Origin of the sequence: Sphingobium baderi, from assembly GCF_001456115.1 — a bacterium.
In the GTDB taxonomy this organism is placed as follows: domain Bacteria; phylum Pseudomonadota; class Alphaproteobacteria; order Sphingomonadales; family Sphingomonadaceae; genus Sphingobium; species Sphingobium baderi_A.
In genome coordinates, this window is record NZ_CP013264.1 from 3319711 (window position 1) to 3375107 (window position 55397).

The 55397-nt window shown below is 63.3% G+C and carries 60 protein-coding genes (2 of these 60 only partly in view); 35 read left to right on the top strand and 25 right to left on the bottom strand.

Features of this window, described 5'->3' with window-relative positions:
- From ATN00_RS16205 to eno, 4 genes are all read right to left on the bottom strand, one after another.
- Window positions 1-133 carry the beginning of a pyruvate dehydrogenase complex E1 component subunit beta gene (locus ATN00_RS16205; protein ID WP_062066362.1) on the bottom strand. It extends 1256 nt beyond the left edge of the window, so only the first 133 of its 1389 coding nucleotides appear in the window; its start codon is at window positions 131-133; its stop codon lies off the left edge, out of view.
- Window positions 133-1209, bottom strand: a complete 1077-nt coding sequence (pdhA, locus tag ATN00_RS16210; RefSeq protein ID WP_062066365.1) for a pyruvate dehydrogenase (acetyl-transferring) E1 component subunit alpha — start codon at window positions 1207-1209, stop codon at window positions 133-135. The genes ATN00_RS16205 and pdhA overlap by 1 nt, the downstream gene beginning before the upstream one ends.
- A 97-nt stretch (window positions 1210-1306) precedes the next feature.
- Window positions 1307-1618, bottom strand: coding sequence for an FtsB family cell division protein (locus tag ATN00_RS16215; protein ID WP_062066368.1), 312 nt, complete (start codon window positions 1616-1618; stop codon window positions 1307-1309).
- A 77-nt stretch (window positions 1619-1695) separates the two neighbouring features.
- Complete coding sequence (gene eno, locus ATN00_RS16220) at window positions 1696-2970, bottom strand: phosphopyruvate hydratase (protein WP_062066370.1); 1275 nt, start codon at window positions 2968-2970, stop codon at window positions 1696-1698.
- Window positions 2971-3193: 223 nt separating this feature from the next.
- Here eno and ATN00_RS16225 point away from each other — a divergent pair, with 223 nt between their 5' ends.
- The 5 genes from ATN00_RS16225 (at window position 3194) to ATN00_RS16245 (ending at window position 5515) form a co-directional block, all read left to right on the top strand.
- A complete protein-coding gene (locus ATN00_RS16225; RefSeq protein WP_062066373.1) occupies window positions 3194-3808 on the top strand; it encodes a hypothetical protein in 615 nt (204 codons plus the stop codon).
- A gap of 62 nt (window positions 3809-3870) precedes the next feature.
- Window positions 3871-4245, top strand: a complete 375-nt coding sequence (locus ATN00_RS16230) for a hypothetical protein (RefSeq protein ID WP_062066376.1) — start codon at window positions 3871-3873, stop codon at window positions 4243-4245.
- A complete protein-coding gene (locus ATN00_RS16235) occupies window positions 4242-4544 on the top strand; it encodes a hypothetical protein (protein ID WP_062066379.1) in 303 nt (100 codons plus the stop codon). Before ATN00_RS16230 ends, ATN00_RS16235 begins: the two co-directional genes overlap by 4 nt.
- Window positions 4537-5178 carry a DUF883 family protein gene (locus ATN00_RS16240; RefSeq protein ID WP_062066382.1) on the top strand — a complete coding sequence of 214 codons (642 nt, stop codon included), beginning with the start codon at window positions 4537-4539 and terminating at the stop codon, window positions 5176-5178. The genes ATN00_RS16235 and ATN00_RS16240 overlap by 8 nt, the downstream gene beginning before the upstream one ends.
- A gap of 112 nt (window positions 5179-5290) precedes the next feature.
- Window positions 5291-5515: a DUF4170 domain-containing protein gene (locus ATN00_RS16245; protein ID WP_062066386.1), complete on the top strand. Its 225-nt coding sequence runs from the start codon at window positions 5291-5293 to the stop codon at window positions 5513-5515.
- A gap of 510 nt (window positions 5516-6025) precedes the next feature.
- Here ATN00_RS16245 and ATN00_RS16250 read toward each other — a convergent pair.
- From ATN00_RS16250 to carA, 5 genes are all read right to left on the bottom strand, one after another.
- The gene (locus ATN00_RS16250) at window positions 6026-6664 is read right to left on the bottom strand and encodes a rhomboid family intramembrane serine protease (protein ID WP_062066389.1); all 639 of its coding nucleotides are present in this window, start codon (window positions 6662-6664) and stop codon (window positions 6026-6028) included.
- Between the two features lie 25 nt (window positions 6665-6689).
- On the bottom strand, window positions 6690-7166 hold the full coding sequence (greA, locus tag ATN00_RS16255; RefSeq protein WP_062066392.1) for a transcription elongation factor GreA: 477 nt from the start codon (window positions 7164-7166) through the stop codon (window positions 6690-6692).
- 81 nt (window positions 7167-7247) lie between these two features.
- A complete protein-coding gene (gene carB, locus ATN00_RS16260) occupies window positions 7248-10583 on the bottom strand; it encodes a carbamoyl-phosphate synthase large subunit (protein WP_062066396.1) in 3336 nt (1111 codons plus the stop codon).
- A 58-nt stretch (window positions 10584-10641) separates the two neighbouring features.
- Window positions 10642-11010 (bottom strand): ribonuclease E inhibitor RraB, encoded by a 369-nt coding sequence (locus ATN00_RS16265; protein WP_062066399.1) that lies wholly within the window; start codon window positions 11008-11010, stop codon window positions 10642-10644.
- The gene (gene carA / locus ATN00_RS16270) at window positions 11007-12167 is read right to left on the bottom strand and encodes a glutamine-hydrolyzing carbamoyl-phosphate synthase small subunit (RefSeq protein ID WP_062066402.1); all 1161 of its coding nucleotides are present in this window, start codon (window positions 12165-12167) and stop codon (window positions 11007-11009) included. The genes ATN00_RS16265 and carA overlap by 4 nt, the downstream gene beginning before the upstream one ends.
- Window positions 12168-12323: 156 nt before the next feature.
- Here carA and ATN00_RS16275 point away from each other — a divergent pair, with 156 nt between their 5' ends.
- The 9 genes from ATN00_RS16275 (at window position 12324) to ATN00_RS16315 (ending at window position 21552) form a co-directional block, all read left to right on the top strand.
- Window positions 12324-12776, top strand: a complete 453-nt coding sequence (locus ATN00_RS16275; protein ID WP_062066405.1) for a GatB/YqeY domain-containing protein — start codon at window positions 12324-12326, stop codon at window positions 12774-12776.
- 97 nt (window positions 12777-12873) lie between these two features.
- On the top strand, window positions 12874-13230 hold the full coding sequence (locus ATN00_RS16280) for a GIY-YIG nuclease family protein (protein WP_062066407.1): 357 nt from the start codon (window positions 12874-12876) through the stop codon (window positions 13228-13230).
- On the top strand, window positions 13227-15134 hold the full coding sequence (gene dnaG / locus ATN00_RS16285; RefSeq protein WP_062066411.1) for a DNA primase: 1908 nt from the start codon (window positions 13227-13229) through the stop codon (window positions 15132-15134). The genes ATN00_RS16280 and dnaG overlap by 4 nt, the downstream gene beginning before the upstream one ends.
- Window positions 15135-15179: 45 nt before the next feature.
- Window positions 15180-17225, top strand: coding sequence for an RNA polymerase sigma factor RpoD (rpoD, locus tag ATN00_RS16290; protein ID WP_062066414.1), 2046 nt, complete (start codon window positions 15180-15182; stop codon window positions 17223-17225).
- 136 nt (window positions 17226-17361) lie between these two features.
- Window positions 17362-18042, top strand: coding sequence for a DUF6975 family protein (locus ATN00_RS16295; RefSeq protein ID WP_062066417.1), 681 nt, complete (start codon window positions 17362-17364; stop codon window positions 18040-18042).
- Between the two features lie 97 nt (window positions 18043-18139).
- Window positions 18140-18985, top strand: coding sequence for an AAA family ATPase (locus ATN00_RS16300; RefSeq protein WP_062066420.1), 846 nt, complete (start codon window positions 18140-18142; stop codon window positions 18983-18985).
- A 136-nt stretch (window positions 18986-19121) separates the two neighbouring features.
- Window positions 19122-19568, top strand: a complete 447-nt coding sequence (locus tag ATN00_RS16305) for a GFA family protein (protein ID WP_062066423.1) — start codon at window positions 19122-19124, stop codon at window positions 19566-19568.
- A gap of 54 nt (window positions 19569-19622) precedes the next feature.
- Window positions 19623-20657, top strand: a complete 1035-nt coding sequence (locus ATN00_RS16310; protein ID WP_062066426.1) for a hypothetical protein — start codon at window positions 19623-19625, stop codon at window positions 20655-20657.
- Between the two features lie 40 nt (window positions 20658-20697).
- The gene (locus tag ATN00_RS16315) at window positions 20698-21552 is read left to right on the top strand and encodes a DUF817 domain-containing protein (protein WP_062066429.1); all 855 of its coding nucleotides are present in this window, start codon (window positions 20698-20700) and stop codon (window positions 21550-21552) included.
- Here the strand turns inward: ATN00_RS16315 and ATN00_RS16320 are convergent.
- Window positions 21540-22919 carry a methyl-accepting chemotaxis protein gene (locus tag ATN00_RS16320; protein ID WP_231746304.1) on the bottom strand — a complete coding sequence of 460 codons (1380 nt, stop codon included), beginning with the start codon at window positions 22917-22919 and terminating at the stop codon, window positions 21540-21542. The two genes, ATN00_RS16315 and ATN00_RS16320, sit on opposite strands and share 13 nt — an antisense overlap.
- 126 nt (window positions 22920-23045) lie before the next feature.
- Between ATN00_RS16320 and ATN00_RS16325 the strand changes: the two genes are divergently transcribed.
- The gene (locus tag ATN00_RS16325) at window positions 23046-24221 is read left to right on the top strand and encodes a vWA domain-containing protein (protein ID WP_062066432.1); all 1176 of its coding nucleotides are present in this window, start codon (window positions 23046-23048) and stop codon (window positions 24219-24221) included.
- 215 nt (window positions 24222-24436) lie between these two features.
- Here ATN00_RS16325 and ATN00_RS16330 read toward each other — a convergent pair whose 3' ends face one another.
- A complete protein-coding gene (locus ATN00_RS16330; protein ID WP_062066434.1) occupies window positions 24437-25525 on the bottom strand; it encodes an anhydro-N-acetylmuramic acid kinase in 1089 nt (362 codons plus the stop codon).
- Between the two features lie 75 nt (window positions 25526-25600).
- Here ATN00_RS16330 and tyrS point away from each other — a divergent pair, with 75 nt between their 5' ends.
- A complete protein-coding gene (gene tyrS, locus ATN00_RS16335; RefSeq protein WP_062068892.1) occupies window positions 25601-26818 on the top strand; it encodes a tyrosine--tRNA ligase in 1218 nt (405 codons plus the stop codon).
- A gap of 113 nt (window positions 26819-26931) precedes the next feature.
- Here the strand turns inward: tyrS and ATN00_RS16340 are convergent, their stop codons facing one another.
- The 7 genes from ATN00_RS16340 to ATN00_RS16370 all read right to left on the bottom strand — a co-directional run bounded on the left by ATN00_RS16340 (window position 26932) and on the right by ATN00_RS16370 (window position 33456).
- A complete protein-coding gene (locus ATN00_RS16340; protein ID WP_062066437.1) occupies window positions 26932-28713 on the bottom strand; it encodes an SLC13 family permease in 1782 nt (593 codons plus the stop codon).
- A gap of 293 nt (window positions 28714-29006) precedes the next feature.
- Window positions 29007-30080, bottom strand: a complete 1074-nt coding sequence (gene aroC / locus ATN00_RS16345) for a chorismate synthase (RefSeq protein WP_062066440.1) — start codon at window positions 30078-30080, stop codon at window positions 29007-29009.
- Window positions 30077-30484 (bottom strand): DUF2442 domain-containing protein, encoded by a 408-nt coding sequence (locus tag ATN00_RS16350; RefSeq protein WP_062066443.1) that lies wholly within the window; start codon window positions 30482-30484, stop codon window positions 30077-30079. Before ATN00_RS16350 ends, aroC begins: the two co-directional genes overlap by 4 nt.
- Window positions 30477-30665, bottom strand: a complete 189-nt coding sequence (locus ATN00_RS24405) for a DUF4160 domain-containing protein (RefSeq protein ID WP_197413608.1) — start codon at window positions 30663-30665, stop codon at window positions 30477-30479. The genes ATN00_RS16350 and ATN00_RS24405 overlap by 8 nt, the downstream gene beginning before the upstream one ends.
- Window positions 30666-30742: 77 nt before the next feature.
- Entirely contained in the window at window positions 30743-31549 is an 807-nt protein-coding gene (fabI, locus tag ATN00_RS16360; RefSeq protein ID WP_062066448.1) for an enoyl-ACP reductase FabI, read from the bottom strand.
- Window positions 31550-31551: 2 nt separating this feature from the next.
- Window positions 31552-32514: a YihY/virulence factor BrkB family protein gene (locus tag ATN00_RS16365; RefSeq protein ID WP_062066451.1), complete on the bottom strand. Its 963-nt coding sequence runs from the start codon at window positions 32512-32514 to the stop codon at window positions 31552-31554.
- Between the two features lie 15 nt (window positions 32515-32529).
- Window positions 32530-33456 (bottom strand): DnaJ C-terminal domain-containing protein, encoded by a 927-nt coding sequence (locus ATN00_RS16370; RefSeq protein ID WP_062066453.1) that lies wholly within the window; start codon window positions 33454-33456, stop codon window positions 32530-32532.
- A gap of 132 nt (window positions 33457-33588) precedes the next feature.
- On the opposite strand from ATN00_RS16370, the gene pdxH reads away from it, so the two are divergent.
- Window positions 33589-34164: a pyridoxamine 5'-phosphate oxidase gene (pdxH, locus tag ATN00_RS16375; RefSeq protein ID WP_062066456.1), complete on the top strand. Its 576-nt coding sequence runs from the start codon at window positions 33589-33591 to the stop codon at window positions 34162-34164.
- A gap of 6 nt (window positions 34165-34170) precedes the next feature.
- On the opposite strand, the gene queF is transcribed toward pdxH, so the two are convergent.
- Entirely contained in the window at window positions 34171-34629 is a 459-nt protein-coding gene (queF, locus tag ATN00_RS16380) for a preQ(1) synthase (RefSeq protein ID WP_062066459.1), read from the bottom strand.
- A 105-nt stretch (window positions 34630-34734) separates the two neighbouring features.
- On the opposite strand from queF, the gene ATN00_RS16385 reads away from it, so the two are divergent.
- From ATN00_RS16385 to ATN00_RS16415, 7 genes are all read left to right on the top strand, one after another.
- Complete coding sequence (locus tag ATN00_RS16385) at window positions 34735-35976, top strand: hypothetical protein (protein ID WP_231746306.1); 1242 nt, start codon at window positions 34735-34737, stop codon at window positions 35974-35976.
- Between the two features lie 67 nt (window positions 35977-36043).
- A complete protein-coding gene (sseA, locus tag ATN00_RS16390; protein ID WP_062068895.1) occupies window positions 36044-36889 on the top strand; it encodes a 3-mercaptopyruvate sulfurtransferase in 846 nt (281 codons plus the stop codon).
- On the top strand, window positions 36886-38100 hold the full coding sequence (metC, locus tag ATN00_RS16395) for a cystathionine beta-lyase (RefSeq protein WP_231746307.1): 1215 nt from the start codon (window positions 36886-36888) through the stop codon (window positions 38098-38100). Before sseA ends, metC begins: the two co-directional genes overlap by 4 nt.
- Window positions 38097-39353: a mechanosensitive ion channel family protein gene (locus ATN00_RS16400; RefSeq protein ID WP_062066464.1), complete on the top strand. Its 1257-nt coding sequence runs from the start codon at window positions 38097-38099 to the stop codon at window positions 39351-39353. The genes metC and ATN00_RS16400 overlap by 4 nt, the downstream gene beginning before the upstream one ends.
- 247 nt (window positions 39354-39600) lie before the next feature.
- Window positions 39601-40350, top strand: coding sequence for a TorF family putative porin (locus ATN00_RS16405; RefSeq protein WP_062066467.1), 750 nt, complete (start codon window positions 39601-39603; stop codon window positions 40348-40350).
- A gap of 454 nt (window positions 40351-40804) precedes the next feature.
- Window positions 40805-41671, top strand: a complete 867-nt coding sequence (lgt, locus tag ATN00_RS16410; protein ID WP_062068897.1) for a prolipoprotein diacylglyceryl transferase — start codon at window positions 40805-40807, stop codon at window positions 41669-41671.
- The gene (locus tag ATN00_RS16415; RefSeq protein ID WP_062066470.1) at window positions 41661-42731 is read left to right on the top strand and encodes a class I SAM-dependent methyltransferase; all 1071 of its coding nucleotides are present in this window, start codon (window positions 41661-41663) and stop codon (window positions 42729-42731) included. Before lgt ends, ATN00_RS16415 begins: the two co-directional genes overlap by 11 nt.
- 7 nt (window positions 42732-42738) lie before the next feature.
- Here the strand turns inward: ATN00_RS16415 and gmk are convergent, their stop codons facing one another.
- Window positions 42739-43404, bottom strand: coding sequence for a guanylate kinase (gene gmk, locus ATN00_RS16420; protein ID WP_062066473.1), 666 nt, complete (start codon window positions 43402-43404; stop codon window positions 42739-42741).
- 61 nt (window positions 43405-43465) lie between these two features.
- Here gmk and ATN00_RS16425 point away from each other — a divergent pair, with 61 nt between their 5' ends.
- Window positions 43466-44035, top strand: a complete 570-nt coding sequence (locus ATN00_RS16425; protein ID WP_373886200.1) for a DUF2585 domain-containing protein — start codon at window positions 43466-43468, stop codon at window positions 44033-44035.
- Here ATN00_RS16425 and ATN00_RS16430 read toward each other — a convergent pair.
- From ATN00_RS16430 to ATN00_RS16445, 4 genes are all read right to left on the bottom strand, one after another.
- Window positions 44032-45078: an acyltransferase family protein gene (locus tag ATN00_RS16430; protein ID WP_197413609.1), complete on the bottom strand. Its 1047-nt coding sequence runs from the start codon at window positions 45076-45078 to the stop codon at window positions 44032-44034. The two genes, ATN00_RS16425 and ATN00_RS16430, sit on opposite strands and share 4 nt — an antisense overlap.
- Before the next feature lie 125 nt (window positions 45079-45203).
- Window positions 45204-45560: a hypothetical protein gene (locus tag ATN00_RS16435; protein ID WP_062066480.1), complete on the bottom strand. Its 357-nt coding sequence runs from the start codon at window positions 45558-45560 to the stop codon at window positions 45204-45206.
- 49 nt (window positions 45561-45609) lie between these two features.
- Window positions 45610-46995: a class II fumarate hydratase gene (gene fumC / locus ATN00_RS16440; RefSeq protein WP_062066483.1), complete on the bottom strand. Its 1386-nt coding sequence runs from the start codon at window positions 46993-46995 to the stop codon at window positions 45610-45612.
- 324 nt (window positions 46996-47319) lie between these two features.
- Entirely contained in the window at window positions 47320-47796 is a 477-nt protein-coding gene (locus ATN00_RS16445) for an SspB family protein (RefSeq protein WP_062066486.1), read from the bottom strand.
- Between the two features lie 98 nt (window positions 47797-47894).
- Between ATN00_RS16445 and hisB the strand changes: the two genes are divergently transcribed.
- From hisB to ATN00_RS16495, 10 genes are all read left to right on the top strand, one after another.
- Window positions 47895-48482 (top strand): imidazoleglycerol-phosphate dehydratase HisB, encoded by a 588-nt coding sequence (hisB, locus tag ATN00_RS16450; RefSeq protein ID WP_062068901.1) that lies wholly within the window; start codon window positions 47895-47897, stop codon window positions 48480-48482.
- Window positions 48479-49096, top strand: a complete 618-nt coding sequence (gene hisH / locus ATN00_RS16455) for an imidazole glycerol phosphate synthase subunit HisH (RefSeq protein ID WP_062066488.1) — start codon at window positions 48479-48481, stop codon at window positions 49094-49096. The genes hisB and hisH overlap by 4 nt, the downstream gene beginning before the upstream one ends.
- Window positions 49097-49118: 22 nt before the next feature.
- The gene (hisA, locus tag ATN00_RS16460) at window positions 49119-49856 is read left to right on the top strand and encodes a 1-(5-phosphoribosyl)-5-[(5-phosphoribosylamino)methylideneamino]imidazole-4-carboxamide isomerase (protein ID WP_062066491.1); all 738 of its coding nucleotides are present in this window, start codon (window positions 49119-49121) and stop codon (window positions 49854-49856) included.
- 37 nt (window positions 49857-49893) lie between these two features.
- Window positions 49894-50658, top strand: a complete 765-nt coding sequence (hisF, locus tag ATN00_RS16465) for an imidazole glycerol phosphate synthase subunit HisF (protein ID WP_062066494.1) — start codon at window positions 49894-49896, stop codon at window positions 50656-50658.
- A gap of 157 nt (window positions 50659-50815) precedes the next feature.
- Window positions 50816-51064, top strand: a complete 249-nt coding sequence (locus tag ATN00_RS16470) for a PEP-CTERM sorting domain-containing protein (RefSeq protein WP_062066497.1) — start codon at window positions 50816-50818, stop codon at window positions 51062-51064.
- Between the two features lie 58 nt (window positions 51065-51122).
- Entirely contained in the window at window positions 51123-51440 is a 318-nt protein-coding gene (locus tag ATN00_RS16475; RefSeq protein WP_062068903.1) for a phosphoribosyl-ATP diphosphatase, read from the top strand.
- Between the two features lie 80 nt (window positions 51441-51520).
- Complete coding sequence (locus tag ATN00_RS16480) at window positions 51521-52093, top strand: hypothetical protein (RefSeq protein ID WP_197413610.1); 573 nt, start codon at window positions 51521-51523, stop codon at window positions 52091-52093.
- Between the two features lie 128 nt (window positions 52094-52221).
- A complete protein-coding gene (locus tag ATN00_RS16485) occupies window positions 52222-53697 on the top strand; it encodes a L,D-transpeptidase family protein (protein ID WP_062066504.1) in 1476 nt (491 codons plus the stop codon).
- A 5-nt stretch (window positions 53698-53702) separates the two neighbouring features.
- Window positions 53703-54014 (top strand): hypothetical protein, encoded by a 312-nt coding sequence (locus ATN00_RS16490; protein ID WP_062066507.1) that lies wholly within the window; start codon window positions 53703-53705, stop codon window positions 54012-54014.
- Window positions 54015-54066: 52 nt separating this feature from the next.
- Complete coding sequence (locus ATN00_RS16495; protein WP_062068905.1) at window positions 54067-54750, top strand: murein L,D-transpeptidase catalytic domain family protein; 684 nt, start codon at window positions 54067-54069, stop codon at window positions 54748-54750.
- Between the two features lie 146 nt (window positions 54751-54896).
- Here ATN00_RS16495 and ATN00_RS16500 read toward each other — a convergent pair whose 3' ends face one another.
- Window positions 54897-55397, bottom strand: partial view of a hypothetical protein gene (locus ATN00_RS16500; RefSeq protein WP_062068907.1) — the 3' portion only. 231 nt of this gene lie beyond the right edge of the window; only the last 501 of its 732 coding nucleotides appear in the window; its start codon lies off the right edge, out of view — the gene reads right to left on this strand; its stop codon occupies window positions 54897-54899.

Genomic DNA, 55397 nt, shown 5'->3' on the forward strand with positions numbered 1-55397 from the left:
TCGCCTTGTCGGTCTCAATCTCGGCCAATATGTCGCCGGACCGCACCTCATCGCCTTCCTTCACCAGCCACTTGGCCAGCGTGCCTTCCTCCATGGTCGGCGACAGCGCCGGCATCTTGATTTCGATACCCATTAATATTGCTCCACCAGCACGTCGGTATAGAGTTCGCTCAGTTCAGGTTCGGGCGAGCTTTCCGCGAAATCCGCTGCGTCGCTGACGATCTTGCGGATGTCCTGATCGATCTTCTTGAGTTCCTCCTCGCTGATACCGGCGGCTTCCAGATGCTTCTTCGCGCCTTCGATGGGGTCTGACTTCTCCCGCACCTCCTGCACTTCCTCGCGCGAGCGATATTTGGCGGGATCGGACATGGAATGGCCGCGATAGCGATAGGTCTTCATCTCAAGCAGGATCGGCCCATTGCCATCCTTCACCCATTTTAGCGCCTCTTCGGTCGCGCCGCGCACCGCAAGCACGTCCATGCCGTTTACCTGAAGCCCCGGAATGCGGAAGCTCTCGCCACGGCGATACAACTGATCCTCGGCCGACGAGCGGTTGACGCTGGTGCCCATGGCATATTGGTTATTCTCGATCACGAAGATGATCGGCAGCTTCCACAGCTCGGCCATGTTGAAGCTTTCATAAACCTGGCCCTGGTTAGCCGCGCCATCGCCGAAATAGGCGACGCACACACCGCCATCGCCATTATATTTATGCGCGAAGCCCAGCCCCGCGCCCAGCGACACCTGCGCGCCCACGATGCCGTGCCCGCCATAGAATTTGTGATCGACGCTGAACATGTGCATCGATCCGCCCTTGCCCTTGGAAATGCCGGCCTCCCGGCCCGTCAGTTCCGCCATGATGAGCTTGGGATCGATGCCATAGGCGAGCATGTGACCATGATCGCGATAGCCGGTGATAACGCTGTCCTTGCCCGGCTCCAGCGCCGACTGGATGCCCACCGCAACCGCTTCCTGGCCGATATAGAGGTGACAGAAACCGCCGATGAACCCCAGGCCGTAAAGCTGTCCCGCCTTCTCCTCGAACCGGCGGATCAGCACCATCTGGCGATAGAATTCCAGCAGTTCTTCCTTACTCGCCTTATAATCAACAGGCTCTTGCGGACGCAGCCGGTTATGATCCGCCCCGGCTGGGGTTTCCGCTTTCTTCGCTCTGGCGCGGGAAGGACGCGGCGTGGTTGGTTTCGCCAAGGCTTATATCCTTTTGCGTGGGTATATGAAAGGAATGCCGATATAGCGGCAGAAAGCGGCGGATTGCAACGCCGCAAGCCATGCTTTGAACCGCCGTTCAGTTCAGCGGAACGACCACTTCATCGTGATGGATGACGCCAAGCTGGCGGCGGATCAATTCATCGCTGAGGTCCGGGTCAACTCGGCGCGGATCGAGCAGGTCGACCCGATTCCGCAATTCCTGCCGATGCGTTTCCACCTTCTTCAGTTCGGTGCGCGCATCGCGCAACTGACGAGTGTAATCGCCCCATGCCAGCACGCCGTTGGAACCCAGCACGACATAACCCGCGAACAGGATGAGCAACAGCACCGCGATCGCCGGACCGAAAGCCGAAAAGAGCAGGAGACGAAGCTTCGCGATATGCGCCATAGCACGGATGAATCACAGGAAAGGGCAGGCCGCAAGCAAAAAACGCCGAGATTGCGGCCAACCGTCGAAATATAGATTCAGCGGAAGATGGAACGGCCTGCAAACACGGCCACATCGCCCAGCTCTTCCTCGATACGGATCAGCTGGTTATATTTGGCGAGCCGGTCGGAACGGGCCAGCGAGCCGGTCTTGATCTGCCCGCAATTGGTCGCGACGGCCAGGTCGGCGATGGTCGCGTCCTCCGTCTCGCCCGAACGGTGCGACATGACGGCGGTATAACGCGCGCGATGCGCCATATCGACGGCCGCCAGCGTTTCCGTGAGCGTGCCGATCTGGTTCACCTTCACCAACAGCGAATTGGCCAGCCCCTTGCCAATGCCCATGGACAGTCGCGCGGGATTGGTCACGAACAGGTCGTCGCCAACAAGTTGGACCTTGCCCCCGATCTTGTCGGTCAGCGCCTTCCAGCCTTCGAAATCATCCTCGCTCATGCCGTCCTCGATCGATTTGATCGGATAGTCCGCGCACAGCGCGGCCAGATAATCGGCCATTTCCGTGGGACTTAGCGACAGGCCCTCGCCGGAAATCTCATATTTGCCGTTCTTGAAGAACTCGGTCGCCGCGCAATCCAGCGCCAGCACCACATCGTCGCCCGGCGTATAGCCTGCCTTCTCCACGCTCGCCATTATGAAGTCGAGCGCATCGCGGGTGGAGGCCAGGTTCGGGGCAAAACCGCCTTCATCGCCCACCGCCGTCGCCAGCCCCTTATCGTGCAGGCCCTTCTTGAGCGTATGGAAGATTTCCGAACCGATCCGCACCGCGTCGGCAATGCTTTCCGCACCGACCGGCATCACCATGAATTCCTGGAAGTCGATCGGATTGTCGGCATGTTCGCCGCCATTGATAATGTTCATCATCGGCACTGGCAGCACATGGGCATTGACGCCGCCGACATAACGATAGAGCGGCAGGCCCCGCGCGTCCGCGGCGGCCTTCGCGGTGGCGAGGCTGACGCCCAGGATCGCGTTCGCGCCAAGGCGGCTCTTGTTCTCCGTGCCGTCAAGCGCGATCATCTCCGCGTCGACTTCGGCCTGATCTTCCGCGTCGAGGCCGATGATCTGCTCGGCAATCTCGTCGTTCACGGCAGCGACAGCGGCCAGAACGCCCTTGCCCATATATTTCGACGCATCGCCATCGCGCTTTTCCACGGCTTCATAAGCGCCGGTCGAAGCTCCCGAAGGCACGGCCGCGCGGCCGAAGCTCCCATCCTCCAGCATCACATCGACTTCGACGGTGGGATTGCCCCGGCTATCCAAAATCTGACGGGCATGAATGTCGAGAATGGCGGTCATGGTCGCTCCTGAAATGCTGTGCGGCGGCTTTTCGCGCTCCGCTTAGCCAGCACCCGTCCTCTTTGCAATGCGGGGGGTTGCAACAGCGGCAAAAATGCCGATGCTCGAAATGGTAACGGCAACGGAACTACAGGCGACCGCCAAGCATTAGCATGCTACGGCATTTCCACTTGGTGATCCGGACCTCTGCCCGACAACCTGATGTGAAGGGAGACAATCGACCATGGCCGACACGCCCCAGACCCCTGCCAAGACAGGCACGAAAACCGCCGCAGCCAAGACATCGAAGGCGAAAGCGGCCAAGGCCTCCGCTTCCGGCGTCGCGCCCGTAAAGGCTGCCCCGGTCAAGAAGGCCGCCACGCGCAAGCCGCCCGCCGTCAAGACGAAGGATACCGGAACCAAGGGCTGGAGCGCACAGATCGCCCCTATCAAGGCGCAGGCGGAAAAGGCGGCCAAGGGTGCCAAGGACAAGCTGAACGCCGTCGACTGGAAGGCCCATATCGATCCGCTCAAGGAACAGGCGGGCAAGACCGCCCGCTCCGCCGCCACCGTGGCGAAGGACCAGACCGGATCGGCCATGCAGGGACTTGCCAAGCTGATTTCCGAAACGGCGGGGACAGTGGACGCCAAGCTGGGGCCCCAATATGGCGATTATGCCCGCCACGCAGCCGAATCGGTCGCCAACACCGCCAATTCGCTCGACAGCAAGGATGTAGATCAGCTCATGAGCGAAGCGCGCGATTTCGTGCGAAAAAGCCCGGCCGTGGCCATCGGCGCGGCTGCGGTGGTCGGCTTCGTATTGATGCGTCTGGCCAAGGGATCGTCCGACGACGCCTGAAAAGGCATGGCACACACTAAAGGCCCTGACCAGAAGGGGCGCCAAAGAGGGCGGAGAAACCATTGACCCAGGAACCGGCGGAAACGGTGGAAACGCCGCAGACCGATGGGCAGGACGAGTCTGTCCGCGATAGCATTGCGCGCCTTTACGCCGATGGCCGCGCCTATGCGGAGGCGGAGATCGAACGGCAGAAGCTGCGCGCGGGCATAGCTGCCGCGGGCGCGCGCGATGCTGCCATATTGGGCGCCGTCGCCCTGATGCTGTTGTTCGGCGTTGTGGTCGCCTCGCTGGTAGGGCTGATTTTCGGCCTTGCGCCCGCGCTTGGGCCGCTGGGCGCGACCGGCGCGGTTCTGGGCGGAACGCTGCTGGTCATCCTGCTCTTGCTGTTGCTGGCCAAGGCGCGGATCGGACGCATGAAAAGGGCGATGAAGCCATGAGCCGCGAAGCAGCCTATCGTGAAGCCATCCAGCAAGCCGAAGAAAAGAAGGCTCAGTTCCTGCTTTCCGCCGGTGCCGCGAAAGCGCGTGTCGCGCCAGCTCGTCTGAAGCAGGATGCCAAGGACAAGGTGGTTTCGGTCGCGATGGATGGGGCGGCCAAAGTGGGGCAGCATCCGGTCGCCGCAGGAGCGGGGCTGACTGCCTTCCTTCTCTATCTCGCCCGGCGTCCGTTGGCGGCACTTTTCCGCCGCCTGCACGTTCGTTTTAAAAATCGCAATCCGGAGAATGAAGATGGCTGATATCCGCGCTCAACTTACCCGTGCTCGCGAAGCGGCGAACGATATGGCCGAAAGCGCGACGGAGCGGCTGCGTGACACGCGCGACAATGCCAACGAAGCCTATGTCACATCGCGTGAACGAGCGAGCGCCGCCTATGCCGACGCCCGCGATCGCACGCAAAAGGCCGCCACGCGCGCCAATGAGATCATTCAGGAACATCCCGTGACCGCTGTCGCGGGCGCCGTTGCTGTCGGCGCGGTCGTTGCCTGGATGTTCCCCAAAAGCCGCAAGGTGATGAAGGCACTTCCCGGCCTGGCGATCACGGCGGGAGGACGCGTGCTGGAAGCGGCGGCAGCCGCCCGCGCTTCCAGCACGGAAAATGTCGATATCGCAAAAGGTAACGCAACCAGCGCCCTCCTCTCCGCAAAGGACAGCGCGGAGGAAGCGTTCCACGCCGCGAAGGAAACCGCCAGCGAAGCACTTCAGACCGCCCGGGACAACGCGGCCGAATTTGCGGCCCACGCCCGCGAAAGTGCTTCAGCCGCAGATTTGCCCGGCAAGGCATCGCGCCTCGCCGATGAGATGATCGCCCTCGTCGCGACCAAGGCCGACGCTTTCAGCGACGCCCTCAAATCGCGATTGCCCAAAAGGTAATCGCACCGGCCGTGAATGCACGCACCGACCGCCCACTTTCCCTTGGAGGCGCAGGAGAGCGCTGCTAAGTCCGCCCAAATCCATGAGGAGCCAAATCCAGGAAGGGAAGGTCATGAGCAAGCTGCATCTCGTGATGGGCGGTCGCGTCAAGAATCCCCAGACGCTTGAGTTCGAGGATCTGGGCGCCATCGACATCGTCGGCGTCTACCCCGACTATGCCAGCGCCGAAAGCGCATGGCGCGGCGCGGCGCAACGCACCGTGGACGATGCGGAAATGCGCTATGTGATCGTGCACCTGCACCGTCTGCTGGAACCGGAACTGCCCAAATCCACGTAGGCGCTCGGGTAAAAGCATCAGGCCACCAAAGGCATAGTGGATAGTTAGGGACTGCCCGCCTGTGACGAGCGATTATGCTAAAACCGTCGCTACCCACACTTTGCGGTTCAACTATCTACCGTTCGCGTTGCAGCGATGAAAATCAGCGGACCGACTACAAGCCTGAGAAATGCCGCTAGCGTCATTACAAAGGCTGCTCCCGGCTCCGCGCGAAATAGCTCCCTGTTGCGAACAGGGCGACAAATCGCCCCATCAAGGTAGCCACGCCACGGCTCTGCCGCGTAAACTTGTATGTCATATATGAAGAGGCAACAGAACTGCCACCAACCGACACGCATAAGAGGACTGCAATCCAAATCTGCGTGCTAGGACGCATCACTATTTCGAGTGCTGGTTCCGATTTAAATCATATCTCACGACCTTTGGTCAGCTTTGGATATAGCGGGGCTCGGACGTAAATGGCGAAAATTGGCCGAAACTGCCGTCACAAAACCGCAGCTAACGCCTCGCTCAATTCACCAGCTGATGCCGCTTCCTGAAGCGCCACCGCAACAAAGGCCGCGTCAGCGCCAGCCCCACCAGAAAACCACCAATATGGGCTACCACCGCGATCTGGCCCAGATCGCCCATGCCGCCAGCCGTCGCGATACCGATCATCAACTGAATCGCGATCCAGCCCGCCGCCAGCCACAACACCCGCACCATATTGGCCGAAAACGGACCGATCCGCCGCACATTCTGCTGGCTGTAAAGCAGCGAATAAGTGGCGACGACCGCGGAAATCGCGCCGCTTGCACCCACCATCGGATTCGTGGTGCCGGGATCGACCGCCCATTGCACCAACGTGGCGCCATAAGCGCCCGCGACATAGAGGATCAGTGTCCCCCAGCGGTCCAGCACATGCTCCACCTGCCGCCCGCAAAAGACCAGCATCAGCAGGTTGAAGCCGATATGCAGCCAGCCCGCATGGATCAACGTGCAACTAAGCGGCGTCAGCCACGCAGGCACGGCCCATATGCCGTCGAGAAGATGGGAATCGCCGATCCGGGCAGGAATAAACCCGCCCATGATGGCGGCATTGTCTACCTGTCCCGTCAGATACAGCAGCAGGAACGCGGCGAAAGTGATCGCCGCGATCCCATTGGTCATGCGACCGATCGGCGGTTTCACGAGATCAGAGGAACGCGATTTTGTCGACAAGGTAGAATTTGTCGCCCGACGGGACAGACACCTCCACTTCATCGCCAACCTCACGACCGATCAGCGCCCGGCCCAGCGGGCTATTATAACTTATCATGCCAATCCTGGCGTCTGCCTCGGCCTGGCCCACGATCTGATATTTGACGGGCTTGTCATCCTCGTCGAGCAGCGTAACTGTCGCGCCGAAGATCACCCTGTCGCCAGACAGCGTTTTCGGGTCGATAACCTGCGCGCGGGAGAGTTTGTCCTCCAGATCGGCGATGGTGGCTTCGACTTGGCCCTGCCGTTCCTTCGCCGCATGATATTCGGCATTTTCCGACAGGTCGCCATGCGCGCGCGCGACTTCGATCGCCTCCACGATCAGCGGCCGCTCAGCCTTCAGTTCGCGAAGCTGCGCCGTGAGCTTGTCATAGCCCATCTGAAGCATCGGCATCTTCTCGACGGTCGCCATTACTGCAAATCCTTCGTCAAAACTTCCCTTTGGCGGCCCCGCCCATGGGGTCGCCCGCAGCGTGTTCCTTCATGCAGGGGGTCAGGCTTGCGGCCTTGGATAATAGGACTGGAGCGAGCGCACTTCAAGGGCATGGCCGCGCAACGCCTCGATTGCGTCCGCCGCCGCCAGGCTGGCAGCCGCCGTGGTGAAGCTCGCGACCTTCTGCCGCAGCGCGCTGGTACGGATCGCCTTGCTATCTTTTAGCGACTGCCACCCCTCGGTCGTGTTGAAAATCAGGTCCACGCCGCCATCGGTGATCCGGTCGACGATGTGCGGGCGGCCCTGCGCCACCTTGTTCACCGTTTCGATCGGGATGCCGTTATCTTCCAGAAAGCGTGCCGTACCGCCCGTAGCGATGATCTTGAAGCCCATGTCGACCAGCTTGCGCGCCGCCGGCAGGATCACCGGCTTGTCGCTGTCCTTGAGCGAAATGAACACCGTTCCCTGCGTCGGGAGCACCATGCCGGCGCCAAGCTGCGATTTGGCGAAAGCTGTGGCAAAATTACTATCGATTCCCATAACTTCACCCGTGCTCTTCATTTCAGGTGAGAGCACCGGATCGACGCCGGGGAAGCGCGCGAAGGGGAACACCGCTTCCTTGACCGCGACATGATCGATAGCGTTGCGGTCGATCTTCGGCAGGTCCTTAAGCTTCTCCCCCGCCATCACGCGGCTGGCGATCTTGGCGATGGGCGTGCCGATGGCCTTGGCGACGAAGGGCACCGTGCGGCTGGCGCGCGGATTGACTTCGATCAGATAGACGGTGCCGTCCTTGACCGCATACTGGATGTTCATGAGGCCGCGGACATGCAGCGCATGGGCCAGCACCTCGGTCTGCCGCTCTATCTCCGCAATGACGTCGTCGGGCAGGCTGTAAGGCGGCAGCGAACAAGCGCTGTCGCCTGAATGGACGCCCGCCTCCTCGATATGCTGAAGCACGCCCGCGACCACCACATCGTCGCCATCGCACAGCGCATCCACGTCCACCTCGGTCGCATCGCGCAGATACTGGTCGATCAGCACCGGCGAGTCGCCGGACACCTGAACGGCGGTCGTGATATATTCCTCAAGCTGCGCCTGACCGTCGACGATCTCCATCGCGCGGCCGCCCAGAACATAGGACGGACGCATCAGCACCGGATAGCCGATCCGGTTGGCGACGGCGATCGCCTCTTCCCGCGAACGAGCGATGCCGTTAGCTGGCTGCTTCAGTTTCAGCTTGTCGATCAACGCCGCGAACCGCTCGCGATCCTCGGCAAGGTCGATGGCGTCGGGCGACGTGCCCAGGATCGGAATCCCTGCATCCTCCAGTGCCTGCGCCAGCTTGAGCGGAGTCTGGCCGCCAAATTGCACGATGACGCCCTTCAGCGTTCCGTTCGACATTTCGACGTTCAGGATTTCCAGAACGTCCTCAGCCGTCAGCGGTTCGAAATAGAGGCGGTCCGACGTATCGTAATCGGTCGAAACCGTCTCCGGGTTACAGTTTATCATGATCGTTTCATAACCCGCTTCGCTGAGCGCGAAGCAGGCGTGGACGCAGCAATAGTCGAACTCGATCCCCTGCCCGATCCGGTTCGGCCCGCCGCCCAAGATCACGACCTTATTGCGGTCGGTGGGCTGCGCCTCATTCTCCGCCTCGCCAAAGATCGGCGCTTCATAGGTCGAATACATATAAGGCGTCTTCGCCTCGAACTCGGCGGCGCAGGTGTCGATGCGCTTGAATACCGGACGCACCCCCAGTTTGTGACGCAGGCCGCGCACTTCATTCTCCGTCACGCCGCCGGTCATGGCGACGACCGCGTCATGGATCAGGCCGCCGCCCCGTGCGATGCCCCGCTCCATGCCACGCAGATTGGCGGATTTGAGAGCCAGCCCTGCCAGCCGCTTGTCGGAAAAACCCATGGATTTGAGGCGGCGCATCCCATCCGCATCTTGCGGCAAGCCGTTCGCCAACACGTCCGCTTCGGCCTCGACAATCTCCTTGATCCGTTCGAGGAACCAGGGATCATATTTGGCGACGGCGTGGATTTCCTCGACGCTCAGCCCTTCGCGCAGCGCCTGCGCGGCGACCAGCAAGCGGTCGGGCGTCGGCTGGGCAAGTGCGGCGATGATGTCGTCTCTGGACGCGCCTTCCAGATGATGGACATTGTCGAAGCCAGATAGGCCCGTTTCCAGCCCGCGCAGAGCCTTCTGCATGGATTCATGGATGTTGCGGCCAATGGCCATCACCTCGCCCACCGACTTCATCGCGGTGCCGAGCAACGGCTCAGACCCCTTGAATTTCTCGAAGGCGAAGCGCGGGATCTTGGTCACGACATAGTCGATGGTCGGTTCGAAGCTCGCGGGCGTCGCGCCGGTGATGTCGTTCTCGATCTCGTCCAGCGTATAGCCGACTGCCAGCTTCGCCGCGACTTTCGCAATTGGGAAGCCGGTGGCCTTCGAAGCCAGCGCGGAAGAACGGGAAACGCGCGGGTTCATCTCGATGACGACCAGGCGGCCATCCTTCGGATTGACTGCGAACTGTACGTTGGAACCACCTGTTTCCACGCCGATTTCACGCAGGACCGCGATACTCGCGTTCCGCATGATCTGATATTCCTTGTCCGTCAGCGTCAAAGCGGGCGCGACGGTGATGGAGTCGCCGGTATGGACGCCCATCGGGTCGATATTCTCGATGGAACAGATGATGATGGCGTTGTCGGCGCGATCGCGCACCACCTCCATCTCATATTCCTTCCAGCCGAGCAGCGATTCCTCGATCAGCACCTCGGTCGTGGGCGAAGCGTCGAGGCCGCCCCGCACGATGCTCATGAACTCATCGCGATTATAGGCGATGCCGCCGCCCGTGCCGCCCATGGTGAAACTGGGACGGATGATCGACGGCAGGCCGGTGAACTCCAGCGCCTCCATCGCCTCTTCCATCGTGTGGGCGATGCGCGAGCGGGCGCTTTCCAGGCCGATCTTGTCCATGGCGTCGCGGAACTTGATCCGGTCTTCCGCCTTGTCGATCGCCTCGGCGTCCGCGCCGATCATCTGGACGCCATATTTCTCCAGCGTGCCGTCATTGAACAGCGCCAGCGCCGTGTTGAGCGCCGTCTGCCCGCCCATGGTCGGCAGCACCGCGTCCGGCCGCTCCTTCTCGATGATCTTCGCCACGATTTCTGGCGTGATCGGCTCGACATAGGTGGCGTCGGCGAATTCCGGGTCGGTCATGATCGTGGCCGGGTTGGAGTTCACCAATATGATGCGATAGCCCTCTTCCTTGAGCGCCTTCACCGCCTGCGTGCCCGAATAGTCGAACTCGCACGCCTGGCCGATGATGATCGGCCCCGCGCCGATGATGAGGATGGAGGAAATGTCGGTGCGTTTGGGCATTATTCGGCCTCTGATTTATAAGGATCGGCGCCTTCGAAGGCTGTTCGTAAAGCGATGGTCAATGCACTGCCCCTGTCCGGGCTTCGCAACCCCAGCCGTCATATTCGACCCCGCAAAGGATTTCGATCTGGAGACACTTTTTCGTCAGCGCACGGATGGACGCTTCGTCGACCGCCTGCTCGGTTTCGAGAAACAGGTAGAGATCGCCTTCCTCATCCTCTTCGCGGTCGAGTTCGACAAAGCCGAACTGGCTGGCGATGGTCAGCACCCGTTCGAAATCCTTCTCGCTCCCACGGAAGCTGACATCGACGGGGCGTGGAATGCTCGGCTTGTCGCCATTCTCGGCCAGATTGGCGAGAACAGCCTTGTCCGCCTCCCACTCCGCTTCGAGCCGGGCGGGATCAACCTGGGGCAGGTTGAGGCTCACTTAAGCCCCTCCACGAACCGCTGGAACAGGTAGAAGCTGTCCTGCGGCCCCGGTGAGGCCTCGGGGTGGTACTGAACCGAAAAGGCTTTCCTGTCTGTCAGTTCGATGCCGCAGTTGCTACCGTCAAAGAGCGACACATGGGTCGGCTTCACATTAGCGGGCAGCGTATCGGCATCGACCGCGAAGCCGTGGTTCATGCTGGTGATCTCGACCAGTCCGTCCTCCAGCCGCTTGACCGGATGGTTCGCGCCGCGGTGGCCCTGATGCATCTTGACCGTCTTCGCGCCGACTGCGAGGCCAAGCAACTGGTGCCCCAGACAGATGCCGAAGATCGGCACCTCCGCCTCCAGCGCCTGCTTGATCACCGACACCGCATAGCCGCCGGTCGCGGCCGGATCGCCCGGACCGTTGGAGAGGAACAGGCCGTCAGGCTTCTGTTCCATCACCTGTTCAAAGGTCGCGGTGGCGGGGAGCACAGTGACGCGTGCGCCAGCCTTCACCAGATTGCGGAAGATATTGTTCTTCGCGCCATAGTCGATCGCGACGACATGGGGCCGCTCATCTCCCGCCTCACCCACGCCATAGCCGAAGCCCAGACGCCATACCCCGTCCTTCCACGGACGCTCCGTCCCCGTGACTTCGATGGCGAGGTCCATGCCCTCCAGTCCCGGCCAACCTGCCGCCTTCTCCGCCAGCGCGGCGATGTCGAACTTTCCTTCTGGATCATGGGCGATCACGACATTGGGCGCGCCCTTTAGCCTTATCATCCGCGTCAGCGCGCGGGTATCGACGCCCGCAAGGCCGATCCGGCCCTTTTCCTGCATCCACTGGTCGAAGGGTTCGACATTGCGGAAATTGCTGGGCTCCGTCACATCCTGCCGCACGATGCAGCCCAGTGCATGGGGGCTGTCCGCCTCCACATCGTCCGGGTTGGTGCCAACATTGCCGATATGAGGAAAGGTGAAATTGATGATCTGCCCGGCATAGCTGGGATCAGTCATGATCTCCTGATAGCCGGTGATGGAGGTGTTGAAGCAAAGCTCCCCCACCGCTTCGCCGACCGCACCGAAACCGCGTCCGAACACGGCCGAGCCATCGGCGAAAACCAATACCCCTGTGGCTCCTTTGGGCACGGTCAGGGATTTGGCGTCGGCCATGGCTTGCTAAGTCCTTCTTATGCTTTTGCGGGAACCCGTCTTCAGCGGGTTAAACGGCCCGCCACCTATGCCCAGCAGGGCGCGCGGTCAACTCCTGTTAAAAATCTCTTTTCGCATTATATCTGTCTCTTTCCGGATAACAGGATTCTTATCGCCATGATTCGCGAGCAGCTAAAGAGCGCCCAGATCGAAGCCATGAAGGGCGGCGACAAGGAAAGGCTGGCCGCCGTGCGGCTGATCCTTGCGAAGCTCAAGGACCGCGACATCGAACTGCGGACCGCCAGCAATGTTCCCGACGACGATACGGTCGTGGTCGACGTGCTGCAGAAGATGGCCAAGCAGCGCCGCGAATCGATCGAGATGTTCAAGAGCGGAGGCCGCGACGAACTGGCCGCCAAGGAACAGGGCGAACTGGCCGTGATCGACAGCTTCCTCCCCGCGCAACTGAGCGAGGATGAAACGAAGGCCGCGATCGAGGCGATCAAGACCGAAGTGGGCGCGGCGAGCGTCAAGGATATGGGCCGCGTCATGGCTGTCCTCAAGGAACGCCACGGCTCCGTCATCGACATGAGCAAGGCCAGCGGACTGGTAAAGGCCGCCTTGGGGTAAGCTCAGCCTCCGTTCGTTTCGAGCGAGTCGAAAAACCGCTGCGATCTCCTATCCCAACTTCGCTCGACACGGACAGGCGTTGGGGCATAATCGACCGATGGTTTTCTGGACCTACATGCTGAAATATTTGGATGGCCGTTATTATACCGGCCATACCGACGCCCTTGAACATCGCATCGGGCAGCATCAATGCGGTCAGGGCAGTGCGCTCACGCGCCCCCCCCTGCCCGTGCAACTCGTCTGGAGCGAAAACTTCTCCGCCCGGATCGAAGCATTGGAGGCCGGACGAATCATCGAAGGCTGGTCGCGCGCCAAGAAAGAGGCGTTGATCGCGGGCAACTGGTCCCTGGTTTCGTTTTTTGCCAAACTACCGCGCGAGCGTTTAGCTTCGCAGAACTCGCATTCGACTCGTTTCTCGACTTCGCTCGAAACGAACGGCGATATGCCAGCATGAGCCTCACCCCCGCCTTCCTTGACGAACTGCGCGCACGCACATCGCTGTCGGCACTGATCGGCCGCACGGTGAAGATCCAGAAGGCAGGTCGCGAATATAAGGCCTGCTGTCCCTTCCATAATGAAAAGACGCCCAGCTTCACGATCAACGATGAAAAGGGCTTCTATCACTGCTTCGGTTGCGGCGCGCATGGCGATGCGATCCGCTGGATGACGGACCAGCGCGGCCTGCCCTTTATGGAGGCGGTGAAGGAACTCGCCCAAACCGCTGGCATGGAAGTTCCTGCACCTGATCCCCGCGCCGCCCAGCGCGCCGAACAGGCAAAGGGGCTGCACGACGTCATGGCGGCGGCACAGAGCTTTTTCGAGGATCAATTGGGCGGCATCGACGGCGCAGAAGCCCGCGCCTATCTCCAGCGCCGCGGCATATCGGACGCCACGCGCCGCACTTTCGGTTTCGGCTATTCCCCGGACTCGCGCGGCAAGCTCAAAGTGGCCTTGCGCGATTTCGGCGATCCGATGCTGATTGAGGCAGGGCTGCTGATCGACCCTGACGGCGCCGAGCCGGAAGACAGCCAAGCCAGGAAACGCGACAGCTATGACCGTTTCCGCGGCCGCCTGATGCTCCCTATTCGTGACATTCGCGGCCGGGTGATTGCTTTTGGAGGCCGCATCATCGGCCAGGGCGAGCCCAAATATCTGAACTCCCCGGACACCCCCCTCTTCGACAAGGGCCGCACACTCTACAATATCGACCGCGCCTCCCCCGCCAGTCGCCAGTCGGGCCGCATCATCGTGGTAGAAGGCTATATGGATGTGATCGCGCTGGCGCAGGCCGGTTTCGCCGAAGCCGTCGCTCCGCTCGGCACCGCGCTGACCGAACATCAGATCGAGCGGCTATGGAAAATGGCGGACGTCCCCATCCTCTGCTTCGACGGCGATTCGGCAGGACAGAAGGCTGTGATCCGCGCCGCGACTCGGGCCCTGCCCCTGCTCCGCCCGGGCATGAGTCTAGCTTTCGCGACTCTTCCGGGCGGCCAGGACCCCGACGACCTCATCCGTGCCCAGGGCACCACCGCCATGGAAAGCGTGCTGGCAAGCGCCGAACCCTTGGTCGAACGCCTCTGGAAGCATGAGCAGGGCGTCGCGCCACTCGATACGCCCGAACAGCGGGCCGCGCTCAAACAGCGCCTGTCGGCCATTACGGACGCCATCGCGCATTCCGACGTGCGCGCTCATTATGTGCAGGCATTCCGCGAGCGTTACGACGCCCTGTTCTTCGCCCGCCGCCAGAGCGGCTTCACCCCCGGCCCCCGCCACAATCCGCGCGGCGCGAGCGGCGGCTGGCAACGCGACCGGCGCGGCAACTGGAAGCCGCCGCTTCCGCCCGCCGGGACCGAAGCCCGCGCCATCGGCGAAAGCGGCATGGAACAGCGTCTTTTGCGCGCGATTCTTGCCAGCCTGCTGCGTCATCCCGAACAGATCGCGCTCCACCGCGAAACACTTTCGGGACTACAGATCGCCGACTCCGCGCTCGCCCAATTGCTTGACGCGATGATTGCCGCATCATTCCGCAAAGAAACAGTTGAAAGACAGGGCCTCCTTACCATATTGGGGCAAGGTGAAGTGTATAATATGGCGAAGGGGATGCTCCGGGCCGACACGTTCACATTCACCCCCCACAGGATCACAGCCGACCCTGATCGCGTGGCGCGCGATCTGGATGAAGCTGTTCGGGTGATGGCGCAGGGACCGGAGTTGGAGGCAGCACTGGCGCAAGCCACGCGGCGATTTGAGAGCGAGGTCAGCGAAGAAAATTTCGCTGAGCAGCAGCGCATGAGGGCGCTGAAGGCGGATCACGATCGACGCTTGGCGGAACTGGCGCAGTCTGAAGACATTATCTGATTGAATAATCGCTCTTTTCGGAGCGGTGAAGTTTAAGGCGAATAAATGGCGACCAAAGCGAACGGCAAGGCTTCAGGTGAGGATACGGATACCGGCGACGCGCCGCTGCTCGATCTGAACGAGGCATCGGTCAAGAAGCTGATCGCCCGCGCGAAGAAGCGCGGCTATATCACCTATGACGAGTTGAACGACGCCCTGCCGCAGGACCAGATGTCCTCCGAGCAGATCGAGGACATCATGTCCGCGCTCAACGAAATGGGCGTCAACATCGTCGAGAATGAAGAAGCCAGCGAAGACGGCGACGATCAGCGCGACGATAATGACGACGACACGAACGAGGATAGCGCCGAGGATGATGGCGGCCCCAAGCTCGTTACTGAGAAAAAGAAGGAAACCGTCGATCGCACCGACGATCCGGTCCGCATGTATCTGCGCGAAATGGGCGCGGTGGAACTGCTCAGCCGCGAAGGCGAGATCGCCATCGCCAAGCGGATCGAGGCCGGCCGCGACACGATGATCCTGGGCCTGTGCGAAAGCCCCACGACCTTCAACGCAATCATCGAATGGTCGACCGCCCTCAACAATGGCGAAATGCAGCTTCGCGAGATCCTCGACCTCGACGCCATGCTATCCAAAGACCCAGCTCCGGAAAATCTGGAGGAAGGGGCCGAGGACGATGACGGCGAAATCAGCGAAAAGACCGCCGGTCCCAGCTTCAAGGAAGAAGAAGAGCCGGAGGAGGAATCCGCCGACGCCGATGAGGATGAGGACGGCCTGACCGAACGCCGCACCCGCCGGGTGGAAGAGGAAGAGGAAGAAGACAACACCCTCTCCCTCGCCCAGATGGAAGAGACGCTCAAGCCGATGGCGCTGGAGAAGTTCGCAACCATCACGGAAATTTTCCGCACCTTCTCCAACGCGCAGGCAGCGCGCATGGCCGCCATGGCCAATGGCGAGAACCTCAGTCAGAAGGCCGAGGACAGCTATCAGGAATTGCGCGAGCAACTGACCGCCGAGGTCGAAAGCGTCCAGTTCCACCAGCAGAAGATCGAATATCTCGTCGATCAGCTTTATGCCTATAACCGGCGTCTGACCGCGCTGGGCGGTCAGATGCTGCGTCTGGCCGAGCGACACAAGGTCAGCCGCAAGGATTTTCTCGACCGCTATGTGAACCATGAACTGGACGACGGCTGGCTCGACAAGGTCAGCGGCCTCGACAAGAAATGGTCTGCTTTCGCCGCCGCCGAAGCGCGCGCGGTCGACCGCATTCGCAACGAAGTGAGCGAAATCGCGCAGGCGACCGGCATGTCGCTCTCCGAATTCCGCCGCATCGTGAATATGGTGCAGAAGGGCGAACGCGAAGCGCGCATCGCGAAGAAGGAAATGGTGGAGGCGAACCTGCGTCTCGTCATTTCCATTGCTAAAAAATATACGAACCGCGGCCTGCAATTCCTTGATCTTATTCAGGAAGGCAATATCGGCCTGATGAAGGCGGTCGATAAGTTCGAATATCGTCGCGGCTATAAATTCAGCACCTATGCGACCTGGTGGATCAGGCAGGCGATCACGCGCTCCATCGCGGATCAGGCCCGCACCATCCGCATCCCGGTCCACATGATCGAAACGATCAACAAGCTGGTCCGCACCTCCCGCCAGTTCCTGCACGAACAGGGCCGCGAACCGACGCCCGAAGAAATGGCCGAACGCCTCTCCATGCCCTTGGAGAAGGTCCGCAAGGTCATGAAGATCGCGAAGGAGCCGATCTCCCTAGAAACGCCGATCGGCGACGAGGAGGATTCGCATCTGGGCGACTTCATCGAGGACAAGAACGCCATCATCCCGGTGGATGCCGCGATCCAGGCGAATCTCAAGGAAACGGTCACTCGCGTCCTTGCGTCCCTCACCCCCCGCGAAGAACGCGTGCTGCGTATGCGCTTCGGCATCGGCATGAACACCGATCACACGCTGGAGGAAGTGGGGCAGCAGTTCAGCGTGACCCGCGAACGCATCCGCCAGATCGAGGCGAAGGCGCTCCGCAAGCTCAAGCATCCTTCGCGCTCGCGCAAGATGCGGAGCTTCCTCGACCAATAGGACGGTTTCTGCGACGAAATAAGGGAAAAGGCGGCAAAAGGGGCCGCCTTTTTTTATGCCGTAAACTCCTCGTTTACCGCCCTGCGATACGCTCTCCCCTTAGCCTTAAATGCATGGGCACAGGGGTTTTCTTGTGATGAACGACGCAGCGCAACGCTATCAGTTTGGAGACATAGCGCAGGTTCTGGAGGCGCTGGTCGCGGCCGATGGCACGGGCGCGCATCCCTATGCCCATCAGGCGGCGGGTGGCCAGGACGTGCGCGACGCGCTGCTGTCCCTGTCCGACCTTGCCGACGCAGCCTATTATCTCTGCCTGCTTCATGGCCGTCATCCCGGCGTCATCGACCATGCCGCCACCCGTTCCGCCGACAACGCCGCGCGCGAATGGCTGATCCAGGCTGCCGACGGCTTCGCCCGCGAACGCGCCTATCTGACGCAAGTGACAGTGGCTGTCGGCCCTGCCCCCAGCACGACCGGACAGGCGAATTGCGAAACCACCGTCAGCCAGCAACGCCACGCCCTCGATATGCTGGCCCAATCCGACCGACGCGGCTGTGCGATGGGCGCGGCCATGGCGCTGGCGCTCGACTGGCGCGCCGTACGCCGCGTGCTGGACAAAGCCGCGATCCGGATGGGCCTGGAGCCGGTGCGTTCCACCCTTCCCGACCGGGCCGCGACCTTGGATGTCGCCCGCGCCATCGGCGGGGACGACGCCATCGACCGCGCCATCCAGTTCGGCGCGCGCCAGCTTCTCAGCCAGCATCGGGGCCTCTGGGACTTGCTGGCCGCCCGCGCCCAGGTCCGCGCTCGTTCCTGATCGCGCAAGTTCCGCCGCGCCGCACAAACGCATTGCGCCCTCTCTTCGCTTTGCCTAGTTCCTGTCGGACAATTGGAAAGCGAAGAGCGGAACGAACATGCGATTTGAAGGCACGCAGGATTATGTCGCAACCGATGACCTGAAGGTCGCGGTCAACGCCGCCGTGCTGCTGCGCCGCCCCTTGCTCGTGAAGGGAGAGCCGGGCACCGGCAAGACCGTGCTGGCGCAGGAAATCGCCAAGGCGCTGGACGCCCCACTCATCGAATGGAACGTCAAGTCCACGACCAAGGCGCATCAGGGCCTTTACGAATATGACGCGGTCGCCCGCCTGCGCGACGGTCAACTCGGCGACCCGCGCGTCCACGAAATCTCCAACTACATCCGCAAGGGCAAGCTGTGGGAAGCCTTCACTGCGCCCAAGCTCCCCGTCCTCCTGATCGACGAGATCGACAAGGCCGATATAGAGTTCCCCAACGACCTGTTGCAGGAACTCGACCGCATGGCTTTCCACGTCTACGAAACCGGCGAAACGATCGCCGCGCAGGAGCGCCCCGTCGTCGTCATCACGTCCAATAATGAGAAGGAACTGCCCGACGCCTTCCTGCGCCGCTGCTTCTTCCATTATATCAAGTTCCCGGACCGCGAGACGATGCAGGCCATTGTCGACGTCCACTTTCCCAGCATCCAGAAAATCCTTGTCAGCAAGGCGATGGACATTTTCTACGAGATCCGCGATGTGCCCGGCCTCAAGAAAAAGCCCTCGACCAGCGAACTGCTCGACTGGCTGAAACTGCTCCTCAATGAGGACATGCCGCTCGACGTGCTTCAGAACAGCGACCCGACCAAGGCGATCCCACCACTCCACGGCGCGCTGCTGAAGAATGAGCAGGACATCATGATGTTCGAACGCCTCGCCTTCATGGCGCGGCGGCAGGGGCGGTAAGGACAGCCAACCTCCGAACGTTTTCGAGCGAAGTCGAGAAACGATATGGATACGCTATCCGTTTCTCGACCTTGGCCTGTCCTGAGCGCCTGAATTAGCAGGTAGTCGAAGGACTCGAAACGAACGGACTTTAACCATGCCTTATCAAGCCGGATGCCTCTGCGGTCAGGTCCGCATCATGATCGACGCCGAACCCATGGCCGCCCGCCAATGCTGGTGCCGCCTGTGCCAGTATCTGGGCGGCGGATCGGCGACCGTGAACGTCTGCTTCCCCGCCGACAAGGTGACGACGACCGGCGAAGTGCGCTGGCATGAAAGCGTCGCGGACAGCGGCAACCGGATGCGGCGCGGCTTCTGTCCGGCCTGCGGCACACCTCTCTTCAGCCTTGCCGAATCGCGTCCGCACCTGACCTTCATCCGCGCGGGCGCGCTCGACGATCCGAACCTCAAAGCGCCCGAAGCCATCATCTGGACCCAGGCCGCACCGCATTGGGCGCATTTCGACCCGGATCTGCCCCATTATCCGGCACAGATTCCGCCTGACAACGCCCCTTGCGGAGCGCCTGCAAGCCCGCCATCCTGATTTCCTGTCATTCAAGGCCGCGTCAAGACGGCCTGGATCAGGAGAAGGATGTCAATGCCTCTGCGCGCCTTGCCCCTCGTTTCAGCCCTGCTGGCGCTCGCCATGCCCGCCTTCGGACATGCGGCGGAGGAAGCCGAAGCCTGGACGCCCACCGAAACGACGCTGCGCGCCAATGCAGCGGGCATAATCCTCCCGCAAACCGTGGCGGGCCTCTCGCTTTCCAGGAGCGGCGAAGTATCGAATGGCGGCAAGGGCATCGACAATTACGCCCAATATCTCTCCCAAGACGGCGCGGTCCAGGCGACGCTTTACGTCTACCTGCCGAGCTATGCCGACGCCGCGCTCGCCGCCTATATGACCGACAAGGCCGTGATGGAACGTTTCGGCGCCAAGACCCGCCGCACCAGCTATGCCAGCGCGGCGACGGGCGGCCATGCCGGCACCGCCATACGCGCCGTCTATGACGATGCCGCCGATGGCGCGCTGACCACGGCGGCGGCGTTCGTCCATGCGGGCCGCTGGATCGTGAAGATGCGCGTCACCGGCCCCGCCGAGCGCCGCAAGGATGTGCTTGCGGGCCTCGACGGAATGATCGCCAACCTCGCCTTTGACGATCCCGGCGCACTCCACGCCGTCATCCCGGCAAAGATCGCGACCTGTCCTGCCGCCTACAATCGCGACGCCCGCCTCAGCGGCGCGGCTCCCTCCGGCACAGAAAAGGGGGAGATTGCCCTCCCCCGCGATGGCCGAGGTAGCCTTTGCCTGCGCGGCACGGTCGAAACCTCCGATGGGCGCTATGAAATGCTGCAACAGACGGGCATGGAGGGCAGCGCGATCATCGTGCCGATAGACGATACCGGCAGCCTGCTCGCCTTCGAACCGGCACGGGGCAGATCGGGCTATCAGCTTTCCATGCATTCGCTGGGCCAGACCGAACTCTATGGCGTTTATGACCGCATACCCAGCCCTCGTCAGATCGCCGCGATCATCGACGGCAAAGACCCGCAAACCGCGCAGGCCGAAGCGACCACCGCCTATGCCGCCAATGGCGAAGTCACTGTCAGCGTGACGCGCAAGAGCCTGCGATAATCTCTGTCCCTATTGCTTTGGCCTCCGTTAAGCCCGCCGCATGACCATCCCAACGGGCGCCACCCGCTTCGCGCGCATTCGCGCCCATCTCGAATCCATACGCATCGCCGCAGGCCCGCGCGCTTGGGCTTATGAATTCCTGCTTTTCGGCTTCAAGCAGGGTTGGGCCTGCCTGTTCGGCGGCCTCATGCTGGCGCTATTGCTCGGCACGCATCTCTTTTACCCCGCCCACGCCCCGCTGCACCGCTACGACTTCCTGACCCTCGCGGCGCTCGCCATTCAGGTCGCGATGCTGGCCTTGCGCCTCGAAACCGCGCGGGAAGCGCTGGTCATCTGCGCTTTCCACGTCATCGGCACGATCATGGAACTGTTCAAGACGAGCGCCGGCTCATGGATCTATCCAGAACATAGCATCCTTCATATCGGGACCGTGCCGCTCTTTTCCGGTTTCATGTATGCGGCGGTGGGCAGCTATATCGCCCGCATCTGGCGCATCTTCGACTTTTCCTTCAGCCACTATCCGCCCATCTGGACCACGGTGTTGCTGGCCGCCGCGATCTACATCAATTTCTTCGCCCATCATTGGTTGCCCGATGTCCGGCTGGCGCTCTTCGCCGCCGCCATCCTCCTCTTCGCCCGCACGACCATCTGGTTCACGCCATGGCGCGAAGCACGCAGGATGCCGCTTCTGCTCGGTTTTCTTCTCGTCGCCCTGTTCATCTGGTTCGCGGAGAATATCGGCACCTTCGCCAATGCCTGGGCCTATCCCGACCAGCGGCACGGCTGGCATATGGTGAGCCTCGCCAAGCTCGGCTCCTGGTATCTGCTGATGATCATTTCCTTCGTGCTCATCTCCCTGATCCACGGTATCCGCCGCCGCGATCAGATGAGGTAGCCGACCTCATACAGACCCCAGCGCCGACCGTGGAAGACCAGCGGCACGAACACGCTTCGCAATGCGCGATAGCGCCCTTCACCCAGATCCTGTCGGTAGGTGAAGAGAAAAAAGTCATCTTCCCCATCCAGCGCCCGCCGGGTCTGGCTGTCCATGAATATCTGGCGGTTGCGCGCATGTTCCACGTTCCACGCGCTTTCCCTCGCCCTCTGCGGCTGGCTGCGCGCGCTGATATGGGTGGGTAGATAGCCGTTCATGTCGATCAGGCAGCACCCCACAATAGCCGCATCCTCATCCGTGCGCCGATCCAGCACCGGCCGGATCGCGCGATCGGCAAAGGCGGTGAAGCCATTTTCATATTGGGCCGGCTCCGTCCCCGCGATCCCGCGATAGTCCTTGTCGAACAACGCCTCCACCGTCAGTTCACCCCTGGCTAGCGCGTTCCCGATCAGGCGCGCCACTTCCTCCGCCCCCTCCTCGGCCAGCGCGATATAGCGGCTGTTGCGCGTCCGCCCGCCCGCATGGGCCGCACGGTTCAGCATATCGTTCGCCATGCCCTCCAGCCCTTCGAGTTGCTGGCGGACGGCATCCACCTGTCCCGCGCTTTCGCCCGATGTCCGACTGAACAGGTCAAGCCCCTGCCGCAACGCCATCACATCGCCGTCCGCCGCATCGGTACAGGCCACGATGGTGGCGGACCGATCCCCGAACTGCGTCACCAGCGCGGCAATATCCGCCATCGTCGCATGAAGCGTATCGATATGCCCACCCACGCCCCGCCCCCGCGCAATATTGGCCGTCACGCCGTCGATCAGTTGCCGCGCGTCCCGGTCCAACTGACCCAGCCGCTCGCCCGCCGATGCCGCCGACTCACCGGCCTGCGCCGCCAGCCGCCGGATTTCTTCCGCCACCACGGCAAAGCCCTGCGTCGCCTCGCCTCCGCGCGCCGCCTCGATAGCGGCATTGATGCCCAGCATCCGCGTCTGCTGCGCGATGGCGCCCAGATGATCGGAAATGCCGCCCACTGCCTCGATCACGTTCAGGAAGCGCCGCAGATGTTCCTCCAGCCCCGTCACCTGCGCGACCAGTTCGGCCACCTGCCCCAATGACAGGGACACCACCTCATGCCCGTCCGCGATCATCCGTCCGGCGCGGGCCGCCGTCAGCTTGAGTTCCTGCGCCGCCAGCACGCTTTCCTGCTGGCTGTCCCCCAGCCTGCCCATATTGGCCTGCAATTCGGTCAGCCGCGCCAGATTGCCTTGAATCCGTCCGTTCAGCACGCCCAGAAATCCGGCCGTTTCGCTGCACTGCAACGCAATGTCGCCCGACCGCTCGCCCAGATCGGCCAATAAATCCTGATTTTCCAAGGAGCCTCCAACAGCCATCCTGCGGAATGGATAGTGATGCATTGACCATGCAATGCAACAATTAACATTATACTGTATTCAACAGCCTGCTTGCATCCCCGCCCGCTCTGTCCGAAAAGCGCCACCATGCTGCTCAACTTCCTCGACGCGCTACGCGCCGCCGGCATTCCTGCCAGCATCAAGGAGCATCTGTTGCTTCTGGAGGCGCTGGACCGCGACGTCATCGAACGCCGCCCCGAAGATTTCTATTATCTCGCCCGCGCGACCTATGTGAAGGACGAGGGGCTGATCGACCGTTTCGATCAGGTCTTTTCCCAGGTGTTCAAGGGCGTGCTGAACACGGAGGGCGTCGAAGCGGAAATTCCGGAGGAATGGTTGCGTCTCGTCGCGGAAAAGTTCCTGACGCCGGAGGAAATGGAAAAGATCAAGTCGCTGGGCGACTGGGACGAGATCATGGAGACCCTGAAAAAGCGGCTCGAAGAACAGCAGGCCCGCCATCAGGGCGGCAACAAGTGGATCGGCACCGGCGGCACGTCCCCCTTCGGCCATGGCGGCTATAATCCCGAAGGCGTCCGCATCGGCGGCGAAAGCCGCCACAAGCGCGCCATCAAGGTCTGGGAAAAGCGCGAGTTCCAGAATCTCGACAACAGCCGGGAACTGGGCACCCGCAATATCAAGGTGGCGCTGCGCCGCCTGCGCCGTTTCGCCCGCGAAGGCGCGGCGGATGAGCTGGACCTGGACGAAACCATCCGCGGCACGGCGCGTCAGGGCTGGCTCGACATCCGGATGCGCCCCGAACGCCACAATGCGGTGAAGCTGCTGCTGTTCCTCGACATAGGCGGGTCGATGGACCCCTATATCAAGCTGTGCGAGGAGCTTTTCTCCGCCGCGACTGGCGAATTCAAGAACATGGAATTCTTCTATTTCCACAACTGCCTCTACGAAGCGGTATGGAAGAACAATCACCGTCGTTTTTCAGAGCGCACGTCGACCTGGGACATTCTCCACAAATATGGCCATGACTATAAGGTGATCTTCGTCGGCGACGCGGCGATGAGCCCTTATGAGATCACGCATCCGGGCGGATCGGTCGAACATATGAACCCGGAAGCAGGCGCGGTCTGGATGCAGCGCGTCGCCCACACCTATCCCGCCGCCGTCTGGCTCAATCCCATGCATCGCGACCATTGGGACTATAATCAATCGACAAAGATCATACGCCAGTTGATGAACGACCGCATGTATCCCCTGACGATCGAGGGGATCGACGAAGCGATGCGCGAACTCACCCGCAAGCGGTAGGGTCGGCGCATGGCCTTGCGCCGTTCGGGCCTGATTATTTTGTTTACAAACAGCCTCCGCCTGGCAGCCGCTTACGGCCAGTTGCTGTCATTTAATGTCCGTCATCCCAGCATTGGCTTACGCCGCCCTTCGGGTCGGAGATGACGGATAAGTGGCGGGAATCCACCCATAATCGTCATCGGAAAAGTCCACGCAAATGCCGGGCAATCCTCTCTTCAAGCCGGGCGGAACAACCTTCCGCCGGTCATCGGCTCCGGCGCTCCGGTGGTGCCGGGAAAACTGATCGCCAGCCCCTTGACCGACCGCACCGCCATATAGGCGAAGCCCTGCGCCTCCAGCGCGTCGCCGTCCCAGCCCAGCTCGTCCACGGGCCGCACCTCCGCGCCGGTCCGCTGCGCCAGCATCGCCATCAGCGTGGCGTTATGCCGCCCGCCGCCCGCCACATAGATGCGCTCCGGCCGCGCGCCGAGATGCTCCACGCCCCGCGCCACGGCGGCGGCGGAAAAAGCGGTCAAGGTCGCCGCGCCGTCCTCCAGTTCCAATCCGCGCACCGCCGCGATGGAAAAGGCTTCCCGGTCGATGCTCTTGGGCGGCGGCACGGCAAACCAGGGATCGGCCAGCATCTCCGCCAGTCGCGCTTCATCCACCCGTCCCTTTGCCGCCACGGCCCCACCCGCGTCATAGGCCGCCGCGCCATGGGTCTGCATCCAGTTGTCGATCAGCCCGCTTGCCATGCCGGTGTCGAAAGCGACCAGTTCCCCGTCCGGTCCGATCGCGGTGATATTGGCCACCCCGCCCAGATTGAGCACCGCCACCGGCTTTGCCAGTTCATGCGCCAGCGCCCGATGATAGATGGGCAGCAGCGGCGCGCCCTGCCCGCCCGCTTTCACATCCGCGCTCCGCAGGTCCGCGACCACATCGATGCCAAACGCCCCCGCCAGCGCCGCCCCATCTCCGATCTGCCAGGTCCAGCAACGCTCCGGCCGGTGTGCCACCGTATGCCCGTGAAAGCCGATGACGCCCACATCGCCGGCCTCATAGCCACTGCGTCCCAGCAGGTCGGCCACGGCCTCCACATGCAGTTCCGTCAATTCTTCCTCGACCGACCGGATCAACGGCTCGAAGCCCGGCGCGTCCATCGCCATCGCCCGCTGGCACGCCTCGGCCAGCCGCAGCCGGAAGCCCTCGCCATAGGGCATGGCGTGGAAAGCCAGCGGCTGCACCGCCCCTTCGCCGTCCGTCTCGATCAGCGCCGCGTCGATGCCGTCGCGCGATGTGCCCGACATCAATCCGATTGCAAGCATGCTACCCAAGCGCCCTTCCCCATGTTATGCGCGCCCGGATTTCCACAGACCGATCTTTTCCAGACCAGACAGGCCATGACGACCTATACATCCGATCTTCTCCGTCTGCTCGACACGCGCGGCTATATCCACCAGCTCACCGATGCGGAGGGGCTGGACGCCCTTGCCGCGAAATCGGTCGTCCCCGGCTATATCGGCTTCGATCCCACCGCGCCATCGCTGCATGTCGGCAGTCTCGTGCAGATCATGATGCTGCGCCGGATGCAGCAGGCCGGGCACAAGCCCATCGTGCTGATGGGCGGCGGCACCGGCAAGATCGGCGACCCGTCCCTGCGTGACGAGGCGCGTTCGCTCCTGACGGTTGAGCGGATTCAGGAAAATGTCGCCAGCATCAAGCGCGTGTTCGAACGCTTCCTGACCTTCGGCGACGGCCCCGGCGATGCGGTGATGGTTGACAATGCCGACTGGCTCGACCGCCTCGAATATATCCCCTTCCTGCGCGACATCGGCCAGCATTTCTCGGTCAACCGGATGCTGAGCTTCGATTCGGTGAAGCTGCGGCTGGACCGCGAGCAATCGCTCAGTTTCCTCGAATTCAATTACATGATCCTGCAAGCCTACGACTTCCTCGAACTGTCGCGCCGCGCCGAATGCCGCCTGCAAATGGGCGGATCGGACCAGTGGGGCAACATCGTCAACGGCATCGAACTCGCCCGCCGCGTCGACGGCACGCAGGTTTATGGCCTCACCTCCCCGCTCATCACTACGGCGGACGGCGGCAAGATGGGCAAAACCGCCAAGGGCGCGGTCTGGCTCAACGCCGATGCGCTGGCGCCCTATGATTACTGGCAGTTCTGGCGCAACACGCAGGACGCCGATGTGGGGCGTTTCACGCGCCTGTTCACCGACCTGCCGCTGGACGAGATCGCCCGCCTCGAAAAGCTCGAGGGCGCGGAGATCAACGAAGCGAAGAAGATACTGGCCGAGGCCGCGACCGCCCTCGCCCACGGCGCGGAGGCCGCCGCCGCCGCCGCCGAAACCGCACGCAAAACCTTCGAGGAAGGCGCGTCGGACGCTAATCTTCCGACCGTCAGCCTCGGCACAGAGGGCCTCACCATCGTTCAGGCGAACACCGCGCTCGGCTTCGCGGCCTCCAACAAGGAAGCCCGCCGCAAGCTGGACGAAGGTGCGATCCGCGTGAACGGCGAAGTGGTGAAAAACCCGCATCTGGCGCTCAAGGCCGGCGACAAGGTCAGCTTCGGCGCGAAGAAGCATGGGATGATTGTGGGCTGACGCAGGGACGGATTGCGGAACGGCGGCTTATTCAACGTACACCGTGCTCCCGCCTTCAGGAGCATGGCTTGCTTGACGGCAAAGTCTGACCGTTTCTGAACTGCCCGAATTACCTAATTCAACAACACCAGCGTGGTGCACACCGCCAGTCCCACGACGATGTTCAGCGGCACGCCGATCCGCACGAAATCGGCGAATCGATAATCGCCCGCCGCATGGACCAGCGCGTTGGTCTGATAGCCGATGGGCGTCGCGAAACAGGCCGACGCACCGATCATCAGCGCGATCACCAGCGGCAGCGGATCGACGCCCAGTTGCCGCGCCAGCGCGATCGTGATGGGCGTCATCAGCGCGGCGACCGCATTGTTGCTGAGCAGTTCGGACAGGATCAGCGCGAAGAAATAGATGACGAAGACCAGCGACCATGTGGGCGCGACCTGAAGCAGCGGAGTGACCCACCCGACCATCAGCGCGACACTGCCCGACTGTTCCAGCGCCATCCCCACCGCCAGCATTGCAAAGATCAGCACCAGCACATCGCCATCAATGGCGCTCCATGCCTCTTCCGCATCGATGCAGCGGGTGACGAGGATGACGCCCACCGCGAGGAAAGCGGCAAGGCCGATGCTGATGAAATTCAGCGCGGCGAAGGTCACGACGGCGGCCATGGATAGGATGGCGATCCACGCCTTGCTACGTCGGAAGGCGCGGGTGCGGCTGATGTCCACGCCCATCAGATGCGGATGGTCGCGCAGCGAACGCACCGCATCGTCGCTGCCGGCGATCAACAGGCGGTCCGCGCCGCGAATGCGCGCATCGGCCAGATCGGGACCGGGTAAATGCCGCGCGCGATGCATGCCGATGATGCGGACGCGCAGCGCGTGGAGGAAGGGTATGTCCCTCAGCCGGTCGCCGGTCGAAGGATGGCTAGGCGCGACCATCGCCTCGATCACCGTGCCTTCATGGGAGGAGGTTTCGGAATCCGCCGCGATTCCCAGTTCGAAGCGGCCCGATTCGCGCAGGGTCATGACCGCGGTGCCGTCCGCCCGGACGATCAGTCGGTCGCCGGCATGAAGCTCCTCCTCCATCAGGTCGCCGCGCCGGATCTCTCCCGCGCGTTTGAGGCCCAGCAGCACTACCGACCGGCCGAACAGGCTGAGCGAGCCGATTTCTCGGCCCACAAGATCGCTGTCATGCGGGACCACCAGTTCAGTGAGGTAATCCTGCACCGTTCCGCCATTCTCGCCGCCGATGGACGGTTCGTCGCTCGGCAGCAGGAAGGACAGGCAGGCAAGCGTCGCGATGCCCGCCACCGTGCCCGCTATGCCATAAGGGGAGATGGTGAAGATGCCGATCGGCTCCATCCCCTGCTCCGCCGCGATGCCCGCGACGATGAGATTGGTGGAGGTGCCGATCAGCGTGATGCAACCGCCCATTACCGCGACGGCGTTCATCGGGATCAGCAGCTTCTTGACCGGGATGTTGGTCGCCTGCGCCAGCTTGAAGGCGATGGGGATCAGCAGCACGACCACCGGCGTGTTGTTGAGGAAGCAGGAGATGATGACGATGCCCACCGTCACTTCGGCAAGGGCAAGGCGCGGATGCTGCTGCGCGCGGGTCATGATGAGGTCGGCGACGCGGTTGACCGTGCCGGTGCGGATGAGCGCGCCCGACAGCACCAGCATCGCCGCGACGGTCAGCGGCGCGGGATTGGCGAAAACGGAAAAGAGGCCCTTTTCGTCGATCAGCCCCAAGGCCGCATAGGCGCAGGCGCCAAGCGCCGCGACAACGCTGGCCGGATAGCGTTCGCGCAGGAAGGCAACGAACATGCATGCAAGGAGGATCAGACCGATCTCCGCGCGATAGGCGCCCAACAGCGCCGTTACCATATGCATATGCCGGTCGATCCCCCTGCTCGCGTCGTCGCGTGGCCTTCGTCTTTACCTAGAGGAATCCAACGAAATGGGCCAGCCATGGTTGCATGGCTGGCCCGTGTTCGCGGCTTGAAGGGGACAGTTTGACCGCCATATCCGCGCGAAGGCGATGACGCTCCCCAGGCTTACGCTCTGCCGCTTCGCCCTCCCGCGGGCGATCCGTTTGGGAAGTGTAACGCAGATCGGGTGAGTCGTCTCGCTTCCGATGCGGCTTTATCGAAGGAAAGAGGCGTCTCGCCGCTGGCGCGGCGACTTCAGCGTTCCCCGCACTGGGCGCGGTCGAGCAGTTTCTGGTCGGCCAGCACCAGCGCCATCATCGCTTCGACCACCGGAACGCCGCGAATGCCGACGCAGGGATCATGGCGTCCCCTGGTCACGAGGTCGGACGCCACGCCTTCGCGGGTCACGGTTTCGACCGGGATCAGGATGGAGCTGGTCGGTTTGAAGGCAACGCGCATCTTGATCGGCTGGCCGGTCGAGATGCCGCCCGCGATACCGCCCGCATGATTGGCCAGGAATTGCGGACCATCCTCGCCCGGACGCATGGGATCGGCATTCTGCTCGCCGCGCAGGCGGGCGGCTGCGAAACCGTCGCCAATCTCCACGCCCTTGACCGCGTTGATGCTCATCATCGCGGCGGCCAGTTCGCTGTCGAGCTTGGCATAGAGCGGTGCGCCCCAACCGGCGGGAACGCCCGCTGCGACGCATTCCACCACCGCGCCGAGGGACGAGCCGTCGAGGCGAGCTTCGTCCACCAGCTTTTCCCAACGCTTCGCGGCTTCCGGGTCGGGGCAGAAGAAGGGGTTGTTGTCGATCTCGCTCGCGTCGAAACGGGCATGGTCGATGGCGTCGCCGCCAATCTCGCTCACATAGGCGAAGATGTCGACATCAGGGATGACAAGTCGCGCGACCGCGCCCGCCGCCACCCGGCTCGCGGTTTCGCGGGCGGAGGACCGGCCCCCGCCGCGATAGTCGCGAAAGCCGTATTTGGCGTCATAGGCATAGTCGGCATGGCCGGGACGATAGGCCTTGGCGACTTCGGAATAATCCTTCGAGCGTTGGTCGGTATTCTCGATCATCAGGCTGATGGGCGTGCCGGTGGTGCGCCCTTCGAACACGCCGGAGAGGATGCGGACTTCATCCGGTTCGCGGCGCTGGGTGGTGAATTTGGACGTGCCGGGCTTGCGCTTGTCCAGGAAAGGCTGAATGTCCGCCTCGCTCAGCGGCAGCCCCGGAGGACAGCCATCCACGACCGCCCCGATGGCGGGGCCATGGCTCTCCCCCCAAGTGGTGAAGCGGAAAACGCGGCCGAATGTGTTGAAGCTCATATGTTGGCCTGCTTCCGGGGCCTGCCGCCCTTGGCTCCGTTCATCCGCGCCGCAGCCACCTTGGCAGGCGAGCGCGACCGTCCTGCGATCCGCGCCATATGCGCCCGGGTGCCGAACAGCCCCGCCATCAGGCCGGGAATGGACAGATCCGTATCAAGATCCTCCCAATGCAATCCATAGCCCGAAGGACTGACTTCAACTGCGGCAATCTGTTCCGGCGTGGCGCCTTCCAGCCCTTGTCCAAGCCGAGAGGGAAAGGCAAAAGTGCAGCCGTTGGTGAGATCCACGATCACCCGGCCAGTTCGGGCATCATAATGCGCGGCGGTTGCGCGCGGTTCTTCCCGCACGGCTTCTCTGCCGCATTCCAGGGCCGCATCAATGGCGGCATCGCTGATCTCAACCATGTATATCCTTCCATCGCAACAGCAGCGCCGCTTGCTGCTGCTCCACGATCTTCATAACCCGCCTGACCTCGGCGCGCGTGAAGCCCTGGACCTCGATCAACCTTGGCGCAGAGCCTGTTATGTCGGCGCTCGCTTCGCCGGCACCAACCGCATGAACATGAGCAGGCGCATGGTCATCCACATAGATGACGACGCGACCCCGCCCTGGCGGTGAACCGTCACCATATATAACCTAACGCGATAGGTTTTTCAATCGCCTCACTTGTCCAGCGCGATGTCGGGCGCGTCTTCGGCTTTCATGCCGATGACGTTGTAGCCCGCGTCGACATGGTGGACTTCGCCCGTCACGCCCGATGCGAGGTCGGAGAGGAGGTAGAGGCCCGCGCCGCCCACATCCTCGATCGTCACGTTGCGGCGGAGCGGGCTGTTCAGCTCGTTCCACTTCATGATGTAGCGGAAATCGCCGATACCGCTCGCCGCCAGCGTCTTGATGGGGCCAGCGGAGATGGCGTTGACGCGGATATTTTCAGGCCCCAAGTCCATCGCCAGATATTTGACGCTGGTTTCCAGCGCCGCCTTGGCCACGCCCATCACATTATAATGGGGAATGACCTTTTCCGCGCCATAATAGCTGAGCGTCAGCAGGCTGCCGCCCTCCGCCATCAGGGCGCGGGCGCGTTTCGCCACCGCGACGAAGCTGTAGGCGGAAATGTTCATCGTCATCAGGAAGTTTTCGAGGCTGGTGTCGACATATTTGCCGCGCAGCTCGTTCTTGTCCGAAAAACCGATGGCATGGACCACGAAGTCGAGTTTGCCCCAGCGCGCCCTGATCTCGTCAAAGGCGATGTCGAGCTTGTCCATGTCCGACACGTCGCATTCGATCAGGAAATCCGATCCCAGTTCCTCCGCCAGCGGCTTCACCCGCTTCGCCAGCGCCTCGCCCTGATAGGAGAAAGCGAGTTCCGCCCCCTGCGCGCGCAGGGCCTTCGAAATGCCCCAGGCCAGCGACTTGTCATTCGCAAGACCCATGATGAGGCCACGCTTTCCTGCCATCAAGCCGTTCATTCTTATGTCCCGTTCCCTTTGTCGTCCGGCGCCGGCTCACCTTCTTCCTCCTCAGGAAATTCCGCCAGCGCCGCATTGAGTTCCGCGCCAATTACCACGCCAAGCCCGACGAGGAAGAAAAAAATGAGGGTGATCATCACGCCAGCCAAACTGCCATAGGTGCGATCATAGCTGCCCAGCAATCCCAGGGTCGGCGGCAACAGCAGCGTCACGGCGTACCACCAGCCCGTCGTCGCCGCCGCGCCGGGCCATTTGGGGAAGCGCCCGTCCTTGTAGCGACTGGGCGTCAGCGACCAGTAAAGCGACCAGAGCGAAAGGAAGAGGATGCCGCTGGGCACCAATTTGGTCAGCGTGATGATGCGGATGGCTTCGTCAGCGAAAGGGAAGAGGCGATGGATGATCTCATCTATCGCCGTCACTATGACCTGAAGCGAGAAGGAGAACATCACCGCCAGCACGCTGACCAGCGTGATACCGATAGCGGCCAGACGATAGTGGAGGAAGGAACGCGTGCTTTTCGTCCCATAGGCGCGGCGCAATATATCACGCACGGTTTCGATCAGGCTGCCCACGGTCCACAGCCCCACAAGGCCGCCCAGCCAGAGCAGCGGCCCGGTGCGCGCAGCCAGCGCTTCGCCGATGGGCTGGCGGATGACGTCGGCGACCCCGCGCGGCATATTGTCGAGAAAATTGCCGACCGCGGCCAGCCCGTCCTGCGATCGGCCAAAGATACTGGCCACCGCCATCGCCACGATGAAGAAGGGGAACAGCGCCACCAGCGACAGGTAAGCAAGGTTCCCGGCATGGATGAACCCGTCGCTATAGGTGCCCACAGCCACGCGCTTCATGACTTCGAAGGCGTGGCTGCCGGGACGAACCCGGTCGATATGGCGGTTAAGGCGGCTGCGCGCCTGATATGCGAGGTGGCGGCGCGATTCAGGCGAAAGGGGCGAAGGTTGCGGCATTCGTCCCCTAACGCATCAAACGCCCATCGAGGCCCGAACGGCGCGGCTGTCCTGCCAGCCTTCGACAAACGCCTTGATCGCCGGATCGTCGGCGGGCACGTCTATCTGGAGCGTGACGAGCTGGTCGCCGCGCTTGCCGTCCTTCGCGGTGAAGCCCTTGCCGCGCAGGCGCAGCGTCTTGCCGGAAGTGGAACCGGCCGGAACGCCGAGCATCACCGGGCCATCGACCGTCGGCACCTTGACCTTGCCGCCCTTCACCGCTTCGTCGAGGGTGATGGGAAGGTCGAGCAGAACATTGTCGCCGTCCCGCTTGAAGAAGGGATGCGGCTTCACGTCGATGGTGACGATAGCGTCGCCCGCACCGCCGGGGCCGGGCTGGCCCTTGCCGGAAAGGCGCATCTGCGTGCCGCTCTCAACCCCGGCGGGAAGCTTGAGGTCGATGGTCTTGCCGTCCTGAAGCGTGATCCGCTGCGGCGCGAGCGTGGCGGCGTCGACGAAGGCCACCGCCAGACGATAGGCGGCATTGGCGCCCTTTTGCGGAGGCGCATTGCGGCCGAATCCGCCGCCACGCCGACCCCCGCCGCTGAACAGTCCTTCGAAAATATCCCCGAAATCCGCGCTGCCGCCGTTAAATTCGAAACCGCCCGCCTGGCCCCCGCCCGGATGCCCGCGAAAGCCGCCGCCCCCTCCCCCGCCGCCAAAGCCGAAGGGCGCGGTCGGGTTGCCGTCTGCGTCGATCTCCCCCCGGTCGAAGCGGGCGCGCTTGTCCTTGTCGGACAGGAGGTCATAGGCATTGGTGACGGACGAGAATTTCTCCGCCGCCTTCGGATTGTCCTTGTTCCGGTCGGGATGCAGTTCCTTGGCGAGCTTGCGATAGGCGGACTTGATTTCCGCCTCGCTCGCGCCGCGTGCGACGCCCAATGTGGAATAGGGATCGGCCATCTACGCTGTGTTACCTTTATCTTTAACGGTGGAAAGTGAATTTGCCCCTCTATGTGGAGAAAAGCGCCGCCGCGTTCAAGTTGCGGCTGGCCTGTATCGACAGCCGAAGCGCTTCTTCCTAAGGTCGGGGGCATGACAGACCCCTTCGCCCTGTTCGATGAATGGTACGCGCAAGCGCGCCAGAGCGAGATCAACGACAGCAACGCCATGGCGCTGGCCACCGCTGACGAACGCGGGCGGCCTTCGGTGCGGATGGTGCTGCTCAAAGGGCATGGGCCAGACGGATTCGTCTTTTACACCAATTTCGAGGGGCGCAAAGCGGGCGAGCTGCTGGACAATCCCCATGCCGCGCTGCTGTTCCATTGGAAGTCGCTGCGGCGGCAGGTCCGGATCGAGGGGCCGGTGGGGCGCGTGGACGAAGCCGCCGCCGACGCCTATTTCGCGACGCGCAGCCGCGACAGCCAGCTTGGCGCATGGGCGTCCGACCAGTCGCAGCCGCTACCTTCGCGAGAGGTGTTCATGGCCCGCTATGAGGAAATGCGCGCCCGGTTCGAGGGCGGGCCGGTGCCGCGCCCGCCGCACTGGTCGGGCTTTCGCGTGAAGCCGCAGCGGATCGAGTTCTGGCAGGACCGCGAGCACCGGCTGCACGAACGCCGCCTGTTCACGCGGCATGGCGATGAATGGCATGAGGGGATGCTGTATCCTTAGCGGGCTTCAACCCCGCCCGCGATAGCCCGGCACGTCCTGCGGCGGGAGCCACATTCCTGCGGGCGGATCGCCCGATTGCCAGAACACGTCGATGGGGATGCCTCCGCGCGGATACCAGTAACCGCCGATGCGGAGCCAGAGCGGCTTCATTTCGGTGAACAGCCGCTCGCCAATGCCGACGGTGCAATCCTCATGGAAGGCGGCATGGTTGCGGAAGGCGCCGAGGAACAGCTTCAGCGACTTCGATTCGACGATGGTCGCGGCCGGCGCATAGTCGATCACCAGATGGGCGAAGTCAGGCTGCCCCGTCACCGGGCAGAGCGAGGTAAATTCCGGCGCGGTGAAGCGCACCAGATAGGGCTTTCCCGGGCGGGGATTGGGGACGTAATCGAGGACGGCCTCTTCCGGGCGCTGGGGCAGCGCGCTGGTCTGGCCAAGATGGATCGGTTGGGGCGTATCGGTCATGGCGGCCCATCTACGCGATTGCACGCATAAAGTCATGGGGGCGATCTGTTCATCTGCTGTTCAGGTGAAGCATTGCCTTGGCTGCTGATTATGGGGCCTTATCGCTTGATCTTTTCCATGGTGCCGCTGCTGCTGGCGACGGGCGCGCTTGCCCAGCAGCAGGATAGCGGCGGGCCGGTCATGAATCTGCCGCGCGGCAACACGCAAAATGCGCCCGATAGTCGGCAGGGGCCAGAATTGGACGTGTTCCGCGATCCCGTGACTCCAACGGTAGCGCCACCGCCCGCCGTGGCCCTGCCGCCTGTCGTGACGCCGACCACGCCACCGCCTGCCGCCCCCCAGCCAACGGCGCAGACGTCCGCGCCACGCCGGGAAACGCGCCCATCCGAGGTTCAGCCCGAATCCCGGACAGAGCGGAACGCGCAACGCAACGAACCGCGCCAAGCCGAAACGCCCGCCCCCGAGCAGAGCGAAAGCACGACAGGCGAGGGCCCCTCGACCGCCGCGCCGGAACCGCAGGCCGCGCCCGCGCCCGCGCCCGCGCCGAATGAGGCTGCGAACGCCGCGCTCGCGCCTACCGAACCGACTCCGGCTGTGGAGGCTTCGAACGAAGGCCTGCCCTGGCTCTGGATCGTTGGCGGGATCGTGCTGCTGGCTGCGGCCTTCTTCTTCCTGCGGCGCAGACGGAACGAATCGGACGAGGACGAGGTTGCGCCGGAGCCTGTGGAGCCGGTCCTGGCCGAGCCTATTGCCGAGGAAACGGCCCCTCCACCGCCTGCACCCACGCCCACGCCTATGCCCGAAGCGGTTGCCGACACGACAACGGATCGTGCCCAGATCGACCTTTCGCTGGAAGTGACGGGCGCGCGCAATTCGCTGATGGGCCTGACGGTCGCCTATACGCTGACGCTCGCCAATCGGGGCGAGCGAACCGCGCAGGATGTGCTGGTGCGCGGACTAATCGGCAATGCGGGCGGGGATCAGCAGACGCTGCTCCAGCAGTTCGTGAGCGGCCACACCGGCCTGCCGCTCCATTCCGCCGTGGCGATCGCCCCGGGGGCCAGCCAGCGCCTGACCGGCGAACTGCGGCTGACGGCGGACCAGATCGTGCCGGTGCCGATGGGCGAGCGGTTGCTGCTGATCCCGCTCGCGGCGTTCGATGTGCAATATCGCTGGGGCGAGGACAGCGCTGATCCGACGGGGACGGGCCGCACCGGGGGCGCCTTCATCGTAGGGCAGGAACAGGAGCCGCGCGCCGAGCGGCTGTCGCCCTTCCGCCTCGACCTTGGCCCGCGCCAGTATCGGCGGCCCGGCGCGCGCGTCGCGCGGCAGTTCGGGCGAAACTGACAGCCCCCTTTGCAGCGCCGTCCGCCCCCCCTATCAAGGGTGGCGACAGCAGCGCATGGGATGGATGATGGACATATTGGTGTCGACCGAATGGCTGGCCGGGGAACTGGGCAAGGATGATCTGCGGATCGTCGATGCCAGCCTGTTCCTGCCCGGCGTGCCGCGCGACCCCCGCGCCGAGTTCGAGCAGGCGCATATTCCGGGCGCGGCCTTTCTCGACCTGCCGACACTGGCCGACCTTGACGATCCGCGAGCCGGCATGTTGCCGACCGACGCCTTCATGACGGAGCGGTGCCGGGCGCTGGGGATAAGCACCGACAGCCGCATCATCGTCTATGACAACAGCCCCACGCACAGCGCAGCGCGGGGATGGTGGATGATGCGGCTTTATGGCGTGGGCAAGGGGGCCGCGATCCTCGACGGCGGCTTGCCTAAATGGGTGGCGGAGGGGCGTCCGACGGAAAGCGGCGCGGTAACTCCCCCGCCGGGCAATGCGGTGGCGCGGCGCGCGACCGGACAGGTGCGGACGATGGACGATCTGATCGCCAATGTGGACAGCCGCGCCGAAGCGGTGATCGATGCGCGCGGGGCGGCGCGCTTCACCGGCGAGGAGAAGGAACCGCGCCCCGGCATGGCATCGGGACATATTCCCGGCTCGCGCAATCTGCCCTCCTCCGCCCTGTTCAACGCCGACAACAGCATGAAGACGGGCGAGGAATTGCGGCAATTGTTCGCGCAGGCGGGCCTCGATTTCGACCGACCCGTCATCACTACATGCGGTAGCGGCGTGACAGCCGCGATCCTGCTGGCGGGGCTGGAACTACTGGGAAAAAAAGACGTGACGCTGTATGACGGAAGCTGGTCCGAATGGGGCCTCGATCCCGCCACGCCCAAAGCGACCGGCGCGGCATGAGCGGGAAGGACGATGACCGCAAGCCACTGACCAAGCTGGCGCAGGCGGGCCGTAAGGCCGAATGGACCGGGATGCCGGGGCAGCCGGGCGGCATCGTCAGCCCGCCGGTGTGGCGCGCGTCCACGATCCTGTATGACGATGTGGCGCATCTGCGCCGCGCCGCCGGCTCCAGCACGCATGAGCGGCTGTTCTACGGGCGCAAGGGGACGCCGACCGCATGGAGCCTGGCCGACGCGCTGACCGAGATGGAGCCGGGCGCGGCAGGGACGATGCTCTTTCCCTCCGGCGTGGCGGCCATCGCCTGCGGGCTGATGGCGGTGCTGCGGCCGGGCGATCAGTTGTTGATGACCGACAGCGCTTATGATCCTACGCGCAATTTCTGCGAGCAGATCTTGAAGCCCTTTGGCGTCGAGACGGTCTATTATGATCCGACTGTCGGCGCGGGGATCGCGGGCCTGCTGACGGAGCGGACGCGCGCCATCTTCCTCGAAAGCCCCGGCAGCCTGACCTTCGAAGTGCAGGACGTGCCCGCCATCGTGGCGGTGGCGAAGGAGAAGGGCATCGTCACGCTGATCGACAATACATGGGCGACGCCGCTGTTCTTCCCGGCGCTGGGACATGGAGTGGATATTTCCATCCTCGCCTGCACCAAATATATCGTCGGGCATAGCGACGTGATGATCGGTTCCGTCACCGCCAGTGAGGCTTGGTTTCCCAAGGTCCGGCAGACGGCTTATCTTTTCGGGCAGATGACGAGTCCCGACGACGCATGGCTGACTTCGCGCGGCCTCAGGACGCTGGGCGTGCGGCTGAAGCAGCATCAGGAGAGCGCGTTGGCCATCGCCCGGTGGCTGAATGAGCAGCCCGATGTGGCGCGGGTGCTGCATCCCGCCCTGCCCGATTGTCCGGGACATGAATTGTGGGCGCGGGATTTTTCCGGCTCCTCCGGCCTGTTCAGCTTCATCCTGAAAGGCGGCGATGAGACGGCGCGCGCCGCGCTGATCGACGGGCTTGCCCATTTCGGCATCGGCTATAGCTGGGGCGGCTTTGAGAGCCTGGCCCTGCCGGTCGATCCAGCCCGTTACCGCAGCGCGACGACATGGGAGGCGGAAGGTCCATCCGTGCGCCTGCATATCGGATTGGAAGATCCCGCCGACCTGATCGCGGACCTCGATGCGGGCCTTGCCCGGTTCCGCGCGGCGCGGGGATGACGCCGGACTTCTCCTCCCTGCTGGCGCTGGTGCCGGGCGATGCGGAGATCGTCCAGCCGCTGATCGCGCTGGGCATCGCGTTGCTGCTGCATCTGGCGGCGACGGCGGCGGCCCGCCTCATCGCGCCGCGGCTGCGGGAAAAGGCGGCGATATTGAGCGAGGCGCTGGCCGGGCGGCTGCGCGCCATGTTGCGCTATGCCCTGTCGGCGCTGTTCATCGGTTTCGCGACCGCGCTCTGGCCAGTGGACACGGCGCCGCATCTGGTGCTGGGAATCGCGCTTGGCCTGTCGGTCGCCCTGCTCGCGGCCCATGGCCTGCGCGCGCTGGCGATACCGGTCTGGGCGGTCGCGCCGCTGGCGCTGCTGCTGTTCCTGACGACCCTGTCGGGCACCAATGGCGGGTTGACGCCGGTGGGGACGATGCTGGATGCGATCGGCATCGGCCTTGGCAAACGGCGAGTGACTCTGCTCGGCCTCATCACCATGGCCGCGATCTGCGTCGCATTGTTCGCCATGGTGCGCCTTGCCAACCGGCTGATCGGGGGCAGCATCGCCCGGGCGGACGGCTTCGATCCCACGCAGAAATTGCTGGCGCAGAAGCTCGCCGCCATCGCCGTGGTGATCGCGGCCTTCTTCATCGGTGTCGACCTGCTGGGGATCGACCTGACTGCCTTTGCCGTCTTTTCCGGCGCGTTGGGCCTGGCGGTCGGCTTCGGCCTGCAAAAAACCTTCGGCAATCTGATCGCGGGCATCATCCTGCTGATGGACCGGTCCATCAAGCCGGGCGACGTGATCGTGGTGGGCGACAGCTTCGGATGGGTGAACAAGATCGGCGTGCGCGCCGTCAGCGTCATCACTCGCGACGGCAAGGAGCATCTGATCCCCAACGAAAACCTGATGACGCAGGAGGTGGAGAACTGGTCCTATTCCGACCGCAATGTCCGCGTCCGCATTACCCTGGGCGTGGGCTTCGACAGCGACCTGCCGCTGGCGCAACAGTTGATGCTGCGCGCCGCGCAGGAAAGCCACCGCGTGCTCGACATGCCCAGCCCCACCGTGCGTCTGACCGGCTTTGGTGAGAATCGTGTGGAGCATGAGATATTGGTGTGGATCAGCGACCCGGAGGAAGGCGTGGGCAATGTCCGGTCGGACGTGCTCAACCGGCTGTGGCTGCTGTTCCGGGACAATGGGATCACCATTCCCTATCCGCAGCGCGTCATTCACACGACGCAGGCGCCCGCGCCGCCCGCGTAATATAATTACGAGCTTTCGATCATAATCGGGGCGGCAGACGAGGCTTCAGGATGCCGCCCATGCACTTGTTGCAGAACAGCAACATTTCGTCGGCAAAAGACATGATCCAGCAATAAATCCTTGTGCAGCGCAGCAAGGAAGCGCATCCATTTGGGGTCAAGGCACCCGGCCCACCCCGTTGCGGGAGAAAGAGGCAGGGACCTTCGCGCAGGTGGGACGATCGCATAACCATCAAAGGGGTTTTATCATGCGTAAGTCCATTCTTGGCCTGTCGGCCATTGCTCTTGCCGCGTTTTCGGCACCCGCTTTCGCTCAGGACGAGCCGACACCGGAACTGACCGTCAGCGGCAGCGCCGCCGTCGTCACCGATTATCGTTTCCGTGGCGTATCCCAGACCGACAAGCGTTTCGCCATCCAGGGCGGCATCACCGTCACCCATGAATCGGGCTTCTATGTGTCGACCTGGGGTTCCTCCATCGACGATTATGTCGCCAATGGCAGCGACCAGGAAATCGACCTGATCGCGGGCTATTCCAAGACGGTGGGCGCGGCGACCTTCGACCTGGGCGTCCTTTATTATTACTATCCCGGTTCGGGCGGCGTTAACAGCGACTTTGTCGAACCCTATGCGTCGGTGAAGGGCACTTTCGGCCCCGCCACCGCGAAGCTGACCGTCAACTATGCGCCCAAGACCAAGGCGCTGACGCTGGATGGCATCCACAAGGAAGACAATCTCTACGTCGCGGGCGACCTGTCGGCCAGCATACCCAATTCGCCGGTGGGCGTGTCGGCCCATCTGGGCCATAGCTGGGGACCGAGCTACCTCATCATCGGCAGCGGCAAGGAATATACCGACTGGAGCGTGGGCGCGACCTACACCTGGGATCACCTGACCTTCGGCGTCAGCTATGTCGACACCAACAAGAACGCCTATTCGTCCAGCGGCCGCAATATCGGCAAGGCCGGCGTGGTCGGATCGGTCACCGCGTCCTTCTGATCTGCATTCAAAAGGGGAAGAGGCCGCGAGCCGGAGGGTTTGCGGCCTCTTTCATGGCGGCCGGTGCGCGCGGACCGAAGGACGGTTGTGGGTGGGGAGCGGACAGCTCGCTCCCCGTCCCCGTTCGTCCTGAGTAGCCCCTGAGCCTGTCGAAGAGGCGTATCGAAGGACAGATATTGCACAAGACCCTTCGATACGGGTCTTCGACGTGGCGCGAGGCTAAGTTTACCCTGAGCGACTGCTGCAAGCAGTCAGTCGAAAGGCTCAGCCCCTACCCAGGGCGAACGGATGTTTGTGTTTCGATAAATGGCCGCAACTGGCCATAAACAGCCGTCCACATGATGACGCCCTTACAACCTTTCCCTCTCGATTTGACGCGAAGCTGCGCTTGCCCCTTGGTCTTGGGAGACGCTTGCTCTATGGCAGCGGCACCATTCCCAAGGGGAACCGCATCTTGATCCTGGACATCGCCGCCACCGCCGCCAGCGCCATTCGCTTTGACGATCTGGGCCTCAGCCCTGTGGCACTCGACCTCGGCTTCTTCACGCTGAAATGGTACAGCCTCGCCTATCTGGCGGGCATATTGATCGGCTACTGGTATCTGCTGAAGCTGGTGGCGCAGCCCGGATCGCCCATGGCGCGCCGTCATGCCGACGACATGATCTTCTATGCGACACTGGGCATCATCATCGGCGGGCGACTGGCCTATGTGGTCTTCTACCAGCCCGAAATCCTGCGGCATCCGCTCGACATTCTCAAGCTGTGGAATGGCGGCATGTCCTTCCATGGCGGGGTGGTCGGCGTGTCGCTGGGCATCCTCTATCTGGCTCGCAAGGAAGGGCTGAGCTGGTTGCGGGTGCATGATTATGTCGCCTGCTGCGTGCCCTTCGGCCTGTTCTTCGGGCGGCTCGCCAATTTCGTGAACGGGGAGCTGTGGGGCAAGGAAACCGATGTGCCCTGGGCCATGATCTTTCCCACAGGCGGCCCCTTCCCTCGCCATCCCAGCCAGCTTTATGAGGCGCTTCTGGAAGGCGTCCTTCTGTTCGCCATCCTCGCCTATGCCTTCTGGAAGACCCAAGCGCGCTACAAGCCGGGGATGCTGGTCGGCCTGTTCCTCTTCTTCTACGGCCTGTTCCGCTTCGGCGTGGAGTTCTTCCGCGAGGCCGACGCGCAACTGATGGAGTTCGCTGCGCGCACCGGCCTGCACATGGGCCAGTGGCTGTGCGTGCCGATGATCCTGGGCGGGCTTTACCTGATCGTCACCGCCAAAGGACGGCGCGTGCGCGTCGAACCGATCGCGGGCAGCGCGAGTGTCAGCTGACGAACTGCCGCTGAGCGAACGGCTCGCCCGGCAGATCGAGGCGGGCGGGCCGATCTCCATCGCGCATTTCATGGGCGAGGCAAACCAGCATTATTATGCGACCCGTGATCCGCTGGGTCTGGAGGGCGATTTCACTACGGCGCCGGAAATCAGCCAAATGTTCGGCGAATTGATCGGCCTGTGCCTTGCCGATGTGTGGATGCGGTCGGGGCGGCGTCCGGGGGCGCTCTATGCGGAACTGGGGCCGGGACGCGGGACGCTGGCGGCCGATGCGCTCCGCGCGATGGAGCGGGCCGCCTTCGCCCCGCGTCTGCATTTCGTGGAAACCAGCCCCGTGCTGCGCGAGCGGCAGAGGGCGCTGCTGCCCCATATCGTCCATCATGACAGCATAGAGCAACTGCCCGAACAGGGACCGTTGCTGGTGGTCGCCAATGAATTTTTCGACGCCCTGCCCGTCCGCCAGTCAATCCGCGTCAATGACGAATGGCGCGAGCGGGTCGTGCTGGCCAGCAGAGGGGAGGATGGCATCCGCTTCGTTCCGGCCGTCGGCTATCGCCGTATCGAATCAGACATGCCCGCCATCGCCGCCACGGCGGACGACGGGCATGTCATCGAAACACCGCTGGCGGGCGCCACGGCCGCCTTCAGCCTGGCCAACCGTATCGCAAAACAGGGCGGCGCGGCGATCATCATCGACTATGGCTATGAAGGCCCGGCCATTGGCGACACGTTACAGGCGGTGCGCGATCACAAGTTCGCCGACCCCTTCACCGATCCGGGCGAAGTGGACCTGACCACCCATGTGGATTTCACCATGATCGGCAATATGGCGCGGCAGGCGGGGTTGCGCGTACTGGGACCGGTGGGTCAGGGCGCGTTTCTCGGCGAGCTGGGCATCGACGCCCGCGCCGCGCAACTGGCGGAGGCCAGCCCGGAGCGCGCCGAGGAGGTGGAAGCCGCCCGCCTGCGCCTGACATCCCCGGACGCGATGGGCACGTTGTTCAAAGCCATGGCGTGGGTTCATCCCGACTGGGCCGCCCCGGCGGGGTTTGGCGTCTAAAGCGCGCTCAATCGTCCTGATGATAGCGGCTGAGGCGGCGGATGAAGCCGATGAGGCCAGTCTGACGGCTACGCTTCATGCGCTCGGCGTGGAGGATGGTCTGGACGCGCTGGAAACATTCCTCCGCATCGACGTTGCAGAGCACATAATCATAGCCATCCCAGTGCGCGATCTCTCCGGCGGCGCGCTCCATGCGGCCTGCGATCACTGCCTCGCTGTCGGTAGCGCGGCCGCGCAGGCGGCGCTCCAGTTCCTCCATAGAGGGAGGCAGGATGAAGATACGCACCACATCGCCGCCCGCGATCTGGTGCAATTGCTGCGCGCCCTGCCAGTCGATGTCGAACAGCACGTCGCGGCCGCTCTTGAGCATCGCCTCCACCGGCGCGCGGGGCGTGCCGTAACGCTGGCCGAAGACATGCGCCCATTCGAGGAACTCATGATCCGCCGTCATCCGGCGAAATTCCTCCAGATCGACGAAGTGATAATCCTTGCCATCCACTTCGCCCGGCCGCATCGGGCGGGTCGTGGCGGACACCGACATGGCCAGGTCCGGCTCTGCCGCCAGCAATTTGCGCGCGATGGTGGACTTGCCCGCGCCCGAAGGCGAAGAGAGTACGAAGAGAACGCCACGGCGCTTGAAATCGGGCGTTTCGGTCGGAATGTCGTCGGCCATGGCCGCTAGTGCCGCCAGAAGCAGCGATTTGCAAGAGGGCAAGAAGGGGGATGACGCAGTGTTGAAGCGCAAACGGAACCGCAGCCGCCGGGGCTACGCCCTTGCCGGGCTGATCGCGCTGGCGGCCTGCGCGATGCTGTTCCTGATGGGACGACCGCCGATCTGCGCCTGCGGCACGGTAGAATTATGGCATGGCGCGATTGACAGCGGCAACAGCCAGCACCTCTCCGACTGGTATAGTCTGAGCCATATCATCCACGGATTTTTATTCTATCTGGCGGCGTGGGCGCTGATGCGGCGGCAGCCCAGGGGGATGCGCTTCGCGGCGGCGGTGGCGGTCGAATCGCTGTGGGAGATATTGGAAAATTCGCCGGTCATCATCGACCGATACCGCACGGCGACCATCGCGCTCGGCTATTCGGGTGACAGCATCCTCAATTCGATGAGCGACATCGGGATGATGGCGCTGGGCTTCGCCTTTGCCGCGCGGGCGCCGGTTTGGCTGACGGTGCTGGCCGGCATCGGGTTCGAGCTGTTGGCGCTGTGGGTGATCCGCGACAATCTGACGCTTAACGTGCTGATGCTGGTCTGGCCGGTCGAGGCGGTGAAGGCCTGGCAGTCGGCATTCTAGACGAAAGCCAGCCGTTTTTCGACCGCCTGCAACGCCCCGACCACACGCTGCGGCGGCGCGGGCGCGACGAACAGCAGATCGACGACCCAGCTCGCGCGCGAAGCCAGCACAAGCAGCAGCCCCACCAGCAATGCGACGGGAAAGGCCACCATCGTCGCGACTTCCGCCTGCTTCACGCCCAGCCCGCGGCAAAATCCCATGACGATATAGATGGTCGGAAAGTGCGAGACATAGAAGATCAGCGAATGCTGGCCCATGAAGATCAGCGGCGCGCACCAGCGGGCGGCCTGTATCCAGAAGGCCGTGGCGCTGACCGCGATGATGAAGCAGAGCGCGGGAACAGCGTAAAGCGGACCATAGTGAAGCTCATAGACGACGGCGGCTGCCGACGCCCCGACGATGACAATCCATCCCAGCAGCGCCGCGCGCGAACGCACGACGCGCATCCACAACGCCCAATGGCCGCCCACCCATGAGCCGAGGAAGAAGAAGGCCATGAGGTAGAAGAGCCGCTCGCCATTCTTGCTGCCATCGGGCGCGAGGATCGCAATGCCGAAGGCAACCGCCGCGACCAGCAGCGGCGACAGGCGGCGCAGCGGAATGGCCGCCAGATAATAAATGAGGATGAAGGTCAGGAACCAGAGATAGGATTGGCCGGACAGATATTTGAGCAGTTGCACCGGTCCATCCACCATCGGCCCGATGACTAGCGCATAGATGAGCGTCCAGACCAGCAGCGGCCAGAATATCCGCCGCCCCTTCCCCAGCAGATAGAGCACGATCCCCTTGCCGAACGATCCCGCCAGCAGCAGGCCGGACAGGAATACCAGCGTCGGCATGCGATAGAGGACGAATAACTGGTTGAAATCGCGCATCCATGGCGCGGCGGTGTAAGCGTGCCGTTCCAATATGGTCACCGAATGGAAGGCGACGACCAGCAGGATCGCCAGACCCCGGAGCAGATCCATCCATAGTTGCCGTTCCCGCTTGGTGTGGGGGGCGACAGGGATGGCGCTTTCGACCGGGGCGTGAGAATCGGTCATGGGTTTCTCCGCTGGAAGGCGCACCATGCTGCGCCGCGGAAAATCCTATGGTGTCTGAAGGCAGGAGAATAGCTGACGTCCCGTCACACCGCGCCGAATCCGGCACGGGTCGCCGCAGCGGGCAATCAGCGTCCGGCCCTGCGGGACCGGGCTTCGTCGATCAGGATCGGTTCCGCGCTTTCGTCCGGCAATGCCTTAATGGCCCGCTTGCGGTCCACCTCGCGCTTCGCTTCATACAGGCGACCCGCCAGATAGGCGCCGGTGACGAACATCGCGCCCATGGGATAGCGCAGGATCAGCCTCTTGGCGCCCATGCCCGCCAGCAGGCCGACCGCGCCTTTCTTCCCGGTTTCGGCGGCGACACGGGTTCCCACCAATATCGCGCCGACACGCGCCGCCTTTCGCAGCAGTCCGGCTTTGGGTGGGGACTTGACCGATGCGGGTTGCGCGGCCGGTTTGGCGGGGGCGGCTTTCCTCTTCATATCCTATCAATGTATCGGATCGCCGTCCGTTCCGCCATGTTGATCTGAATCAGACCATATTTTCAGGACGCACGAGCCGGTCGAAGGTCGCTTCATCGACCAGTCCCAGCGCGAGACCCGCCTGCTTGAGCGTCAATCCTTCGACATGGGCATGCTTGGCGATCTTCGCGGCATTGTCATAGCCGATCTCCGGCGCCAGGGCCGTCACCAGCATCAACGATCGGTCGACCAGTTCGGCGATGCGCTTTGCATTCGCCTCCAGCCCTTCGACGCAGCGTTCGGCAAAGCTATCCATGCCGACGGCGAGGAGATGGATGGACCGCAGCACCGCCGCGCCGATCAGCGGCTTGAACACGTTAAGTTCGAGATGCCCTTGCAGGCCGCCGACCGTCACCGCCTGATGATTGCCGATGACCTGAGCGGCCACCATCGTCAGCATCTCACACTGGGTCGGGTTGACTTTGCCTGGCATGATCGAGCTGCCCGGTTCATTGGCGGGCAAGTCCAGTTCGCCAAGGCCCGAACGCGGACCGCTGCCCAGCAGGCGGATGTCGTTGGCGATCTTTGTCACCGCGACGGCGATGCTGTTGAGGCGGCCGGAAAAGTCGACCAGCGTGTCATGGCTCGCCAGCGCCTCGAACTTGTTGGGCGCGGTTTCGAACGGAAGGCCGGTGAGCGCCGCGATTTCCGCTGCTACATCCTCGGCGAAGCCGGGGGGCGTGTTGAGGCCGGTGCCGACCGCCGTGCCGCCCTGCGCCAGCTTGGTGAGGCCATGTTCGACCAGCGGCATGGTGCGGGTGCGGGCAAGGCGGAGCTGGGCAACATAGCCGGAAAATTCCTGCCCCAGCGTCAGCGGCGTCGCGTCCTGCAGATGGGTGCGGCCGATCTTGACGATGCGGTCCCATGCCTTGGCTTTTGCGAGCAATGCGCCTTCGAGCCGTTCGAGCGCGGGAAGCAGCGCGCGGGTCGCGGCCAGCGCGGCGGCGATATGCATGGCGGTGGGGAAGCTGTCGTTGGACGACTGGCTCATGTTCACATGGTCGTTGGGGTGAACCGGCGCTTTGCCGCCCCGCGTGCCGGTCAGGATTTCGTTCGCACGGCCCGCGATCACTTCATTGACGTTCATGTTGGACTGCGTGCCGCTGCCCGTCTGCCAGATGACGAGCGGGAACTGATCATCCAACTTGCCCTCCACGACTTCGGCGGCAGCGATTTCGATGGCGTCGGCGAGCTTCGCATCCAGCCCATGCTTCCGGTTCACCCGCGCCGCCGCCTGCTTCACGATGGCGAGGGCGTGGACGATGCCGATGGGCATCCGCTCGCTATCGCCGAAGGGGAAGTTCTCAATGCTCCGCTGAGTCTGTGCTCCCCAATAGGCGGCGGCGGGCACCTCGATCGCGCCAATCGAGTCGGTTTCGGTGCGGGTTTCGGCCATACTTCGGCTCCCAATTAATAATCAATCGCAACAATAGGTTGGATGTAGGACGGAAGCGAGGAAAGCCAAGAGCGATTTTTTAGGGGATGCGGCGTTGGGTGGGAAGCGGACACTCAAATCCGTTCGTCCTGAGTAGCCACTGAGCCTGTCGAAGGGGCGTATCGAAGGACACAGGTTGTGCCATACCCTTCAATATGGGTCTTTGGCTTGGCCAGAGGCCAAGTTTATCCTGAACGAATGCTGCAAGCAGTCAGTCGAAGGGCTCAGCCCCTGCTCAGGGCGAACGGGTGTCGGGAATAGCCGAAACCAGCCGAAAGCGGACGCTTATTTCTTCTTCCCGAAATCTACCGTCACGACATTGGAACCGTCTTCCGCCTTCACGTCCGGCACGTCGTTTTCCGCTTCTTCATGCGGTTCGGGCACGGCATCGGCCTGCACCTGGAATTGGAGCGCGAAATTGACCGCCGGATCGACGAAAGCGGTGATCGCCGCAAAGGGAATGACAAGGTGGGCCGCGACCTGATTGAAGGTCAGGCTGACCTGGAACATGTCCTCGCTGACCTTGAGATCCCAGAATTTGTTCTGAAGGACGATGGTCATTTCGTCGGGAAAGCGCTCGATCAGCCGGGTCGGGATGTCGACGCCCGACGCCTGCGTCTTGAAAGTGATGTAGAAATGATGGTTTCCCGGCAGGCCTCCGGTCTCCTCCACCTCCCCCAGCACACGACCGACGACGGCGCGCAGCGCTTCTTGCACGATTTCATCATAGGGAATCAGGCTGTCGGGCAGGTCTTCACTCATGGCTGTCAGTCCTAGCGAGGCGATACGAAGCGTCAAGCCCGCCCGTCATTCCCATACACTTGCATTGCATGGCGCGCGCAACGCGCTATAGGGCGGCCATGCGTAGGGCCGAGATTCATCGCAACACTGCGGAAACGCAGATCGACGTCACCGTCAACCTGGACGGCACGGGCATCTATTCCGTTTCGACGGGCATCGGCTTCCTCGATCATATGATCGAGCAATTGTCGCGCCACTCGCTGATCGACCTGGACGTCAAGACGGTCGGCGACCTGCATGTAGACCAGCATCACACGACCGAGGACACCGCTATCGCCATCGGTGAAGCGGTCGCCAAGGCGCTGGGCGACAAGCGCGGCATCTCCCGCTACGGCACGGCCTATGCGCCTATGGACGAGACGCTGACGCGCGTGTCGCTGGACATTTCGGGCCGTCCCTGGCTGGTGTTCAAGGCGCCCTTCTCCGTACAGCGGCTGGGCGAATGGGATACCGAGCTGATCGAGCATTGGTTCCAAAGCTTCGCGCAGGCGGCGGGGATCACGCTGCATGTCGAAAATCTCTATGGCGCCAACAACCACCATGTCGTCGAAAGCTGCTTCAAGGGGCTGGCGCGGGCGCTGCGGCAAGCGGTGGAGATCGACCAGCGCAAGGCCGACGCCATCCCGTCGACCAAGGGGATATTGTGACCTCCCTTGCCCTCATCGATTATGGCGCGGGCAATCTTCATTCGGTGCACAACGCCCTGCGAAAGGCCGGCGCGCGAGATGTAACGATCACCGCCGACGCGGATGTCGTGGCGAAGGCGGACCGGATCGTGCTGCCGGGCGTCGGCGCTTTCCGGGCCTGCCACGATGCGCTGGTGGCGATCCCCGGCATGGTCGAGGCGATGGACGCGGCGGTGAACCGGCGCGGCGTTCCCTTTCTGGGCGTGTGCGTGGGGATGCAGTTGCTCGCGGACGCGGGCGAGGAATTCGGACGGCATGAAGGGCTGGGTTGGATTCCCGGCACCGTGAAGCTGATCGAGCCGGCCGATCCGGCGATCAAGGTGCCGCATATGGGCTGGAACGACGTGATCCTGCGCGGCGACCCGCCTCTGCTGGAGTCGGGCGAGGCCTATTTCCTCCACAGCTATCATTTCGAAGCCGATGATCCGGCCCATGTCGCCGCCGTCACCGACCATGGCGGGCCGCTGGTCGCAGCCGTCGCGCGTGACACCATCATCGGTTGCCAGTTTCACCCGGAAAAGAGCCAGAACTATGGCCTTTCCTTCCTCTCCCGCTTTCTGGAGTGGCGTCCTTGAGCGCGCTCCCACGGATGATGATATGAGCCTGATCGTCTTTCCCGCCATCGACCTCAAGGGCGGACAAGTCGTCCGCCTGGCCGAAGGCGACATGAACCGCGCCACCATTTATGGTGACAATCCCGCCGCACAGGCGCTGCTGTTCGCGCAGGCAGGCGCGCAGCATCTGCATGTGGTCGATCTGGACGGCAGCTTCGCGGGCCATGCGGTCAATGCCGAAGCGGTGGAGAAGATCGTCGAAGCCTTTCCCGGCCATGTGCAGCTGGGCGGGGGCATCCGCAACCGGGAAGCGGTGGAACGCTGGTTCGATCTGGGCGTGTCGCGCATCGTCATCGGCACGGCGGCGCTGAAAGACCCGGACTTCGTCAAGGCGGCGGCGCGTGATTTCCCCGGCGGCATCGTCGTCGCGGTCGATGCGCGCGATGGCTTCGTCGCGACGGACGGCTGGGCGGAAAAGTCGGACATGCCGGTAGCGGACCTCGCCCGCCGGTTCGAGGATGCAGGCGTCGCCAGCCTGCTTTTCACCGATGTTGGGCGCGACGGGCTGCTCAAGGGCTGCAATATCGACGCGACCGTGGACCTTGCCCGCGCCACCGATATTCCGGTGATCGCCAGTGGCGGGGTCGCGGGGATCGCGGACATTCGCGTGCTGAGCCTCCACGCCGATGAAGGGATTGAGGGCGTCATCACCGGACGAGCGCTTTATGACGGGCGGCTGGACCTGAAAGCCGCGCTGGCGGTGGCGCAGGCGGCGGCGTGAGCGTGACACATTTCATCCATTCGGTAAGAATATAGGCATGACCGTCCGCACACGCGTCATTCCCTGTCTCGACGTCGCCAATGGCCGGGTGGTCAAGGGCGTCAACTTCGTCGACCTGCGCGATGCGGGCGATCCGGTCGAGCAGGCCAAGGTCTATGACGCGGCGGGCGCGGACGAACTCTGCTTCCTCGACATCACCGCCACGCAGGAGGCGCGCGGCACCATATTGGATGTGGTGCGCCGCACCGCCGAGGTCTGCTTCATGCCCGTCACCGTGGGCGGCGGCGTCCGCAGCCCGGAAGATGCGCGCGCGCTGCTGCTCGCGGGGGCGGACAAGGTCGCGGTGAACAGCGCTGCCGTCGCCCGGCCCGAACTGGTCGCCGACATCGCCGACCGCTTCGGCAGTCAGTGCGTCGTTGGATCGGTCGATGCGCGGCGCGTGGGCGAGGACCGTTGGGAAATCTTCACCCATGGCGGACGCAAGCCGACCGGCATCGACGCGCTGGAGCACGCCATCCGCCTTGCCGAACTGGGCGCGGGCGAACTTCTCGTCACGTCGATGGACGGGGACGGGACGCGTCAGGGCTATGACCTTGCCCTTACCCGCGCCATTGCCGATGCCGTGTCGGTGCCGGTGATCGCCAGCGGCGGCGTGGGCACGCTCGACCATCTGGTCGAAGGCGTGATCGAGGGCCATGCGAGCGCGGTGCTGGCCGCCTCCATCTTCCATTTCGGGCAGCACACGGTTGCAGAGGCCCACCGCGCGCTGGCGGCGGCGGGCGTGCCGGTGCGCGCCGCCTGACAAGACGGCAAAAGCGTCGGCTTATTTTACATTAACCAGACTGGCCGGAGGGGCATTAACCTTTCAGGGCGCCGCAAATGCGTGACTCAGCTCCTCTTGGCACAGCTCCTGCTTAACTTTCCTGCATCACCATTTGCAGGAAACAGGGAGTAAGAGGATGAAACTGAACAAGATGCTTCTCGCCGCTGGCGTCGCCGGTCTGGTCGGTGCAGCCACGCCCGCTCAGGCGACCTTCGGCTGCGGATGGTGGAAGCAGTGCGGCGGCTCGTCCGGTGGCAACTCATCGGGGGGCAGCTCGTCGGGCGGCGCCACGCCGGTGCCTGAGCCGGAGCAGCTCGGCCTGTTCGCCATGGGCATCGCGGTTCTGGGCTTCCGCACCTTTCGCGCCCGCCGCAAGCGCAAATAAGCGCAACGCACGCTGATTTTTAGTTGACGGGTCGCGTGCCTGGCGCTTGATGGCGGCCATGCGCGCGACCCTTCATCAATTGGAACAAACCATCGCCCGGCGACGGTCCGCCGACCCGTCGCAATCCTATGTGGCGAAGCTGACATCCAGAGGGCGCGCCAAGATCGCGCAGAAGGTGGGCGAAGAGGCGGTCGAAACCGTCATCGCGGCGCTGAGCGGCGACACCGCCGACACCATCGGCGAAAGCGCGGACCTGCTATTCCATCTTTTCGTGCTGCTTGCCGATTGCGGCATACCGCTCGATTCCGTCCTGGATGAGCTGGAACGGCGCGAGGGACTGTCGGGTCTCGCCGAAAAGGCCGCGCGCCCGGACTGATCCGGCCCTTCGGAAAGATATTGCCCCTGCCGCGTTTATACTCCAGCCTCATTGCAAGAGGGAAATAATGGAGGGCGATCATGGTGCGGACGGTTTTAGGCGGGCTGCTGGGCGGTTTTGCGCTCTATATCACCGGCTTCATCTTCTGGGGCACGCCGCTGGGTTCGCTGGCGTTCAGCCGCGCTGATCCACAGGCGGGCGCCAATCTGCAAGCCGCCATGGCGCAGACGCTCAATCCCACAGGCACCGGCGTCTATGTCGTGCCCGATCCCGCCACCGCGCAAGGAACGGTACTGTTCGGCAAAGGACCGGTCGGCATGATCTTCTACAATAGCAGCGGTTTCCCCGTGACAGACGGGTCTGCGCTGATCGGCGGTTTCGTGCTGGCGCTGGTGGTGGGCGTGGTGATCGCGCTGGCGCTGCGCTTCACGGCAGCGGATTTCGGCAGCCGGGCGCGCTTGGTGCTGCTGTTCGCGCTGGCCGCCGTGCTGTGGCTCCATGTCGGGCAGGCGGTCTTCAACCATGCGCCATGGGGCTATATCCTCTATCTCGCACTCAGCGATTTCGTGGGGCTGGTTGCCGCGGGGCTGATCGCCGCGAAACTGATGGAAGGCACGGCCGTTGCTTCCCCCATCGAAGACACCGTGCACTGACGGAGTATGCGCTTCGCCCCTCCTGCGTTGCGGGAAAGACATAGGCACGATGGTGAACGACAGGCAGCATCATCTTTTTCCGCGATCATAAGTTTGATCGCCGCGGGCTTTGCGCTATCTGGTCGAGTATGAACCGTCCCGATCTGATCCGCTTTTCCGGCGTGGCGTTGCTGGCTTTCGCCGCCATGCCCGCTGTCGCGCAGCAAAGCGCCCCAACCTCCATCCTGCCCCCGGCAGTGACGCCGGCGCTGCCTGCTGCTCCGGCGCCTGTAGCGCCACCCGCCATAGTGACGCCCCCGCCCCTTCCGCTGCCGCCGATGTCGGCTGCACAGGAAAAATGGCTCAACGACTGGCTTCGCAGGGGCGCGGCCGAAGGTCTGATGGCAAAAAGCAAGGCCAGCGCGGCGCTGACCGGCGATGCGTTGCTTTCCGCCACGCTGGACCGGGCGCGGGCGCTCAGCACCGGGCGCGTAGACACCGCCGACTTCCTCAATATCTGGGCCTTGCGCCCCGCGCCCTTCGATCCCCGCCCGTCCCTGGCGACGGCGATCGCGGAGGACCGGCTGCCGCAATGGGCCGCCAGCCTGACGCCGCCCTATTCGGGCTATGACGGCCTTCGCAAGGGGTTGGTCGCTTATGAACGCATCCGCGACGATGGCGGTTGGCCGAAACTGAGCGCGGATGCGTCGCCCGATGCGATCCGCAAGCGCCTCGCCATCGAGGACAAGGCCGTGACGCCCGGTGAAAAGCTGGTGGACGCGCTTCAGCGCGCCCAGCGGCGCTATGGTCTCAATCCCACGGGCCAGCTTGGCGCGCGGACGCTCGCTGAACTCAACGTGCCGGTGGAGGACCGCATCGCCGCGATCATGGCGAATATGGAACGCTGGCGCTGGATGCCGCGCACCCTGCCAGTCAACCGGGTTCAGGTGAACATCGCGGCCGCCGTGCTCACCATGTTCGAAGGCGATCAGCCGGTGAAGTCGATGCGCGCCGTCACCGGCAGCCCGACCAACCAGACGCCGATGCTGTCGTCCAGCATCCATTCGATCGTCGTCAATCCACCGTGGAACGTTCCGGCCTCCATCGCCAAGAAGGAACTGTTCCCCAAGGGCCGCGCAACGTTGCTGAAGCAGGGATACAAGATCATCGGCACGCCGGAAGGCGGGCAGCGCATCGTCCAGCCCGCCGGGCCGAACAGCGCGCTGGGCCGGTTGAAGTTCGATTTCAACAATCCCTTCGCGGTCTATCTGCACGACACGCCCGCGCGGGCGAAGTTCCAGAGCTATGACCGGCTTGCCAGCCATGGCTGCATCCGTCTCGAAAAGCCGGTGCCGCTGGCCGAGATGATGGTGACGGGCGATCCCAAGCTGGCGGGGCAGATCCAGACGCTGATCGACGAAGGCAAGACGCAGCGCGTGTCCTTGCCGCAGCAAGTGGCCGTCTACCTGCTTTACTGGACTGCCTTTCCGGGGAGCGACGGGGTGATGAACTTCCGGTCGGACCCCTATGGCTGGGACAAGCTGCTCGCCCAGAAGATCGAGGCGTCCAGCCGCCGCGTCGATCCCACGACCGACCATTCGACCGCCATCGCATCGAAGGATTGAACCCCATGCACAAGATCGCCCTTATCGCCCTTAGCGGCGCGCTCGCCCTCTCCGCTTGCGGCAAGAAGCAGGAAGAGGCCCCCGCGACTAACAATCTGGTCGAACCGCCGATCGAAAATGTCATCATCGACGAACCGGACGCCGCGCCTGAGCCGAGCCAGAATGTCACCAACACGGCCCCGGCCGCGCCGCCGCCCGAAGTGTCCGAAGACCAGCAGATGCTGGACGATGCCGCCGCCACCGGCATGACCTCGCGCCTCCCCTCACAGGCCGAGGCGGACCATCATGCGGATGAAGCGAGCAACGCGGGCGGCTAAGGCGCATCGCGGCGGCCTTGGACTGGGGCCGCCGCTCTGCTATATTGCTTCCATGGATCGCCGCAGTTTTACAAAGTTCGCTTTAAGCGGACTGGCCTTATCGTTTCTTTCCGACAGCATCGGCAAAGCCGCCGCGCCGGAAGGCCTTCTTCCCAAAAACCCGCCGCCAGCGCCGGTTCCTGCCGCGCCGCGCACCGTTTCCTTCGCGGGCAAGCCCTATGCGCGCCTGCTGGAAAAGGCGAAGGCCGCGCTGGACAGCCATGCTCACGCCTTCACCCTGCGCGACCGAATCGCTATCGCCGATTTCAACGCGCCCTCGCGCGATCTGCGCCTGCATGTGGTGGACCTGATCGGCGGGCAATCCAGTTCCTATCTGGTCGCCCATGGCCGCGGTTCGGACCCCGGCCATTCAGGATGGCTCCAAAGCTTTTCCAACGAGCCCAATTCACTGGCCAGTTCGTCGGGCGCCTATCGGACGAGCGACATTTATTACGGCCAGCATGGGCAGGCGATGCGCCTCATCGGCCTCGACCCGACCAACAACAATGCGGAAAATCGCGCTATCGTCATCCATGGCGCGGATTATGTGAGCGAAGAACACATCGCCGCCTGGGGCAAATGCGGGCGCAGCGAAGGTTGCCTGGCGGTGGCGCGGCACATGCTGCCGCAGCTTGTCGGCCTGCTGGGGCCCGACCGCATGGTCTATGCGGACAAGATCATCGTGACAGGCGCTTAGGGTTGAGATGCTATGTGCTCCTGCCTACGCAGGAGACCGGTTTTTCATTCTGAGCGAAGAGCAATCAACCTTCAGTCCCCATGACACGGGATCGAATGTCGCGTTCTTCTCCGCCCGAACGCCATGAGCATCCGGGCGGAAATGGATCAACCCGCCTTCTGGCCGCTCATCACTTCGATCGACGGTTTGTTGATGGCGTCGATCGTGCCATCGGCCATCATCGCCTTGCCCATATCCAGCGCTTCCTTGCGAAGCGCCTCGTCATTGGCCGTCTGGCTTGCACCGATAAGGGCGGACAACAGAATGTTCTTGTTGGTCTTGTCCGCCGCATTTTCCGCCACGGACTTGCGAGCCAGCGTCACGGCTTCCTTATAATAAGGATCAGCGCCGGTCATGTCCTTGGCCCCCAGCTTCTGGTTGCCCAGCTGGATCAGGATGCCCGCCAGGATATTGCGGCTGGCGGCATCTGTGGGCTTGGCTTCGACTACCTTGCGCCAGTGAGGCAACGATTCGCCATAAAGGGCGATCACCTTGTCCATCTGGCCCTGAGCGCCCTGCGCGGCGGCGTCGGCATAAAGCGCGTTGGCGAGGAAATTCACATTGTCGATATTAGCGGGCTGGGTCTGGACGGCCGTGCGGATCGCGGG

Bases quoted from the DNA above. Each gene is read 5' to 3' on its own strand.
- ATN00_RS16495 (WP_062068905.1), top strand. From the start codon at position 54,067: ATGGATCGCCGCAGTTTTACAAAGTTCGCTTTAAGCGGACTGGCCTTA.
- ATN00_RS16280 (WP_062066407.1), top strand. From the start codon at position 12,874: ATGGTTTTCTGGACCTACATGCTGAAATATTTGGATGGCCGTTATTAT.
- ATN00_RS16245 (WP_062066386.1), top strand. From the start codon at position 5,291: ATGAGCAAGCTGCATCTCGTGATGGGCGGTCGCGTCAAGAATCCCCAG.
- ATN00_RS16330 (WP_062066434.1), bottom strand. From the start codon at position 25,525: ATGCTTGCAATCGGATTGATGTCGGGCACATCGCGCGACGGCATCGAC.
- ATN00_RS16310 (WP_062066426.1), top strand. From the start codon at position 19,623: ATGCCTCTGCGCGCCTTGCCCCTCGTTTCAGCCCTGCTGGCGCTCGCC.
- ATN00_RS16400 (WP_062066464.1), top strand. From the start codon at position 38,097: ATGACGCCGGACTTCTCCTCCCTGCTGGCGCTGGTGCCGGGCGATGCG.
- ATN00_RS16475 (WP_062068903.1), top strand. From the start codon at position 51,123: ATGCGCGCGACCCTTCATCAATTGGAACAAACCATCGCCCGGCGACGG.
- ATN00_RS16250 (WP_062066389.1), bottom strand. From the start codon at position 6,664: ATGACCAATGGGATCGCGGCGATCACTTTCGCCGCGTTCCTGCTGCTG.
- hisA (WP_062066491.1), top strand. From the start codon at position 49,119: ATGAGCCTGATCGTCTTTCCCGCCATCGACCTCAAGGGCGGACAAGTC.
- hisF (WP_062066494.1), top strand. From the start codon at position 49,894: ATGACCGTCCGCACACGCGTCATTCCCTGTCTCGACGTCGCCAATGGC.
- ATN00_RS16275 (WP_062066405.1), top strand. From the start codon at position 12,324: ATGATTCGCGAGCAGCTAAAGAGCGCCCAGATCGAAGCCATGAAGGGC.
- ATN00_RS16480 (WP_197413610.1), top strand. From the start codon at position 51,521: ATGGTGCGGACGGTTTTAGGCGGGCTGCTGGGCGGTTTTGCGCTCTAT.
- eno (WP_062066370.1), bottom strand. From the start codon at position 2,970: ATGACCGCCATTCTCGACATTCATGCCCGTCAGATTTTGGATAGCCGG.
- hisB (WP_062068901.1), top strand. From the start codon at position 47,895: ATGCGTAGGGCCGAGATTCATCGCAACACTGCGGAAACGCAGATCGAC.
- ATN00_RS16445 (WP_062066486.1), bottom strand. From the start codon at position 47,796: ATGAGTGAAGACCTGCCCGACAGCCTGATTCCCTATGATGAAATCGTG.
- queF (WP_062066459.1), bottom strand. From the start codon at position 34,629: ATGACCGATACGCCCCAACCGATCCATCTTGGCCAGACCAGCGCGCTG.
- ATN00_RS16225 (WP_062066373.1), top strand. From the start codon at position 3,194: ATGGCCGACACGCCCCAGACCCCTGCCAAGACAGGCACGAAAACCGCC.
- tyrS (WP_062068892.1), top strand. From the start codon at position 25,601: ATGACGACCTATACATCCGATCTTCTCCGTCTGCTCGACACGCGCGGC.
- ATN00_RS16315 (WP_062066429.1), top strand. From the start codon at position 20,698: ATGACCATCCCAACGGGCGCCACCCGCTTCGCGCGCATTCGCGCCCAT.
- ATN00_RS16240 (WP_062066382.1), top strand. From the start codon at position 4,537: ATGGCTGATATCCGCGCTCAACTTACCCGTGCTCGCGAAGCGGCGAAC.
- dnaG (WP_062066411.1), top strand. From the start codon at position 13,227: ATGAGCCTCACCCCCGCCTTCCTTGACGAACTGCGCGCACGCACATCG.
- ATN00_RS16305 (WP_062066423.1), top strand. From the start codon at position 19,122: ATGCCTTATCAAGCCGGATGCCTCTGCGGTCAGGTCCGCATCATGATC.
- pdxH (WP_062066456.1), top strand. From the start codon at position 33,589: ATGACAGACCCCTTCGCCCTGTTCGATGAATGGTACGCGCAAGCGCGC.
- gmk (WP_062066473.1), bottom strand. From the start codon at position 43,404: ATGGCCGACGACATTCCGACCGAAACGCCCGATTTCAAGCGCCGTGGC.
- fabI (WP_062066448.1), bottom strand. From the start codon at position 31,549: ATGAACGGCTTGATGGCAGGAAAGCGTGGCCTCATCATGGGTCTTGCG.
- aroC (WP_062066440.1), bottom strand. From the start codon at position 30,080: ATGAGCTTCAACACATTCGGCCGCGTTTTCCGCTTCACCACTTGGGGG.
- ATN00_RS16340 (WP_062066437.1), bottom strand. From the start codon at position 28,713: ATGCATATGGTAACGGCGCTGTTGGGCGCCTATCGCGCGGAGATCGGT.
- fumC (WP_062066483.1), bottom strand. From the start codon at position 46,995: ATGGCCGAAACCCGCACCGAAACCGACTCGATTGGCGCGATCGAGGTG.
- ATN00_RS16485 (WP_062066504.1), top strand. From the start codon at position 52,222: ATGAACCGTCCCGATCTGATCCGCTTTTCCGGCGTGGCGTTGCTGGCT.
- ATN00_RS16490 (WP_062066507.1), top strand. From the start codon at position 53,703: ATGCACAAGATCGCCCTTATCGCCCTTAGCGGCGCGCTCGCCCTCTCC.
- ATN00_RS16325 (WP_062066432.1), top strand. From the start codon at position 23,046: ATGCTGCTCAACTTCCTCGACGCGCTACGCGCCGCCGGCATTCCTGCC.
- carB (WP_062066396.1), bottom strand. From the start codon at position 10,583: ATGCCCAAACGCACCGACATTTCCTCCATCCTCATCATCGGCGCGGGG.
- ATN00_RS16235 (WP_062066379.1), top strand. From the start codon at position 4,242: ATGAGCCGCGAAGCAGCCTATCGTGAAGCCATCCAGCAAGCCGAAGAA.
- ATN00_RS16405 (WP_062066467.1), top strand. From the start codon at position 39,601: ATGCGTAAGTCCATTCTTGGCCTGTCGGCCATTGCTCTTGCCGCGTTT.
- ATN00_RS16215 (WP_062066368.1), bottom strand. From the start codon at position 1,618: ATGGCGCATATCGCGAAGCTTCGTCTCCTGCTCTTTTCGGCTTTCGGT.
- ATN00_RS16300 (WP_062066420.1), top strand. From the start codon at position 18,140: ATGCGATTTGAAGGCACGCAGGATTATGTCGCAACCGATGACCTGAAG.
- sseA (WP_062068895.1), top strand. From the start codon at position 36,044: ATGGACATATTGGTGTCGACCGAATGGCTGGCCGGGGAACTGGGCAAG.
- rpoD (WP_062066414.1), top strand. From the start codon at position 15,180: ATGGCGACCAAAGCGAACGGCAAGGCTTCAGGTGAGGATACGGATACC.
- ATN00_RS16295 (WP_062066417.1), top strand. From the start codon at position 17,362: ATGAACGACGCAGCGCAACGCTATCAGTTTGGAGACATAGCGCAGGTT.
- greA (WP_062066392.1), bottom strand. From the start codon at position 7,166: ATGGCGACCGTCGAGAAGATGCCGATGCTTCAGATGGGCTATGACAAG.
- metC (WP_231746307.1), top strand. From the start codon at position 36,886: ATGAGCGGGAAGGACGATGACCGCAAGCCACTGACCAAGCTGGCGCAG.
- ATN00_RS16350 (WP_062066443.1), bottom strand. From the start codon at position 30,484: ATGGTTGAGATCAGCGATGCCGCCATTGATGCGGCCCTGGAATGCGGC.
- ATN00_RS16370 (WP_062066453.1), bottom strand. From the start codon at position 33,456: ATGGCCGATCCCTATTCCACATTGGGCGTCGCACGCGGCGCGAGCGAG.
- ATN00_RS16365 (WP_062066451.1), bottom strand. From the start codon at position 32,514: ATGCCGCAACCTTCGCCCCTTTCGCCTGAATCGCGCCGCCACCTCGCA.
- carA (WP_062066402.1), bottom strand. From the start codon at position 12,167: ATGGCCGACGCCAAATCCCTGACCGTGCCCAAAGGAGCCACAGGGGTA.
- ATN00_RS16470 (WP_062066497.1), top strand. From the start codon at position 50,816: ATGAAACTGAACAAGATGCTTCTCGCCGCTGGCGTCGCCGGTCTGGTC.
- ATN00_RS16430 (WP_197413609.1), bottom strand. From the start codon at position 45,078: ATGACCGATTCTCACGCCCCGGTCGAAAGCGCCATCCCTGTCGCCCCC.
- ATN00_RS16435 (WP_062066480.1), bottom strand. From the start codon at position 45,560: ATGAAGAGGAAAGCCGCCCCCGCCAAACCGGCCGCGCAACCCGCATCG.